Here is a 55180-nt window from a genome sequence, read left to right on the forward strand (position 1 = left end):
CGGCATTGACGGTCATCGACCTGGCTCGCGCCATTGGTGAGCGTGGCGGCAGCGACAGCCAGGAGGGTTGCCTGATCGTCACCGAACTGAGCCGCTCGCGGCAGGGACTGCACGTGCACAGTGTCGAACGTATCGTGCAGTGCTCGACCCGCGACGTGCGTCCGCCACCTTCGGGTGCCGGCCCGCGTGCGTTCATCACCGGGGTGACCCAGATCGATGGCACCATCGTGCAGATTCTCGACATCGAGAAAGTCCTGCACGAAATCGCCCCGGCGCCCCTCGAGGAGGTCGGCGAGCAGCTGCTTTCCCCGGCCGAGCAGCAGTTACTGCAGGGGCGCCGCGTGCTGGTGGTCGATGATTCTCAGGTGGCACTGCAGCAGACCCTGATCACCCTGCGCCAGCTCGATCTCGACTGCCAGGCGGTACGTAGCGCTGCCAGTGCCCTGGAAGTGCTACATGAGGCGCAGCAGGAGGGCCGACCCGTCGAGGTGCTGGTCTCGGATATCGAAATGCCGGAGATGGACGGCTACACCCTGGTTCAGCAGATTCGCAAGGACGCGGTCCTTGGCGAAACCTACGTACTGCTGCATACCTCGCTGGACAGCACCATGAACACCGAGAGAGCCCGGGCAGTAGGGGCCAACGACGTGCTCACCAAGTTTTCCCGGGTGGATCTCAGCAAGGCTTTGCTGCGTGCGTTCCAGCGCCTGGACGACTGACGCTATTCGCTTCGCTGCTCGCCGGTGAACTGCAGGGTGATCTTGCAGCGTCGGCAGAAATAGCGGCGTCCCTTGGCCACCAGCGCATGGCGCTGGGCGGAAAACGGAAACTCGCCCTCGGGACATTCGCAGCGATAGATGAAGCGGCTGACCGTGCGCCGTTTCACCTCATAACTATGGCAGCGGTGTGCGGGCAGCTCATAGACGCCGCGCATGATCAGCTGCCATTCCTCACCGTGGGGCTGGATGCGCAGGCCGAACAATTGGTGGGCGATTAGGTGGGCCACCTCGTGAGCCACCGTCTGGCGCAGGAAATCGTCCTGGTTCTCATGGTAAAGCTGTGGATTGAAGCGCAGCTTGTTTTCGGTGAGGTGCGCTACGCCGGCTTTTTGCCCGCGCAGCTTGAAGCACACCTGAGGGCGGGTGAAGCGCCGTTTGAAAAAGCTTTCTGCCTGTTGGTAGCAGGCTTCGACGCGGGCGTGAATCTGTTCGGGCATGGCGGCTTCGAAGGCGGGTAACTGGCGGCGATTATGCCGCAGATCACCGCCTCCTGCAGCCTGGCGGGCCAGGCGGTAGCGCTTAGCGGTAATAGCGCTGCAGGGTCTCCATGGCGCTGTTGATGCGCTGCAGGCGTTGCGTGCAGCCGCCGCGATCCGGGTGGTGCAGGCTGACCAGCTGCCGGTAGCGCTGGCGGATGACCGCAAGATCGAGTTCGTCGGCATGTTCGTCGAGGTCCAGCGCCGCCAGTGCATCACGCTTGCCCTCGTTGCCATGCAGGCGTAGCCAGAATTTGCCGAGCATCTGCTCCACGTCGTCCGCGCCGGTATCGCGCAGATGATTCAGATCCAGGTAGTAGTCACGAAGCGGCTCATTTTCGCTGAGCGCGTGCTCGCCGGCCTGGTAGGGCAGCAGACGGATGCACAGCGGGCTGATCTGCAGTGTTGCCTGGCCTTCGGCATGCAACTGATCGCGCAGCCGATAGAGGGTGTGGAACAGCAAAAAGTGGCTGCGAAACAGTTCGAGCGTATCGCTGGGCAGGCGCGGGTCATCGTTCTGCCAGCGGCTCAGGCGCAACAGCAGTTCGTACTCGGAAAGCCCTTCGGGCGCCGCCGTCAGGAGTTCGAGCAGCTGGTTGGGGGGAGCGGTTTCATCGTTCATCGCCTTACCTTAGTCGATGGCGCGGCAAGTTGATAACCCGCTGATGCCGGCTTTTACCCATGCGCCGACCATTAGCCGTTTTCCGGCTGGGGTGCGCTCGGTTTTCTGGGTAAAATGCGCGGCTTCAGTACTTCTAGCGGATTCTTGCGCGCCATGGGCACCCTCTCGGTCAATCAGAACAAGCTGCAAAAACGCCTGCGCCGTCAGGCCGGCGAAGCCATCGCCGATTTCAACATGATCGAGGAGGGCGACAAGGTCATGGTCTGCCTGTCCGGTGGCAAGGACAGCTACACCATGCTCGACATCCTGCTGCACCTGCAGAAGGTCGCACCGATCAGCTTCGAGATCGTCGCGGTGAACATGGACCAGAAGCAGCCGGGCTTTCCCGAGCACGTGCTGCCCGCCTATCTGGAGTCCATCGGCGTGGCGTACCACATCGTCGAGAAGGACACCTACTCGGTGGTCAAGGAAAAGATCCCGGAAGGCAAGACCACCTGCTCGCTGTGTTCGCGTTTGCGCCGTGGCACGCTGTACACCTTTGCCGACGAAATCGGCGCGACCAAGATGGCCCTCGGTCATCACCGTGACGACATTCTCGAGACCTTCTTCCTCAATATGTTCTACGGCGGCACCCTCAAGGCCATGCCGCCGAAACTGCGGGCCGACGACGGGCGCAACGTGGTGATTCGCCCGCTCGCCTATTGCAGCGAGGCCGATATCGAGGCCTACAGCACGCTCAAGCAATTCCCCATCATCCCCTGCAACCTGTGCGGCTCCCAGGAAAACCTGCAGCGCCAGGTGGTCAAGGACATGCTGCAGGAGTGGGAGCGCAAGTCGCCTGGGCGTACCGAGATCATGTTCCGCGCCCTGCAGAACGTGGTGCCCTCGCAGCTGGCCGACCGCAACCTGTTCGACTTCACCAGCCTGAAGATCGACGAGCAGGCCACGCCGCGTTTCCTGAACGTGATGAATCTGTAATTCGAGGACTGACCCCACACGATGCACGATTACCGATGGCTGCATGAATACTGCGTTAACCGCTTCGGCTCGGTCGCGGCGCTCGAGGCGCGTCTGCCGCAGCCCGTCTCGGACAACAAGCTGCGCGCGCTGAGTAACGATCGCTACCTGTCGATCATGAGCCTGCGCATCTTCAGGGCCGGTCTCAAGCACAGCCTGGTCGACGCCAAGTGGCCGGCCTTCGAGGAAGTGTTCTTTGGCTTCGACCCGGAGAAGGTCGTGCTGATGGGTGGCGAGCGGCTGGAGCGGCTGATGCAGGATGCCCGCCTGATCCGCCATCTCGGCAAGCTCAAGAGCGTGCCACGCAATGCGCAGTTCATCCTCGATGTGGAGCAGGGGGCGCTGAGCGCACCTGCCGCCGCGGTTAATGCTTCCACGGCAAAGGCCGGTTTTGCCTTCGGTGCACTGATCGCCGATTGGCCGGTCACCGATATCGTCGGGCTATGGCACTGGCTGGCCAAGCAGGGCACCCAGCTGGGTGGCCTTTCTGCACCGCGTTTTCTGCGCATGGTCGGCAAGGACACCTTTATTCCCAGCGACGACATGGTCGCTGCGCTCAAGGCCCAGAAAATCATCGACAAGGCGCCCAACAGCCAGCGTGATCGTGCGGCGGTGCAAGCGGCCTTCAATCAGTGGCATGCGCAAAGCGGTCGGCCCATGTGCCAGCTTTCGGTGATGCTGGCCCACACGGTGAACCACTGATGCGGCCGCAACTGCAGCGCCTGGCGTCGGTGATCGTCGAAGCGCAGCGCATCCTGATCATCACCGGGGCAGGTCTTTCCGCCGATTCCGGGCTGCCGACCTACCGCGGCATCGGTGGGCTGTACAACGGTCATACCGATGACGGGGTGCCGATCGAGGTGGCGCTGTCGGGTGAGACGCTGCGCCATGATCCGGCGCTGTGCTGGAAGTATCTGGTGCAGCTTGGCAGCGCCTGCCTGGGCGCCGAGCCGAATGCCGGCCATCAGGCGATAGCGGAACTGCAGATGCTGAAGCCAGAGTGCTGGGTGCTGACCCAGAACATCGATGGTTATCATCGCCTGGCCGGCAGCCCCGAGGATCGGCTGATCGAAATTCACGGCGAGTTGGCGCCACTTTATTGCCAGCGTTGCGGACAAACAGACGAACGGTTGGGTGAGCGTCTGCTGCAGCCACTACCTCCTTTGTGCGAAGCATGCGACGGTGTAATGCGTCCGCCCGTGACCCTGTTCGGGGAGATGCTGCCGGCCGCTGCCCTGGAGCGTCTACGTAGGCAGTTGGCAAAGGGTTTTGACCTGGTGGTCAGTGTCGGCACCAGCGCCAGCTTTCCTTATATAGCCGAGCCGCTGGTGCAGGCGCGGCGTTCGGGTGGGGTCACCGTGGAGGTCAATTTGTCGCAGACCCAGGTCAGCGAACTGGTTGATTTCAGGCTGGAAGAACGGGCCTTAGATGTTTTCCCTGAACTACTGAGTCACATTACTGCTCATAATATTTGCAAATGAGCCCGTTCGCGGGCATAGTCGCGGCTGTTCATTTTTCATGCCACGGTCGTGCCCATGCGCAAACGCTTCGCACCCCTCGTGCCTCTCGCACTCACAATGGTTCTCGCCGCCTGCGCTAACCATGCTCCGCAACCCCGGATCGATGCACCCACAGCCCAGGCTTCAATGCCTGCCAGGCCGGTGGTCGCTGCGCCTGCGGTGGCGCACAAAGACGCCAGCGAAGACGACGCGGTCGTCGATTTCGCCAGTCATGCGCCATATGAGCTGCCGCAACTGGCGGATAGCGTGTTGGAGAAAGGCATTTCCCTGATCGGCACCCGCTACCGCTTTGGTGGAACCTCGGTGAAAACCGGTTTTGATTGCAGTGGTTTCATCGGCTACCTGTTCCGTGAGGAGCTGGGCATGGAACTGCCACGTTCGACGCGCGACATGATCAAGATCGACGCGCCGCTGGTGGATCGCAAGGCGCTGAAGCCGGGTGATCTGGTGTTCTTCAGCACCGCAGGGCGCGGCCGCGTGAGTCACGCCGGTATCTACCTGGGCGACGATCAGTTCATCCATTCCTCCAGCCGTCGCAGTGGCGGCGTGCGCATCGACAGCCTGGACGACGGTTACTGGAAGCGTACGTTCATCGAGGCCAAGCGCGTTCTGGCGCTGGCGCCGACCGAGCACCTGGCCTCCCAGCATTGACAGATTGATTGCCCGGACAGTTGGTCGGGCAACAATTTGAATGTTTTCAAGCGACTGCAGCGTAAAGCTAAAGCTTGCACTGCAGTGGCGAACACGGCAGAGTAGGGCGCATTCAGGCTCCAGGATCGTCCGTCCATGACTGCCACCGTCCGTATCGCCTTCCTTCTGCTCGCAGCACTGCTCAGTGCCTGTTCCAGCCGAGCGCCCGCACCTGCTCCGCAACCCGTCGTGGTCATGCCCGCACCCGGTGCTTACCAGGGTGGTGCAGACGACGTACTGTTCCGCGCGCTAGGCCTGGTGGGTACGCCTTATCGCTATGGTGGCAATACCCCGGACAGCGGTTTCGACTGCAGCGGTCTGATCGGCTATGTGTACCGTGATGCGGCCGGCATCAGGCTGCCTCGCTCGACCCGCGAGCTGATCAGCATGCGCGCACCAACCATTGGCCGGGACTCGCTGCGCAGTGGTGATCTGGTGTTCTTTGCCACCAATGGCGGCCGCCAGGTCAGCCACGCCGGCATCTATGTCGGCGAAGGGCGCTTCGTGCATGCGCCGTCCTCGGGCGGCACTGTGCGCCTGGACAGCCTCGGCAACAGCTACTGGCAGCGCACCTACATCGAAGCCAAGCGGGTCTTTCCGGTGGAGCTGGCCAGCCATCCCTGAGCCTTTCGCTGGCGCGCAGCCCTAGGCAGCGCGACATAACTGACTCTCCGATTGACGCATATGCCGTCAGTCCTTACCCTTTGCGACCTGCTTCAGGTGTCCCTGGTCGCGGCCAGGGGTGAAACTGGGAAGTCGGTGCGCTGCCAAGCGAGCAATGCCGACGCTGCCCCCGCAACGGTAAACGAGTCCAACCATGCTTCTGGCCACTGTATCGTCGATACGGGAAGGCAGCGTGGGGCGCTGTGTTCTTCGAGCACGCACTCGTAAGCCCGGAGACCGGCCTGTCGCTTTTTCCTTAGGTTGCGCGGTGGGCGCGGCCGGTGCGCGGCCCCAGGGCCAGCTCCTGCCTGCTCCTGCGTGATCGTTTTTATCGTCAGGCATGAAGCGCGCGTGAGCGCTTCTGCTGCCCAGGCGTGCTGGCACCAAGGAGATCCCATGAGCGAGTCGACCCCATCCCCAAGCCGCGAATCGGCCGAGCGCGACGCCCGCCACAACGCCCGCATGGTCCGCAAGAAAGCGCTGATGGACGACAAGATCGCCCAGGCCCAGGACGAATACGGCTTGCTGCTGGTGCACAGCGGCAACGGCAAGGGCAAGAGCAGCTCGGCCTTCGGCATGGTCGCCCGTGCGCTTGGCCATGGCCTGAAAGTGGGCGTGGTGCAGTTCATCAAGGGCGGCATGGCCACCGGCGAAGAGCACTTCTTCCGCCGCTTCCCCGATGAAGTCAGCTACCACGTGATGGGTGAGGGCTACACCTGGGATACCCAGGATCGCCAGCGCGACATCGAGAAGGCCCGCCAGGCCTGGGAGGTCGCCAGGCAGCTGCTGGGTGACCCGCAGATCGCCCTGGTGGTGCTCGATGAACTGAACATCGCCCTCAAGCACGGCTATCTGGATGTGGATCAGGTGCTGCGCGATATCGAATCGCGCCCGGAACTGCAGCACGTGGTGGTCACCGGTCGCGGCGCACCGCCGGCGCTGCTCGAGGCCGCCGACACGGTAACCGAGATGACCCTGGTCAAGCATGCCTTCAAGGCGGGTGTGAAGGCGCAGAAAGGCGTGGAATTTTGAACCCGGCAGCATCGCCCTCGGCCACTGAGCCCCCCACACCACGGCAATGCCCGGCGCTGGTGATCGCCGCGCCGGCTTCCGGGCAGGGCAAGACCACCGTCACCGCCGCCCTGGCACGTCTGCATAGCCGCCAGGGCAAGCGCGTGCGGGTGTTCAAGTGCGGGCCGGACTTTCTCGACCCGATGATCCTCTCCCGTGCCAGCGGCAACCCTGTCTATCAGCTGGACCTGTGGATGGTCGGCGAGGCCGAGAGCCGTCGGCTGCTCTGGGAAGCGGCGGGCGAGGCCGATCTGATTCTGATCGAAGGGGTGATGGGGCTGTTCGACGGCTCGCCGTCGGCAGCTGACCTGGCGCGTCGTTTCGGCGTGCCGGTGCTTGGCGTGATCGACGGCTCGGCCATGGCCCAGACTTTCGGAGCCTTGGCGGTTGGCCTGGCCAGCTATCAGCCGGATCTGCCGTTCTCCGGGGTGCTCGGCAATCGCGTCAACCCGGGGCGGCACAATGACCTGATCCGCGACAGCCTGCCGAGCGCCATCCGCTGGTATGGCTCTTTGCCGCGCAGTGCGGCCATCGAGTTGCCAAGCCGGCACCTCGGCCTGGTGCAGGCCGGTGAGCTGGCCGACCTGGATGTGCGCCTCGATACCGCGGCTGATGCCCTCGAGCAGACCGCGACGGTGACGCTGCCTGCGCCCGTAAGCTTCGCGGCGCCTTTGACGAATCCTGTGCCTCCGTTGTTGGAGGGCGTGCGCATCGGCGTCGCGCATGATGCATCCTTCGCCTTCATCTACCAGGCCAATCTCGATTTGCTGGAGCGGATGGGCGCCACTCTGATGTTTTTCAGTCCGCTGGTCGACGACGAGCTGCCCGAGGTGGACAGCCTCTATCTGCCGGGCGGCTACCCGGAGCTGCACCTGCAGGCGTTGTCCGCCAATCGGCCGATGATCGACGCCATCAAGGCACATCAGCAGCTGGGCAAGCCTATGCTCGCCGAATGCGGAGGCATGCTGTATCTGCTTGAATCTTTGAGCGATGTCGCCGGTGAGCGCGCTGAACTGGCCGGCCTGCTGCCTGGCCACGCGCAGATGCAGAAGCGTCTGGTCGCCCTGGCCCTGCAGCGCGTGGTATTGCCCGAGGGCGTGCTGCGTGGGCACAGCTACCACCATTCGCGCCTTGAGTCCGCAATGGAGCCGCTGGCTCGAGGTGAGTGCCCGAATGACAAACCGGTCAGCGAAGCGGTGTTTCGTCTCGGCCGGCTGACCGCGTCCTACATCCACTTCTATCTGCCATCCGATCCGGCAGCTGCCGCGGCGTTGCTGCGCCCATGAGCGAACACGCCTTCAGCGCGGAGGAGCGCGCCGCCATCTACCGGGCCATCGCCGAGCGCCGTGACATGCGCCATTTCAGCGGTGGCGAGGTGGCGCCCGAGTTGCTCGCGCGGTTGCTCGAAGCCGCGCACCAGGCGCCCAGCGTCGGCCTGATGCAGCCGTGGCGCTTTATTCGCATCACCCGGCCGGCACTGCGTGAAGACATCTATCAACTGGTCGAACGTGAGCGCCAGTTGACCGCCGAGGCACTGGGCGAACGTTCGGACGAATTCATGCGCCTGAAGGTCGAGGGCGTTCGCGACTGCGCCGAAGTGCTGGTGGCGGCCTTGATGGAAGGCCGCGAGGCCCACGTGTTCGGCCGGCGCACCTTGCCGGAAATGGACATGGCATCGCTATCCTGCGCCATCCAGAACCTGTGGCTGGCAGCCCGCGCCGAAGGCTTGGGCATGGGTTGGGTATCGCTGTTCGACCCCGTCGCCCTGGCCGAACTGCTGGGCATGCCGCTGGGCAGCAAGCCGGTCGCGGTGCTCTGCCTGGGGCCGGTGCAGGCCTTTTACCCAGCGCCGATGCTGGCCCGGGAAGGTTGGGCGCAGGTGCGGCCGCTGCACGAGCTGCTGTTTCAGGATCGCTGGGATCAGCATGAATAACGGGACCTTTGCATGAGCCTGATCCTCAGCGCCGTCGCGGGCGTGGCCCTGGACGCCGCCCTTGGCGAGCCGAAGCGCTGGCACCCGCTGGTGGGCTTCGGCAAGTTGGCCAACCGCCTGGAGCAACGCTTCAACCCGTCCGGTGGCGGCTGGCGCAGCCACGGGGTGAGCGCCTGGTGCCTGGCGGTGCTGCCGTTCACGCTGCTGACCGTGCTGCTGGTGCAACTACCGTGGGTTGGCTGGCTGGTACAGATAGTTGCCCTGTATGCCGCCCTGGGGCTGCGCAGCCTGGACCAACATGCCCAGCCGGTAGCCCAGGCACTACGCCTGGGTGATCTGCCGCTGGCCCGGCAGCGGGTTGGCTACATGGTCAGCCGCCGCACCGAGGATCTGGACGCCACCGGCGTGGCCCGTGCCGGCACCGAGTCAGTGCTGGAAAACGGCAGCGATGCGGTGTTCGCCGCACTGTTCTGGTTTCTCGTCGCCGGCGCGCCGGGTGTGGTGCTGTACCGCCTGAGCAATACCCTGGACGCCATGTGGGGCTATCGCAACCAGCGCTTCGAGCGCTTCGGCTGGGCCGCGGCGAAGATCGATGACGGGCTCAACTACCTGCCGGCGCGTCTGGTGGCGCTGACCTATGCGCTACTGGGGCGTACCGCCCTGGCGATACGCTGCTGGCAGCGCCAGGCGCCGCAGTGGGACAGTCCCAATGCCGGGCCGGTAATGGCCGCGGGCGCCGGTGCACTGGGCGTCAGCCTTGGCGGCGCGGCGGTCTATCATGGTGAACTGCACCAGCGCCCCGAGCTGGGTGAAGGGCCGTCGCCACGGGCGCGGGATATCGAGCGGGCAATGAACCTGGTGTGGGGCGGCGTGCTGCTGTGGCTGCTGCTGATGCTGATCGTGGAGGTGTGCATTGCTTGAGCACGGCGGACGGTTGCGCAAGGCGGCGCTCCGCTATGGCATCGCGTTGAGCGACTGGCTGGATCTCTCGACCGGCGTGGCGCCCTATGGCCTGCCGCTGGCAGAGATTCCTGTGCAGGTCTGGAATCGCCTGCCGGAGCAGAATGATGGCCTGGAAGCCGCCGCCTGCGCCTACTACGGTGCTACCGAGCTGCTGCCGGTGGCCGGCTCCCAGGCGGCGATCCAGTGCCTGCCACGGCTGCGCCGCGAAGCGCGGGTCGGCATCGTGTCACCGGCTTATGCCGAGCATGCGGCGGCTTGGCAGCGCGAAGGGCATCGGGTGCTGGAGATCAGCGAAGCCGGCGTCAACCGGGCGCTGGAGCGCCTCGACGTGCTGCTGCTGGTCAACCCCAACAACCCCACCGGGCGGCGCTTTTCCCCCGAGCAGCTATATGCCTGGCATGCGCGCCTGGCCGAGCGGGGCGGCTGGCTGATAGTCGATGAAGCCTTTATCGACTGCACCCCGGAGCAGAGCCTGGCGGCCCACGCGCATCTGCCGGGGCTGATCGTGCTGCGTTCGTTCGGCAAGTTCTTTGGCATGGCCGGCGCGCGCCTGGGCTTCGTGCTGGCGGAGCGCACGCTGCTCGATGAGCTGGAGGAGATGCTCGGCCCGTGGACGATCAGTGGCCCGACCCGCTGGCTGGCGACCCGGCTGCTGGCTGACGAGCAGGCCCAGCACGACCAACGCCAACGCCTGATCTGCGACGGCCAGCGCCTGGCCGGCCTTCTGCGCGAGCATGGCCTGGCGCCCACTGGTGGCTGCGCGCTGTTCCAGTGGATTGCCAGTGAGCATGCCGCTTTGCTGCATGAGTTCCTGGCCTGCAATGGCATTTTCACCCGGCTGTTCGAACAGCCGGCCAGCATTCGTTTCGGCCTGCCGCCGGACGAACCCGGCTGGCAGCGCCTGGCGGGCGCATTGCAAGTCTTTGCCGAGGAGGCGCGATGAGTCATTTGCAAGGCGGCGCCACCCTGATGGTGCAGGGCACCACCTCCGATGCCGGCAAGAGCACCCTGGTTACCGCCCTGTGCCGCTGGTTGCGGCGCCAGCGCGTCAGCGTGGTGCCATTCAAACCACAGAACATGGCGCTCAACAGCGCGGTGACCGCCGACGGCGGCGAGATCGGCCGCGCCCAGGCGGTACAGGCCCAGGCCTGTGGTTTGGCAGCGCATACCGATATGAACCCGGTATTGCTCAAGCCCAACAGCGACACCGGTGCCCAGGTGATCATCCATGGCCAGGCGGTCGGCAACATGAATGCCGTGGCTTATCACGACTACAAGCAGGTCGCCCGGGAAGCGGTGCTGGCCTCCCATAGGCGCCTGCGGGCCAGCCACCAGGTGGTGATGGTCGAGGGGGCCGGTTCGCCCGCCGAGATCAACTTGCGTGCCAATGACATCGCCAACATGGGCTTCGCCGAGGCGGTCGACTGCCCGGTGATCCTGGTCGCCGATATCGACAAGGGCGGGGTGTTCGCCCATCTGGTCGGCACCCTGGAGCTGCTGTCGCCCAGTGAGCAGGCGCGCCTCAAGGGCTTCGTGATCAACCGGTTTCGCGGTGATATCGCCCTGCTCAAGCCGGGCCTGGACTGGCTCGAAAGGCGCACCGGCAAACCGGTGCTGGGCGTGCTGCCGTACCTGATGGACTTTCATCTGGAGGCCGAGGACGCCATCGACCGCCGCCAGGTGAGCAAGGCCGATCAGGTGCTCAAGGTGGTGGTGCCGGTGCTGCCGCGGATCAGCAACCACACCGATTTCGATCCGCTGCGTCTGCACCCCCAGGTCGAGCTGAGCTTCGTCGGCCCGGGCGAAGCCATCCCGCCGGCCGATCTGATCATCCTGCCCGGCTCCAAGAGCGTGCGTGCGGACCTGGCCTTCTTGCGCCGTGGCGGCTGGGCGGCGGCCATCGATCGGCACCTGCGCTATGGCGGCAAGCTGCTGGGCATTTGCGGCGGCTTGCAGATGCTCGGGCGTCGGGTCGAGGACCCGGAGGGGCTGGAAGGGCCGGCGGGTGGCAGCGACGGCTTTGGTCTGCTGCACATCGACACCGTGCTGGAGCCGCACAAACAGCTGCGCAACGTCAGCGGCCGGCTGTGCCTGGAGGACGCCGTCATCAGCGGCTACGAAATCCATGCCGGGGTCACCTCGGGTATCGGTCTGCAGCGCGCTGCGGTGCAGCTCGACGATGGCCGCAGCGATGGTGCGTTGAGCGCAGATGGTCAGGTCATGGGCACCTACCTGCACGGGCTGTTCGAGTCCTCGGCGGCGTGCAGCGCGCTACTGCGCTGGGCCGGGCTGCATGACGTGCAGGCCGTGGATTACCACGCACTGCGTGAGCGCGATATCGAACGCCTGGCCGATCTGGTCGAAAACCATCTGGACCAGGCTGCCCTGCGGGCACTCTGTGGCCTGAGCGAGGAGACGCGCTAGATGCGTGAGCTGATTCTTGGCGGTGCCCGTTCGGGAAAGAGCCGCCTGGCCGAGCGCCTGGCTGCCGAGTCGGGGCTGGAGGTGATCTACATCGCCACCAGCCAGCCGCTCGATGGCGAGATGAACAGCCGCGTCCGCGCCCATCGCAAGCGGCGTCCGGCCGAGTGGGGGCTGGTCGAAGAGCCATTGGCGCTGGCGCGAGTGCTTCAGGAGCAGGCCTCGCCAGATCGCTGTCTGCTGGTCGACTGCCTGACCCTGTGGCTGACCAACCTGTTGATGCTCGAGGACGAGGCGCGCCTGAACCGCGAGTGCGACGCGCTGCTGGCAGGCCTGCAGGCGTTGCCCGGCCGGGTGATTCTGGTCAGCAACGAAACCGGCCTTGGTGTGGTGCCGATGGGCGAGCTGACCCGCCGTTACGTGGATGCCGCCGGTTTGCTGCATCAGGCCGTCGCCGAGCGCTGCGAGCGCGTGCTGTTCACCGTTGCCGGCTTGCCGATGCTTCTCAAGGGAGACCCGTTATGACAATCGACTGGTGGCTCAACCCCACTCAGCCCCTGGACTCGGTAGCGCGTGACAAGGCAGCGGCCTGTCAGGCGCAACTGACCAAACCAGCCGGCTCACTTGGCGAGCTGGAGCGCCTGGCGGTGCACCTGGCGGCGCTGCAGGGCCGCGAGCGGCCGCAGGTCGACAAGGTATGGATCGCCATCTTCGCCGGCGACCATGGGGTGGTGGCCGAGGGCGTTTCCGCCTATCCCCAGGCGGTCACCGGGCAGATGCTGCGCAACTTCGTCACCGGAGGCGCGGCGATCAGCGTGCTGGCCAGTCAGTTGGGCGCTGCCCTGGAAGTGACCGACCTGGGTACTGCCGAGCCGCTCGAGCCTTTGCCGGGCGTGCGTCACCTGCAGGTCGGCGCGGGTACCGCCAACCTGATGCGCGAGGCAGCGATGACTCCGGCCCAGGCGCTGATTGCCCTGCAGGCCGGGCGGGATAGCGTGCTACGCGCTGTCGAGCAGCGCCATGAGCTGTTTATCGGCGGCGAGATGGGCATCGGCAATACCACCGCCGCCACGGCACTGGCCTGCGTGCTGCTCGGCTGCCCGGTAGGCGAGCTGGTCGGGCCGGGCACCGGTCTGGCGGCGGCCGGCGTCGCCCACAAGGCGCAGGTGATCGAAACGGCGCTCAAGCTGCACCAGGGCGCCGTGGAGCACCCCATAGAGGCGCTGCGTTGTCTTGGTGGCTTCGAGATCGCGGCGCTGACCGGCGCCTACCTGGCCTGTGCCCAGCAGGGTGTGGTGGCATTGGTCGATGGTTTCATCTGCAGCGTCGCCGCCTTGCTGGCGGTGCGTCTGAACCCGGCGTGCCGTGACTGGCTGCTGTTTTCCCACCAGAGCGCCGAGCCTGGCCACCAGCGCCTGCTCGCGGCCTTGCAGGCCACGCCGATCGTCAGCCTGGGGCTGCGCCTGGGCGAGGGCAGTGGCGCGGCCCTGGTAGTGCCGATGCTGCGCCTGGCCTGTGCGCTGCACAACGGCATGGCCACCTTTTCTGAAGCCGCGGTCGCGGATCGTCCGGCGTGATCCTGCACCTGTTACGCCACGGCGAAACCGAACAGGGCGGCGGCCTGCGCGGCAGCCTCGACGATGCCCTGACCGAGGCAGGCTGGGCACAGTTGCGGGCCGCCGTGCAGGCTGAAGAACACTGGGACGCCGTGGTCAGCTCGCCGCTGCAGCGTTGTGCGCGGTTTGCCGAGGAACTGGCGGCTGCCCGCGGCCTGCCACTGCAGTTCGAGGCCGGCCTGCAGGAGCTGCATTTCGGCGACTGGGAAGGGCGCAGCGCCGCCCAGTTGATGGAAACCGACGCCGATGACCTGGGCCGTTTCTGGGCCGATCCCTACACCTTCACGCCGCCGGGTGGCGAGCCGCTGCTCGCCTTCGAGGCGCGGGTGCTCGATGCACTGCAACGTTTGCAAGCCGAGTACGCCGGGCAGCAACTGCTGGTGGTTACCCATGGCGGGGTGATGCGCCTCTTGCTCGCCAGGGCGCGTGGCTTGCCGCGCGAGCAGCTGCTGCAGGTCAGCGTCGCCCACGGCCAGCGTGTGCATCTGCAGTTCGACGCGCACGGTCTACGGGAGCTGCCATGACGCCGTTGTGGATCGCCCTGCAGTTCCTCACTCGGTTGCCCGTGCGCCTCTCCGGTATGCCCACGCCAGAGCAGATGGGCCGCTCGCTGCTCTGGTACCCCACGGTTGGTGCATTGATCGGTTTGGTGCTGGTGGTTGCGCAACTGCTGCTGGCCGGCACCGCTGAGCTGTTGCAGGCGGCGCTATTGCTTACCCTTTGGGTGGCATTGAGTGGCGGTCTGCACCTGGATGGTCTGGCTGACAGTGCTGATGCCTGGGTGGGCGGCTTTGGTGATCGCGAGCGCACCCTGGCGATCATGAAGGATCCGCGCAGTGGGCCAATCGCGGTGGTGGCCCTAGTGCTGTTGCTGTTGCTCAAGTTCAGCGCCCTGGTGGTGCTGTTGCAGGCGGGCGAGGGCGCACTGCTGGTGCTGGCGCCCTGGCTGGGGCGCGGTCTGTTGCCGTTCCTGTTTCGCTGCACGCCCTACGTGCGCAGCGGCGGCCTGGGCCAGGCATTGGCCGAACACATGCCGCGCCGGCAGCTGCCCTGGGTGCTGGCCCTGCACGCAGCCGCGCTGTTGCTGCTCGGCGGAGCGGCCGGCGGGCTGGGTTTGCTGGTCGCGCTGCTGGCCCTGCTCTGGCTGCGGCACCTGATGTGTCAGCGTCTGGGCGGTACTACCGGTGACACCGCCGGGGCACTGGTGGAAATCGTCGAATGTGCGGTGCTGGTGGCCCTGGCGGTCTCACACTAGCCGAAGCCTTGCGCCCGCGTTGGCGAATCGCAAGTGCCCGCTCGGAGCCTACCAGGCGCAAAGCCCGGTGTTGCTCAATTCCTGTCCATTGCCATTCGCAGCATCAGCCTGGCGTTGCTGCCTGAACCCGGAGCTGATCTACGCCAGCGTGCTGACGGCACCTGGCAGTGACTAGTCGACCTTTATGCGCCTGCTGAAGAGTGGCACTAGCAGCCTTGCACCCTGAAAAATAATTAATGATAACTATTATTATTTGATATCGTGTCCGGATTGTTTAGGCTAGCGCGCGTTTTCAGGCCAGCCGACTGGTTGGCTCAACGCGACCATGGAGAGATCAGGATGTCGAGGGCAGTGCTAGGTGCTGGACGTTTTCAACTGAAATGGCTGGCCGTGATGGTGGCCGCCAGCTGTCATTGCGCGGCGTCCGCTCAGGCGGTGGTGGAGGCCGATTCGTTGCTGCTACCAGCACAAACCGTGACCGGCGAGCAGGATCAGCCACAGGGCCCGGCTATTGGCTACCAGGCAGCCAATAGCCTGACCGCCAGCAAGACCGGCACACCGCTTTCCGAGACGCCCCGTTCGGTTTCCGTGGTGACGCGCAAGCGCATCGAGGACCAGAAAGCGCAGTCCCTCACCGATGTGCTCGGCTATGTGCCGGGCATTTTCGCACCGCCTTTCGCCGCCGGCGACGGCCTGGCCGGCGATCTGTTCTTCATCCGCGGCTTCAACGCCACCGACTTCGGTTACGGGTTGCTGCGCGATGGCTTGCGCGTGCAGGGCAACCGCTACGACACCACCAGCGAGCCCTACGGCCTGGAGCGCGTCGAAGTGTTCCGTGGCCCGACCTCGATTCTTTATGGCGAGAATGCCCCAGGCGGTCTGGTCAACCTGATCAGCAAGCGCCCGACCTCCGCGCCCCAGGGCGAAGTGCAGCTCAGTTATGGTTCCAACGACCGACGCCAGCTCAATGTGGATGTCGGCGGTCCGCTTGACGCCAGTGGCAATGTCCTCGGCCGCGTGGTGATGGTCGGCCTTGTCGCCGATACTCAGGTCGACCACGTGCAGGACGATCGCCTGTACCTCGCGCCCTCGCTGACCTTCAACTTCGATGAATTCAATACCCTGACCCTGTTGTCCAGCTATCAGAAGGATCGCACCAAGCTCGAACTGGGGCTGCCAGCGGCAGGCACCCTGTTGCGCAATCCTAATGGCAAGATCGGCAAGGATACGTTCCTCGGCAACAACGACTGGAACACCTTCGAGCGTGAGGTGTGGACACTGGGCTATGAGTTCACCCATCGTTTCAACGATGACTGGCAGTTCCGCCAGAACTCGCGCTACATGCAGTCGCGCATCCAGCGCAAGGAAACCTGGCCAGGTAACCTGAATGACGCGGGGTTTGGCACTACGGTCGGCATGACTGCTTATGATCGTTACAACAAATCCATTACCTACTCCCTGGATAACCAGTTGGAGGGCAGGTTCGAGACCGGCGCGTTGCAGCACACCTGGTTGCTGGGTGCGAGCTTTGACCGTACCTCGTTCAATCAGGACTGGAATGCGGGTGCAGGGCAGGCGGTGAACGTGTTCGACCCGAGCTGGACAGGCGCGCCAACCACTCCGTTTACCGTTCAGGATTCCCAGCTGGATCAGCAGATGGCTGGTCTCTACAGCCAGATCCAGAGCCGGTACGAGAACTGGATCTTCCTGCTTGGCGGGCGTTTCGACTCGGTCGACAGCCAGTACCGCAATCACCGTGATGGCACCAGCCCGGTGAGCAATGCCGAGTCTGACCTGGATTATACCGACCGCGATTTCACCTGGCAGACCGGTGTGATGTATCAGTTCGACAACGGCCTGTCGCCCTATGTCAGCTACTCGACATCCTTCGTTCCGGTACAACAGACCAGCAGCACCAGCGGTCCTCTGGATCCGATCACGGCCGAGCAGTACGAAGTGGGCCTGAAATATGAACCGCAGGGCTGGAATACCCTGTTCACCGCCGCGCTGTTCGACCTGCGCAAGGAGAATGACGTCTACTTCGAAGCGGCTGCCAATGAATACCGTCAGGTTGGCGAAAGCCGTTCCAAGGGGGCTGAACTGGAGGTCAACAGCGACATCACGGCCAACCTGAATGTGACTGCGGCCTATACCTACACCGACGCCCGCATCACCAAGGATGCCCCGGGATCGTTGCTGGAAGACCGGCAGATGACTGGCGTGCCGCGCAACCAGGCGTCAGTCTGGGTCAATTACCGCTTCCTCGACGGTACCCTGCGTGGCCTGCGCCTGGGTGGTGGCGTGCGCCACTTCGACAGTACGTTCGGCTACACGGCGGACAGCCTCTACGGCACCCTCGATGCCGGCGATGTCACCCTGGTCGATGCAGCCATCGGTTACCAAATCGACGAAAACTGGTCACTGGATCTGAACGCCAAGAACGTCTTCGATCAGGAATACGTGGCCGGTTGCAATAATGCCGGGCGTTGCTATTGGGGCGACGAGCGCACCCTGCAGGGTACGGTATCGCTGCGCTGGTAACCCTGGTTCAGATTGCCTTGAGTCAGGCGAGGGGACGCCCCTTCGCCTTTTGCACCCCCCAGAGAATGACCGTGAGTGGCGCGGCGCAGGTCGTGCAGCGGGCTGCGCATCTGTCATCGCAGGCTGGTAGTGGAACACCCTAGGCGCTTGGGGTTGCTGTTGTAGTGATGCGGGTATATACATGCATTCATGTTGCCTACCGAATGCTTATGCACTCGCTTGCGTCGCGCCAGCCGTGGCGTCAGCAAGCTCTATGACGACGCGCTGAGCGGTGTCGGACTCAACGTTGCCCAGTATTCTCTGCTCAGGCACTTGCAGCGTCTCGATCAGCCAAGCATCACCGACCTGGCCGAAGCCATGGGCCTGGAGCGCAGTACCCTTGGCCGTAATCTGCGGGTCTTGGCAGGACGTGGCCTGGTGATGCTGCAAGGTGGCACCGATCAGCGTAACCGACTGGTGGCGCTGACCGAGGTCGGAGAACGACTGCTTGGCGACGCGCTGGAGGCCTGGCAGGGTGTACAGGTGCAACTGAAGCAGCGCGTGCAGGCGCATCACCTGCAAGCACTGGATGAGTTGCTCGCCAGCCTGGATCGACCGTGAGGCCGTTACTGGCCATTTCTCCCGTGTTGGATTTGATAATAAGAAGGACATGCCATGAGTTCGCTACAGCGCACGGGTATCTGGTTGATGGTGGGGGCGTCGTTGATCCTGGCCCTGTCTCTCGGCACACGCCACGGATTCGGTCTGTTTCTGTCGCCGATGAGCGCGGATTTTGGCTGGGGGCGTGGGGTGTTCGCCTTTGCTATCGCCTTGCAGAACCTGATCTGGGGTATCGCCCAGCCGTTCACCGGTGCGCTGGCTGATCGTTTCGGCGCCCAGCGGGCGATCATCGTCGGCGGTGTGCTCTATGCCGCCGGGCTGGTGCTGATGGGGCTGGCGGACTCGCCGCTGTCGCTGTCGCTGAGTGCGGGGCTGCTGATCGGTATTGGCCTGTCGGGCACCTCGTTCTCGGTGATTCTCGGCGTGGTCGGTCGCGCGGTGCCGGTGGAAAAGCGCAGCATGGCCATGGGCATTGCCGCGGCGGCGGGTTCCTTCGGCCAGTTCGCTATGTTGCCGGGTACCCTGGGGCTGATCGGTTGGCTTGGCTGGTCGGCGGCATTGCTCGCGCTGGGCATGATGGTGGCGTTGATCGTACCGCTTGCGGTCATGGTCAAGGATCGCCCGCAGGTGAGCCAGGGCCCGCAGCAGACCCTGGGCGAGGCCCTGCGCGAAGCGTGCAGCCATTCGGGTTTCTGGCTGCTGGCGCTGGGCTTTTTCGTCTGCGGCTTCCAGGTGGTGTTCATTGGCGTGCACCTGCCGGCGTACCTGGTCGACCAGCACCTGCCAGCCATCGTCGGCACCACGGTGCTGGCGCTGGTGGGGCTGTTCAACGTATTCGGCACCTACATCGCCGGCTGGCTGGGCGGGCGCCGTTCCAAACCGCGGTTGCTCAGCGCGCTGTACCTGGCACGTGGTGTGGTCATCGCACTGTTCATCACGGTGCCGCTGAGCGTATGGACGGCCTACGCCTTCGGAATCGCCATGGGGCTGCTGTGGCTGTCCACGGTACCGTTGACCAATGGCACCGTGGCCACCCTGTTCGGCGTGCGCAACCTGTCGATGCTCGGCGGTATCGTGTTCCTGTTCCACCAGCTGGGTTCGTTCATGGGCGGCTGGCTCGGCGGCTACCTCTACGACCACACCGGCAGCTATGATCTGGTGTGGCAGCTTTCCATCCTGCTCAGCGTGCTCGCTGCCGCGCTCAACTGGCCGGTGCGCGAGCAACCCGTGGCGCGTTTGCAAGGAGTTCAGGCATGACCCCCAAACCTCTGGTCGTGGTGGCAGCCGGCACTGCCGGGTTGGCGCTGCTGGCTGTGCTGTTCTGGGCGTGGCGCACGAGCGGCCTGGCGATCATGCAACTGGGCATGAACCTCTGCTGAACGGTTACCGATAAGGAACGATCCGATGCGAATGTCATTGTTTGCCGTGCCCCTGGCTTTACTCGCGTTGAGCGGTCAACTGCAGGCTGCTGAATGCCCGGCCTTGCTGGCTGACCAGAGCGAGCTGCCCAAGCTGCGCTCCAAGGACAAGATAGATCTGTGTGAACAGTTCGCCGGCAAGCCGCTGATGGTAGTCAATACCGCCAGCTTCTGCGGCTTCACCTCACAGTTCGAGGGGCTGGAAGCGCTCAACAAGCGTTATCGCGATCAGGGGCTGGAGATTCTCGGGGTGCCGTCTGACTCCTTCAAGCAGGAGTCCGACGACGCCAAGGAGACGGCCAAGGTCTGCTACGTGAACTATGGTGTGACCTTTACCATGAGCGAGACCCAGCCGGTCACCGGTGACGATGCCATCCCCCTGTTCAAGGCGCTGGCCAGGCAGACGGCGGCGCCACGCTGGAATTTCTTCAAGTACGTGGTCGATCGCCAGGGGCAGGTGATCGCGCGGTTTTCCAGCATGACCAAACCGGATGATCCGGAATTGATCGCTGCCATCGAGAAGGCGATCGCCTCAAAGCCCTGAGGCCCAGTCCAGGCATAAAAAATCGCGGCCTTTGCCGCGATTTTTTCATGAGCGCAATGGCTCGGCCACCGTGCAGTGGCCGAGCATACCTGCCCTTAGAAGCGATAGGTCAGGGACGCGCCCAGGCCATGAGCGCTGTTCTTGTAGGTGGCGTTGTAGCTGCCCCGGGCCAGGCTGCTACGGTTGATCTCGACTTCTTCTTCCTTGAGATAGGAGTAGGCCAGGTCGATGGTCATGTCCTCAGTCGGGCTCCAGCCAGCGCCCAGGCTGAAGATCGTCCGGTCACCCGATGGGATGCGCGGCGAGCGATCGGTGTTGTTGGTCGGCGTCTGGTCGATGGCAATACCGGTGCGCAGCACCCATTGCGGATTCACCTTGTAGGACAGGCCAACAGCGTGAGCCCAGGTGTCGTGCCACTCCTGCTCCTCGACGATTGTGCCGAGCTGCCCTGCAAATGCACCACCCACGCCTTCGTTCTCGATACGCAGCTCTTTGAAACGGCTCCAGCGAGTCCAGCTGCTGCCGGCGTAAAGGGTCCAGGCGTCGTTCAGTTCGTGGGTGAAGGACATGTCCACGGTTTCAGGGGTAGTCACGTCCAGCGAAGCATCGTACTTGCCAGCCGAGGTGCCGATGGCCAGGCCTGGGCCGGATACGCGAGTGTCGCCTTCCAACTCGTATTTGACCCGGGAGCGGTAGGTCACGCCGACGCGGGTCTGCGGGGTGAACTCGTAGAGTACGCCGGCGGTGAAGCCAACCGCGGTGTCGTCGCCCTTGACCTTGACCTTGCCATCGTTGGCACCAGCTGGGCCAAAGGGGTTGGTCAACGAGGAGCTCAGCTCGCCTTCGATATGGTTGAAGGTCGGGCCGAAACCCACCGACAGTTTGTCGTTGAAACGATAGCTGAGGGTCGGTTGTACGGTAATGACCCGTACATAGCTCTTGTCGGCGAAGTAGCGGCCCTGGAAGCCGTTTTCATATTCGGTGGCCAGGCCGAAAGGGGCGTAGACGCCAATACCGAACGCTACCTTCTCATCCAGCGGCTTGACGTAGTAACCCATTGGCACGCCCGTGGTGGGCACCATGTCGCCATCGTTGCTACCACCATTGGCACCGCCACCGCCCGCAGCAGGTGCGGTGGTGCTGCTGGTGTCGCTGATGCGGCTCTTGGCATGAATGGCGGCCACACCGAAGTTGACCTGTTCGCGCTGGATGCGCGCCATGCCGGCCGGATTGCCGAATACCGTGCTGGCGTCTTCCGCTGAGGAGGAGCGACCGGCGAACGACATGCCCATGCCGGCGACGCTTTGCTCGTTGAGCGCGAAGCCGCTGGCCAGGCCGTAGGTAGAGGTGGATGCGATGGCGATTGCCAGACCGGTTCTTAGGATTGTTTTACTCACGGGGTGCTCCATGGCAGGTCGGGGAACTCTCGCTTGCTGACTAGACGGCAATTCGGAAAGTTCAGGGTGAACACGTTCCTTCGAAGTTGATGCTGTCCTGAAACGCAGGATATAGAGCCTTTCGGTGCTTGGCACCTGTGACCCGACAGTCAGTTTTTCAAGCGACGCTTGCCAGTTCCAGAATACAGCGTTGCCAGGCACGTACGAACTCGCTCGGCTGGCGGCAGGGCGCGAAGACCTGCTGCCAGATCAAGGCCTGGGCGCCGAGGTCATCGGCGTCGGGCAGCTCTTTGTAGCGGTGTTCGATCAGCAGCCAGGCGATCGCGGTGGCATAGCGCAGGTTGACGGTCAGTTTCGAAATGCGGCGCGCCCAGAAACGCATGCTGGCTGGCCAGGCCGCGGACCCGGCTGGCCAGGTCGGGGCTGGCGGCCAGGTGGTCATCCCATAAACGCTGGTGATGAAATGCCGAGATTCGGTACAGGCCGTAGCCGTTGTGGCTGTCCAGTTCCGCACCCAGCGAAGACTGACAGGCGGCGATGCCCAGCAGCAGGGCTTCGGCAGCGACGCACTGGCTACCCAGGTACAGCAAGGTCGGACGGATGACGTGTCGGTTCAGGTCACTGGCGGCGATTCCCATAGGAGCCTCTAGGCGCAAAGGTGACCGGTGGGGGAGGGTGCCGGCAGCGGACAGCGGCTGCCTCTACCATCTTTACTCAGTTGCGATGACCGATAAATCCCACTGGGAGCAGGGGTTAGCCGCTCAACTTGAAGCCTAGTGCGATATACACGCTGTAAAGAGCTGTTTTTAAATCGATTGAGGATTGAGCTCGCCCTGGTTATATCCAATTGGAACTGCCAGGACGGTTGCACCTTGATCGCCTGATTGACACCGCGTTGCCGCCACGGGCAGTATCCAGGCCTTGTCGCCTTGCCGAGCCGTCCATGTTCATCCTCTTCCTGCCCACGCTTGCTATTCCTGGCCCCGCTGCCATGGATCAGCGCGTGTGCCTGGATGCTGGCAAGTCGAAGAAACAGTCGCTCATTTGACCGGGGCGCGCTGTCCCGTCAGATGGGCTGACAGGACAGAGGCGCTAAGTCGAAGTATCCCTTCGCTACACCCCCTTCCCGCACTCCATCGACGGTGACCAGACGGTCTACACCGAGGAGTTGCATACATGTCTAGGTTTTCCGGTATCTGGGTTGCGCTGGTGACGCCGTTTCGCGGCGGGCAGGTGGATCTTCCAGCATTGCGATCTCTGGCAGCGCATCTGATCGACAACGGCGCGGCCGGGCTGGTGGTCTGCGGCACCAGCGGCGAGGCCGCGGCCCTGGATGAACAGGAGCAGCTGGCGGTGCTGGACGCGGTACTCGAAGTGGTGCCGGCCAGCCGCGTGGTAATGGGGCTGGCGGGTAATAACCAGGTGGCGGTGCTGGCTCGCCTGCAACGTATCCAGAGCCGGCCCCTGGCTGGCGTCCTGGTGCCGGCGCCCTACTATATACGGCCATCTCAGGAAGGCCTGCAGCTGTTCTTCCAGGCTGTCGCCGACGCCTCACGGCTGCCGATCATCCTTTACGACATTCCCTATCGCAGCGCCGTGAGTCTGGAACTGCAGACCTTGCGACAGCTTGCTCGACACCCACGTATCGTGGCGATCAAGGACTGCGGTGGTGATCTGCGCAAGACTCAGGCGCTGATCGCCGACGGCCAGCTCGACGTGCTCACCGGCGAGGACGAGCAGATCTTCGCCACCCTGTGTCTGGGCGGCAGCGGCGCGATTTCCGCGGCAGCGCATGTGCGCACCGCCGACTTCGCCGCGATGGTCAGCCTATTGCGAGAGGGCGACCTGTTGGCTGGCCGCGCGCTGTTTCGTCAATTGCTGCCATGGATACGCCTGGCCTTCAGCGAGCCCAACCCGGCGCCGGTCAAAGCCATGCTGGCCATGCAGGGGCTGATCGCCGATGAGCTGCGCGCGCCGATGTTGCGCTGCTCGGATGCACTGCGCGAGCGGCTGCGCATCGAGTTGCCATGAGCCCACGGCAGCGGTTCACGGGATATACTGCGCGGCAATCTTTACGGGAGAGCCGCGTGACCATCGAAATTGTCTGGATTCGAGACGACGCCAGCCTGGCAGCGCAGTGCGCTGTCTGGCGCAAACAGCCCTTCGTGGCGCTGGACACCGAGTTCATGCGTGTCGATACCTTCTACCCGATCGCCGGTTTGCTGCAGGTCAGCGAGGGCGAGCGTGCCTACCTGATCGACCCCCTGTTGATCGGCGACTGGTCGCCCTTCGCCGCGCTGCTCGAAGACCCGCAGGTGATCAAGGTACTGCACGCCTGCAGCGAGGATCTGGAAGTGCTCCTGCGCCTGACCGGCAGTCTGCCGGCCCCGCTGTTCGACTCGCAACTGGCGGCCGGCTACCTCAATCTCGGCTTCTCGATGGGCTACTCGCGCCTGGTGCAGGCGGTGCTGGATATCGAACTGCCCAAGGGCGAGACCCGTTCGGACTGGCTGCAGCGCCCGTTGTCCGAGACCCAGGTGAGCTACGCCGCCGAAGACGTCGTGCACCTGGCCGAGCTCTATCGCCGCCTGCAGGACAAGCTGTCGGCGCAAAAGAATGCCTGGATACTCGAGGACGGCGCCGAACTTGTCGCCGGCCTGCGTCGCGAGATGCCCGCCGAGGAGGCCTACCGCGAAGCCAAGCTGGCCTGGAAGCTGTCCCGCGCCCAACTGGCGGTACTGCGCGCGCTGTGCACCTGGCGCGAGCGCCAGGCCAGGGCGCGCAATCAACCGCGCAACCGAATCCTGCGCGAGCATTCGCTGTGGCCGCTGGCACGCCACCAGCCGAGCGATCTGGTCGCTCTGGCGCGCATCGAGGACATGCACCCGAAAACTGTGCGCCAGGATGGCGAGACCATCCTGCAGTTGATCCGCGAGGCGGCCGCGCTGCCGCCTGCCGAGTGGCCGCCGGCGATGCCCGAGCCGTTGCCGATCGAGGCCGCCGGGCTGCTCAAGAAATTGCGCGCCATTGGCCAGCGTGAGGGCGAGCGCCTGGAGATCGTGCCCGAGCTGATGCTGCGCAAGAAGACCCTCGAAGCGCTACTCAAGAGCGGGTACCCGAACGGGCCATACCGTCTGCCTGATGGCCTGCGCGGCTGGCGTCGCGAGTTGATGGGCCAGGCGTTGCTCGACTGCCTGGCAGGCGAAGGAGAAGCGGCTTGAAACGTATCTGCTCGATCTACAGAAGCACACGCAAGAACGAGATGTATCTCTACGTGCTGCGCGCCGATGCGCTGGCGCGAGTGCCCGAGCCGCTGTTGAGCGCGTTCGGCACGCCCATCCATGCCTTCGACATGGTGCTCACCCTCGAGCGCGTGCTGGCCCGTGAGGACATCACCAAGGTATTGGAGAACCTCGACAACCAGGGCTACCACCTGCAGATGCCACCACCGGAAGACGATTACATCGAGCATCTCCCCGAAGAGCTGCTACGTCGTAACGATCCGGTCTGACGGGAGAGCATGCCATGCGGGTACTGATCGCCGAGCAGGATCACGCCGAGTACCGGCGACTGCTGCAGGTCGCTGCGCCGCAACTCGAGCTGGTCACGGGCGAGGGCGCCGCACTGGCCGAACAGGCCGCTAGCTGCCCGATCTGGCTGGGTGAGCCCGACCGGTCCGCCGACCTGCTGCGTGCCGGCCATAAACCGGCCTGGTTGCAGTCCACCTGGGCGGGCATCACGCCGCTGCTGGCCGACGACCTACCCCGAGATTATCGGCTGACCCGGGCGGTCGGTGTATTCGGGCAGATCATGGCCGAGTATGTCTTGTGCCATATGCTCGCCCACGAGCGTGAGCTGGTCGCCCGCCAGCAGGCGCAGCGCGAGCAGCGCTGGGATGGCCGTCTGCCGGGTAGCCTGGCAGGCCGCCGGGTGCTGATCGTCGGCACCGGGGAGATTGGCGCGGCGGTGGCGCGCTTTCTGCAGCCGTTCAACGTTGTACTGAGTGGCGTGGCCAGCAGTCCGCGAAGCCTGGCGCCATTCGGCGAAGTGACCGCCCTTGACGAGCTGCCACGGCTGGTGGCCCAGGCCGATTACGTCGTCAACCTGCTGCCCAACACGCCCGCCACCCGTGATATCTATGACGCCGCCTTGCTGGCCCATTTTCAGCCATCGGCCGTGTTGATCAACGCCGGGCGGGGCACCGCGGTGGTCGACGAGGATCTGGTCGCTGCATTGGCCCGCGGAGGGCTGGCCGCGGCGGTGATCGATGTCTGCCGTGAAGAGCCGCTGCCAGCCGGACATCCGTTCTGGACCGCGACTAACCTGACGCTCACCGGCCACAGCGCCGCGCCGACCCTGCCGCACCTGCTGGTCGAGTTGTTCCTGGCCAACCTGCAGCGTTATCGCGCGGGCGTCGAGTTGCAGGGGCTGGTGGATTTCGCCCGCGGCTACTGAACCCACCGTCGCCGGTGGCTTGTACTGTGTGGCCTGCAGACCTAGACTGCCGGCCTTTTCGCCCGCTACCTGCAAGTTCGATCATGGCCGCGCCCACGCTTCCTTTCTGGCAACACAAGACCCTCGAGCAGCTCGACCTCCAGGAGTGGGAGTCGCTGTGCGATGGCTGTGGGCTGTGCTGCCTGCAAAAGCTCGAAGACGAGGATGACGGCGCCGTGTACTACACGCGTATCGCCTGCAAGCTGCTCGACCTGCAGACCTGCCGCTGCAGCGACTATCCGAACCGCAAGCGTTTCGTGCCCGATTGCATCCAGCTCACGCCTGCCCAGGCCGACCAGTTCCAGTGGCTGCCGCCGACCTGCGGCTACCGGTTGGTCAGCGAGGGCAAGGATCTGCCGTCCTGGCATCATCTGGTATGCGGCGACCCCGATGCCGTACATCGCGAGCGCATCTCCCAGGCCGGGCGTATGCTCAGCGAAAACAGCGTCGCCGAGGATGACTGGGAAGATCACCTGATCTTTCGCGCTGGCTGAGTGTCTGTGATGAGCCGTTAAGGCTGGTTTAAGCGCGCTGGTGTTTGCTTGTCCTGTTGCGTCATATTCATGCCCTGCGTTGATCCTTCGTGACGACCGTCGTCCGCTCTGGAGTCTCCTGTATGTCGATTCGCTGCCTGCTGCTGTCCGCTGTTCTGTTGAGTACCGGCACACCCCTGTGGGCCGCCGAAAAGGTCGACCTCGACTACAAGGTCAAATTCCTGCCACAAAGCGATCAGGCGGAAGTCAGCATCACCCTGGAGGAGGGCGAGCGCGTGCGTGGCCTCAACTTCAACCTTGGTGACGAGGGCTACTACAGCGACTTCAAGGCCGATGGCGAGTGGAAGCCCGAAGGCGACAATCGCGGCCTGTGGGTGCCTGGCAAAGGCAAGAGCAGCCTGAGCTACAAGGTGCGTATCAGCCACCCACGTGGCGAAGGCCGCTTCGATGCGCGCATGACCGACGACTGGGCGCTGCTGCGCGGTGACGACCTGATCCCCAGTGCGAGCCTCAACCAGGTCGACGGCCTTGAGCTGGTCGCGCGCCTGGAATTCGACCTGCCCAAGGGCTGGCGCAGCGTCGAGACCGGCTGGCCGCGGGTGGGCAAGAACAAGTTCCGCATCGACAACCCGCAGCGCAAGTTCGACCGGCCCACCGGCTGGATACTCGCCGGCAAGATCGGCACCCGCCGCGCCAAGCTCGGCGAAACCCAGGTGACCATCGCGGCACCGGTGGGCGAGGGCATGCGCCGGATGGATGCGCTGACCCTACTGACCTTCGTCTGGCCGGAGATGCAGGCGGTGTTCCCGCGGGACCCCGCAAAGCTGCTGGTGGTCGGCGCGGGCGACCCGATGTGGCGCGGTGGCCTGTCGGCACCCAACTCCTACTTCATGCACGCCGACCGTCCGCTGGTCAGCGAGAACGGCACCAGTTCCCTGGTGCACGAGCTGGTGCATGTGTTCAGCCGCATCAGCGATACCGACAAGAGCGACTGGATCAGCGAGGGCCTGGCCGAGTACTACGCCATCGAGGTGATGCGCCGCGCTGGCGGGCTGAGCGAAGACCGCTACCAGAAGGTTCGCGAGCACCTGATCAAATGGAGCAAGCCGGTCAAATCCCTGCGCACCGAGAACTCCACCGGGCCGGTCACCGCTCGCGCGGTGCTGCTGCTGCAGGAGCTCGATCGCGAGATCCGCCAGGCCACCAAGGACGGCCAGCAGCGCTCCCTGGATGACGTGGCCCGTGGCCTGATGCGCATGGACAAGGCCAGCACCAAGGACTTTATCGAGATCACCGAGAACGTCATGGGCCGCAGTTCCAAAGTGCTGGATACGCGCCTGCTGCGTTGAACCTGACGTCTGGGCACTGTGTCGACCTGGCTCAGCTGCCCAGTTCGTGGAAATTACCGCCAGCGATGCGCCGTGTTGGCTATCGAAGCAAGCCCGCCGTTCGTGCACCGCTTTGCCAAGGCCTTTGTCTGCGGTTTGTCGTTCCTAGGCTTGAGATTCGGGCTGTGCGGCATGCTGACAAATGCCTGGCGGTGGTGCTGAGCGGGCATTTCGCTGGCCGGCGGGTGTGGAGTTCGCATTGGCACCTACCGACTGAGCCTGTCCGGTAGCGTGATCATTGCGGGAAAGTACAGCCCGATCTATCGATTTTACCGATGATTTATCATCGAGTCGAAATGCCCGGTTCGATGCTGCAAATAGGGTGGGCGTTTTCATGTGGGGGAGCGCCACTGCTGGCTTTGAGCGATATATCATTGGAGTCGATCTTTACTATTCTTGTGATCGAGTTTTTGATCAAATTTTCTTGAGTAACATGAGCTCCATACCCACCCGATTCCTCCCAAGGAGCTCATCATGAAAACTGAATTTATCGCCAGCCTGTTTATTGCCACCCTCGCCAGCGCCGCATTCGCGATGCCCCAGGGCCCGGTCGAGGCCACCATTTCGCCCGCCATCAGCGCCCAGAAAGTAGCGGAAGACGGTTATAAACGTACCGGCGGCAAGATCGCTGAGAATGGCTTCGAGCGTGTTGGTGGCAAGCTGGTCGCCGAAGACGGCTACAAGCGCACCGGCGGTAAGATTGCCGAAAGCGGTTATCAGCACGTAGGCGGCAAACTGGTCGCCGAAGACGGCTACAAGCGCACCGGTGGCAAGATTGCTGAAAGCGGTTACCAGCACGTAGGCGGCAAACTGGTTGCCGAAGACGGCTACAAGCGCACCGGTGGCAAGATTGCTGAAAGCGGTTACCAGCACGTAGGCGGCAAACTGGTTGCTGAAGATGGCTACAAGCGCACTGGCGGCAAGATTGCCGAAAGCGGTTATCAGCACGTGGGTGGCAAGCTGGTTGCCGAAGATGGCTACAGCCGCACCGGTGGCAAGGCCGAAATGTCCTGATTGGTCAGCTCTGACACAAAGCCCGGCATCGTCCGGGCTTTATTTTGTCTGCAATTCGGCTCAGTACTTGGCGCCGGTGCGGGTGTTGTTGCCTTTGGCCAGGCGGTCGTAGAGCACCACGTTGACCGTGGCCGCCAGGTTCATGCAGCCATCGGTGGGGATATAGACCACTTCCTCGCACCAGTCGCGGACGCTCTTGTCGAGCGAGCCGTCTTCGGGGCCGAAGATGTAGAAGGCACGATCCGGGTGGGTATAGGTGGGCAGGGGGCGTGCGCCATCGACCAGTTCCACGGCGACCGGCGTGCAGCCCAGGGGGATGACCTTCTGCAGGTCATCGATGCCGATCAGCGGAATGTCCAGGTGCACACGCTTGGTGTCGGTAACGAAGTCACGGGCACGTTCGTAGCGCTTGCCGGTATAGAACACCGAGGCCACGCCATAGCAGCCGGCAGCGCGCATCACCGCGCCAACGTTTTCCGGTGACTTGGGGTTGTAGAGACCGATGCAGCTGTATCGTTTGTTGCCCACGGGCCAGGCCTCGAGAAAGGGGCCGGCATTATACGGCTTGTAGATAGCGCGTGCTGCTCAGGACTTTTTCTGCAGCAGCTCGGCCAGGTTAGCGAAGGCCTTGTGAGTGGTTTTCGACCCCGTTTGGCTGGCGGTGGAGCCTTCGCTGAAATACTGCTGGTCGGTGTAACGGGAATGCTCGTTGTCGTGACAGAACAGGCACAGCAGTTCCCAGTTGGAGCCGTCCTGGGGGTTGTTGTCGTGGTTGTGGTCGCGATGGTGTACCGTCAGCTCGCTCAGTCGCTTGCCGGAAAATTCCCGGGCGCAGCGGCCACAGACGTGCGGGTACATGCGCAGGGCCTTGTCCCTATACCCTTCTTCACGGCTGCGCTGGGCGTCGGCGAGGATGCGGTCGAGTTTGGAGGTCGGCGTGGATGGGCTGCTCATGATCGTTCCTTGCTGGCGTATGGGAGCAGTATATAGGCAGGGCCGTGGAATCAGTCTGCACTTTCCGTCGGCGGGCATTGCCCAATGCAGCATGTCCCACTGCCTTATGGAGTACAGACCATGCGCACACCCTTACTGGTACTGATCAGCCTGCTTTCAATGGGTGGCATCGCCCAGGCCCAACAGCAATCAGCCCCGCCCGAGCCTGCCGGGGCGATACAGACGCCCGAGGTGCCCGACCCGTCCAAGGTCGACCCCGATACCCCGCCGGTGGTCCGTGACGGGCGCGACAATGATGAATCCACCAAAGCTGCCCAGGATGCTTCCGAGCGTCAGCAGGAGCAGGCGCCTGATCAACAGGGCGAGCAGATTCCTGACTGACGCCACCGGCCGCCGGCTCAGGCGGCCCGCTATCGGCCTGCCGCGCGCAGGCCGAGCACCTTGAAGACGAAGGCATATTCCAGTGCCACGTCGCGGATGGCCTGGTAACGACCGCTCATGCCGCCATGACCGGCTTCCAGGTCGGTCTTGAGCAGCAGCAGGTTGTCGTCAGTCTTCAGCTCACGCAAGCGCGCCACCCACTTGGCGGCTTCCCAGTACTGCACGCGGCTGTCGTTGTAACCGGCCACGGCAAGAATCGCCGGATAGGCCTGTGCGCGTACGTTTTCGTAAGGCGCATAGGCCTTGATGCGCGCGCGCACCTCGGGTTGATTCGGATCGCCCCATTCGTCGTACTCGGTGACGGTCAGCGGCAGCTCCGGGTTGAGCATGGTATTGAGCACATCAACGAAGGGCACCTCGGCGATGGCGGCGGCAAACAGCTCAGGCCGCTGGTTGAGTGTCGCGCCGATCAACAGGCCGCCGGCGCTCCCACCGCTGATGACAAGTCGCGACGGGCTGGTAAATCCCTGGGCGATCAGGTGCTCGGCGCAGGCGATGAAGTCGTCGAAACTGTTCTGTTTATGGGCCAGCTTGCCCGCGCGGTACCAGGCTTCGCCCAGCTCGCCGCCACCACGCACATGGGCGATGGCAAACACCACGCCGCGATCCAACAGGCTCAAGCGCGCATGGGAGAACCACGGATCGAGGCTCTCGCCATAGGCCCCGTAACCGTATAGATACAGGGGCGCCGACTCACCGAGCGCATCGCGACGCGCCACCAGGCTGATCGGTATTTGCGTGCCGTCCGGGGCGTTGGCCCACAAGCGCTGGCTGACACAGGCGTCGGCATCGAACTCACCGAGCACCGGCGTTTCCTTGAGGATCTGCTGGCTGCCATCAGCCAGGTTCAGCTCGCGAATCTGTGCCGGACGGTTGAGCGCCTCGTAGCGCAGGCGTATCACCGGGCTGGCGAACTCCAGGCTGTCCTGCACGTACAGGCTGTAGGCCGCATCGGGCAGGCTGACCCGGTAGCCGGCCATACCCTGCGGGCGTACGTCGATGACCGGCAGGCCGCCCTCGCGCAGGCTGAGCACCAGCGCCGACTCTGCCAGGCTGACACCTTCGAGCATGACCTGCTCGTTGTGGGCCACCAGTTCCTGCCAGTGGGGCCGTGTTGGTTGCTCGGGCGTAGCGCTGTACAGGGCGAAATTGATGCCGCTCTGGTTGCTGCGAATCAGCCAGGCCCACTGGCCGTCCAGCGTGCCGTGATCGGCGTAATACTCGTGGCCTTCCTCGCGCGTGGCCAGGCACTGGAAGAGCTGCTCGGGCGTGTCGGCGTCCAGTACCCAGGCTTCCGTGGTGGTCTTGCTGCCCAGCAGCAGTACCAGCTGACGCTCCGAGCTGCTGCGGTAGCAGCTTAGAAAGAAACGCTCGTCGGCCTCATGGAAGACCTGGGTGCTGCGTGTGTCACCCAGGCGGAAACGATGCAGTGTGGCCGGGCGGTGGGTGCTGTCCAACTCACCGTAGAACAGGGTCTGGCTGTCATTGGCCCAGGTCATGCTGCCATCGCAGTTGTCGAACGGCAGCTCGCTGATGGTGCCGCTGGCCAGTTCCTTGACGAACAGCTGATAGATTTCCTCGCCGCTGGTGTCCAGGCTGTAGGCCAGGCGCTGCTGGTCCGGGCTGATGCTGAACGCACCCAGGGACAGGAAACCGCCGGCGGCAATCTCGTTGGGGTCGAGCAGCAGGTGCTCGGAGTTCTCATCGAGCCTCAGGCTGCCATCGGACGGGCGAGGGCAGCGATAGTGGCGTGGGTACTCGTCGCCAGCGGTGGTGCGCTGGTAGTAGAGGTAGTCGCCCCAGGGCGTGGGCAGCGACAGGTCGGTTTCGCGGATGCGCGCCTTGATTTCCTGGAACAGCTGCTCGCGCAGCGGCAGGTCGTCCAGCCTGCTTTCCAGGTAGGCGTTCTCGGCACGCAGGTGTTCCAGCACCTCGTCGCTGTCGCGGGCCTCGAGCCAGTGGTAAGGGTCGGCGCCAGGGGCCTTGCGGGCGATAGGGGCAGTGGTCATAAGGGTCTCCAGGGCGCGGAGCGACGTCATGGGCCTCCTCTGAAAACTGATGCGTCTGCGTTTTAAGAGGTGCCCTTAAGGCGCCGAACCGGTTAAAAGCCGTTATCATAAGCGCCTTTGTCGCCTGGCAAGCGCGCAAATGCGCATTCGCCCGTTCGAGCCCCGTAAAGCAAGGGAACCATCGCCCTCATGATCGAAAACGACTATCTCCTCGCCTGGGGCGCCTATGCGATTGCCGCACTAGGGTGCCTGCTGGTGTGGTTCCGGATTACCAGCTGGATGTGGCGCTACCTGCGCGAGCCGCTGCGGGTGCTGGTGGCGATCCTGTTGTTCTGCCCGACCATCGTCGACCCGGCCAAGGAGCTGTTTGCGCCGGCCGTGGCTATCGTCGCCCTCGACCTGCTGTTCAAGGTGGGCAGCAATGCCTGGCGCGCGGTAGCTGATCTGGCCATGTACGGCATGATCGCCTTCGCCTTTTACCTGGTGTTCGTGGCCATTCGCTGGCCGTTCCTGAGCCGGGCGAGGGCGCGCAAGGCGGCGCGTGAAGAGCAGCAGGGCGACAGCGACCTGACCCTGCGCGAGCGCCTGGAGCAGGAGCAGGAGCCGACCTACTCCCCGCCACGCAGCAGCCGCAGCACTCGCGTCGAGCCGCGTCTGTAAGCACTGTCAATCGAGAGCCCGATCATGTGTGAACTGCTGGGCATGAGCGCCAACGTCCCCACCGATATCGTCTTCAGCTTTACCGGGCTGATGCAGCGGGGTGGGCGCACCGGGCCACATCGTGATGGCTGGGGCATCGGTTTCTACGAAGGGCGTGGCCTGCGTCTGTTTCAGGACCCGCGGGCGAGCAGCGAGTCGGAGGTGGCGCAACTGGTGCAACGCTATCCGATCAAGAGCGAAGTGGTGATCGGCCATATCCGCCAGGCCAACGTCGGGCGCGTCTGTCTGGCCAATACCCATCCTTTCGTGCGTGAGCTATGGGGGCGCAACTGGTGCTTCGCCCATAACGGCCAGTTGGCCGATTTTCGCCCGGCGCTGAGCTTCTACCGCGCCATTGGCGACACCGACAGCGAGTCGGCCTTTTGCGACCTGCTCAACCGCATTCGTACTGCCTTCCCTGAAGCGGTGCCGATCGAGGTGCTGTTGCCTGAACTTGTCGCCGCCTGCGCGGCCTATCGACAGCATGGCGTGTTCAACTGCCTGCTCAGTGACGGCGACTGGCTGTTCAGCTTCTGCTCCACCAAGCTGGCGCACATCACCCGGCGCGCACCCTTCGGGCCTGCGCACCTGCGTGACGCCGACATGAGCGTGGATTTCCACGCCGAGACCACGCCCGATGACGTGGTCTCGGTATTGGCGACCGAGCCGCTGACCGACAATGAAGCCTGGTCGGTTTACCAGCCGGGCGAATGGCGCCTGTGGCGCGCCGGCGAATGCGTCGCCCAGGGGCTGAGCAACTGACTGATGTCCCGCCTGGCGGGGCCGCGAGGAAAGGATGGTAAGAAGTTATCTGCGCCTGGCGTTGTTCGCCCTTGGTTTGCTGCTGGGCGTTCAGGTGCCGGGTTTCATCGACGACTACGCCAATCGCGTCGAAGCCCATCGTCTGGAATCCGAGCAGAGCCTGAGCGGTTTTCGTGATACCGCCCGGCGCTTCTTCGATGGCGATATGCAGCGCCTGGTCGGCCATTATCGCAACAGCAGCGACCCGGTGATGCAGAGCGATGCGCGCAGCGTCGGCCTGCTGGTCGAACGCTCTGCGCTGCTGGAGCAGGAGTCCTTGGCCATGCAGGGGCCCTGGTATCGTCAGGTCTGGCACCTGGCAACCGCTGCCGATGCGCAGTTGCTGGCGGAAACCCGGGCTGCCTATCGCTATCAGGTGCTGCTGGCGCCGGAGGCGATCGCCTGGGGTATCGTCTGCGCGCTGTTCCTCGCCTGGGTGGTGGAAAGCATCCTGCTGTTGCTGGCCCTGCCATTTCGCCGCCGTGAACGACGCACCGTGCCAGAGCGACAAACGCCGCGCATGCGCTGAAGCGCTTGACTCGTAGGGTGGGTTAGCGACGCTGTGCCCTGGAAGGTCAGGGCGCTCCTTTTTCGGCGCGTCGCGTAACCCAAGCGGAATTCGGCATTGCATAATTCGCGTAGCCTGGGTCGAGCGAAGCGATACCCAGGGCCGTTCCCGGGTGTCGCTTCGCTCGACCGGGCTACAGGCGTGCGCTTACTTGGCCAGAAAACGCATCCCGTCTTCCAGCCCCTGCAGGGTCAGCGGGAACATCTGCTCGTTGATCAGCTCGCGGATGATGCGCGTCGAGCTGGTGTAGTCCCAGGCCTCACGCGGGTAGGGGTTGATCCAGATGAGCTTCTTGTAGGTTTCCATGAACCGCTGCAGCCACACGTAGCCCGCTTCTTCGTTCCAGTGCTCGACGCTGCCGCCCGGCTGGGTGATCTCGTAGGGCGCCATGGCCGCATCGCCGATGAATACCACCTGGTAGTCGGCGCCGTACTTGTGCAGCAGGTCGTGGGTGGACATGCGTTCGGCATTGCGCCGCAGGTTGTTCTTCCACACGGATTCGTACACGCAGTTATGGAAGTAGAAATACTCCATGTGCTTGAACTCGGTGCGGCAGGCCGAGAACAGTTCTTCGCAGACCTTGACGTGGGCGTCCATGGAGCCGCCTATATCGAATAGCAGGAGCAGCTCGACGGTGTTGCGGCGCTCCGGGCGCATCTGGATGTTCAGCAGGCCGCCGTCGCGGGCGGTATGGTCGATGGTGCCATCCAGGTCCAGCTCATCCTGGGCCCCCTGGCGGGCGAACTTGCGCAGGCGGCGCAGGGCGACCTTGATATTGCGCGTGCCGATCTCCACCGAGTCGTCGAGGTTCCTGTACTCGCGCTGATCCCACACCTTGACCGCCTTGCCCTGGCGCTTGCCGGCATCACCAACGCGGATGCCCTCCGGGTTGTAGCCGCCGGAGCCGAAGGGGCTGGTGCCGCCGGTGCCAATCCACTTGTTGCCGCCGGCGTGGCGTTCCTTCTGTTCTTCCAGGCGTTTCTTGAATTCCTCGATCAGCTTGTCGAGGCCGCCTAATGACTGGATCTGCGCGCGTTCCTCGTCGCTCAGCGAGCGTTCGAACTCCTTGCGCAGCCACTCTTCGGGAATCAGTGCTTCGAGGTGCTGGTCGAGGTTTTGCAAACCGTCGAAGTAGGCGGAAAATGCTCGGTCGAACTTGTCGAAATGGCGCTCATCCTTGACCAGAATGGCGCGCGCCAGGTAGTAGAATTCGTCCATGTCGGCGAACACCACCTTGTGCTCGAGCGCACCGATCAGGTCGAGCAGTTCACGCAGGGACACCGGCACCTTGGCCGCGCGCATTTCGTTGAATAGATTAAGCAGCATGGCTGCACCCCCATGTCAGTTCTGGCCGGGCTGCTGCGCGTCGGCCATGCCGCGTTGAAAGCGAGCTGCCCATGCTCACGTACTGCAGTACGCTGCGCTGTTCAGCTCGCTTTCGCCTTGCCTGGCTCTAGCTCGCGAGCCCTGTATCGAGCAGGTTGCACGCCAATCGAAGCGCAGCAGCCCGGTTTTTACCGAGAAGTGCGGCGTGCCATGAAGGCCAGGCGCTCGAGCAACTGCACATCCTGCTCATTCTTCACCAGGGCCCCGGCCAGCGGCGGAATGGCCTTGGTCGGGTCGCGCTCGCGCAGCACCGCTTCGCCGATATTGTCGGCCATCAGCAGCTTGAGCCAGTCGACCAGTTCACTGGTCGAGGGCTTCTTCTTCAGGCCCGGTACCTTGCGCACGTCGAAGAACACGTCCAGCGCTTCGGCCACCAGGCTGTTGCTGATGCCGGGGTAGTGCACGTCGACGATCTTCTGCAGGGTCTGGCGGTCGGGGAAGGCGATGTAGTGGAAGAAGCAGCGGCGCAGAAAGGCGTCCGGCAGCTCCTTTTCGTTGTTCGAGGTGATGATGATGATCGGCCGGTGCTTGGCCTTGATGGTCTCGTCGGTCTCGTAAACGTAGAACTCCATCTTGTCGAGTTCCTGCAACAGGTCGTTGGGAAACTCGATATCGGCCTTGTCGATCTCGTCGATCAGCAGCACCACGCGCTCGTCGGCCTCGAAGGCCTCCCAGAGCTTGCCCCTCTTGATGTAGTTGCGAACCTCGTGAACCTTGTCGGAACTGAGCTGCGAGTCGCGCAGGCGGCTGACCGCATCGTACTCGTACAGACCCTGGTGGGCCTTGGTGGTCGACTTGATGTGCCAGGTGATCAGTCGAGTGCCGAAGGATTCGGCCAGCTGCTCGGCGAGCAGGGTCTTGCCGGTGCCGGGCTCGCCCTTGACCAGCAGCGGGCGCTGCAGGGTGATGGCGGCATTGACCGCGAGCTTGAGGTCATCGGTGGCGACATAGTGCTCGGTGCCTTCGAACTTCATCGGGGATCCTCACGCGGCAGGCGAATGTGAAAGCGCCGACTATAGCGCGCCGGGCGCATGAGTGTGAACGCGCCTGGGGTATTCAGTCATTGAATGGACGCTTCAGGGCTCTTCAGCGGCATCACGCTCGAAACCGCTGTTGAAGGCCTGGATGAAACCATTGCGCAGGATGCCGATAAAGGCCTGGAAGGCGCTGACATCCTGCTGCTTGGTGCTGCCCCGCAGTTCCACGCGGGTGGCGATCTGGTCGCGCGGGCGGTTCTTGAGCACCTTCTCGCTGCCGGCCACCACCGCCTCCCAGATCGACCGAAAGAAGCCTTTGTCCTGGTTCTCGACATCCTGCTGCCAGTCGAATACCTCGACATCACGCAGCAGCGGCTTGATATAGCCGCTGAGCTGGGAGTCCTCGGCGAAGGCCTCGACCACGATATCGCCGGTGCCCGATTTGAAATCGAACTTGCCGTAGGCGTTGGCCAGATCATTGAGGCGCGGCAACTCGATGTCCGTGGCCCGTACGCGGAATTCGAAGTCCTGGAAGTTATGGAAGGGATCGAACACCGCGCTGGCCTCCAGCGGCGCCTGATCCATCAGCTTGGCCTTGCCTTCGAAGCGGGCCACGCGATCACCCTGTTCGTCGGCCACGTTGGTCAGGTTGTAGAGGCTGGCCTGGATGGCATTGGCCTTGAGCTTCACCGGCGGCGAGGCATTGAAGTTATAGAAACCCAGGGCGCCGTCGTTGACCCGCACCTCGTTGAGGGTGATGGGCAGCAGCTTGTTCAGCTGCTCACGCCAGTCTGTGCCTTCACCGGTCTGCGAATCTTCGCTGCTCTTGCCATCGACGAAGTTCACCTCCGGCCGTTCGAATACCACCCGGGCGACCACGGCGCGGTTGTGCAGTAGCTCGTTCCAACTCACCGAGATGTCGATCAGGGGCGCATCGACGAAGGGGACCGGCAGATCCTGGGTGACCTTGACGATGCGCAGGCCATTGATACGGTAGCCGCCGCGCCACAATGCCACGTCGACGTCTTCTATATGGCCACGGTAGTCGCCCATCTCGGCCAGCTTGTCGTTGAGGTAATTGCGCACCATGTAGGGCAGGGCGATATGCACGACCAGCAGCAGGGCGAGCAGGCCGAGGCAGATCCACAGGGGCAGGCTGTAGCGACGTTTCATCGTGGGTGTCCGGTTTCGCGGTGTGTGGAGTGGACTGCCACCGCTGCGCCTGAGTTCGAACTTCCAGACGCTGGACGCGCCAGGGCTTGAGGCATAGGCTGACGGGCTCAGTCATGACAAGGAACCGGTACACCATGAGCCGCATATACGCAGACAACGCACAGGCTATCGGCAATACACCGCTGGTGATGGTCAATCGCCTCGGGCCCAAGGGCGTGACCATCCTGGCCAAGATCGAGGGCCGCAACCCGGCTTACTCGGTGAAGTGCCGGATCGGCGCCAACATGGTCTGGGATGCCGAGTCCCGCGGCGTGCTCAAGCCGGGCATGACCCTGGTCGAGCCGACCTCCGGCAATACCGGTATCGGTCTGGCGTTCGTCGCCGCCGCACGGGGCTACAAGCTGATGCTGACCATGCCGGCCTCCATGAGCCTGGAGCGCCGCAAGGTATTGAAGGCGCTGGGTGCCGAGCTGGTACTCACCGAGCCGGCCAAGGGCATGAAGGGTGCGATCGAGAAGGCTGCTGAAATTGCCGCCTCCAACCCCGAGCAGTACTACATGCCGCAGCAGTTCGAGAACCCGGCCAACCCGGCGATCCATGAAAAGACCACTGGCCCGGAAATCTGGAACGACACCGAGGGCGCCATCGACGTGCTGGTGTCCGGCGTCGGTACCGGCGGTACCATCACTGGTGTTTCACGCTATATCAAGCAGGCCCAGGGCAAGGCGATCCTGTCCGTGGCGGTCGAGCCGGTTTCCTCCCCGGTTATCACTCAGACCTTGGCGGGTGACGAGGTCAAACCCAGCCCACACAAGATTCAGGGTATTGGCGCCGGCTTCGTGCCGAAGAACCTTGACCTGTCGCTGGTCGACCGTGTCGAGCAGGTGAGCGACGAGGATTCCAAGGCCATGGCCCTGCGCCTGATGCGCGAGGAAGGCATTCTTTGCGGGATTTCCTGCGGTGCGGCCATGGCCGTAGCGGTGCGCCTGGCCGAGCAGCCGGAAATGCAGGGCAAGACCATCGTGGTGATCCTGCCGGACTCAGGCGAGCGTTACCTGACCAGCATGCTGTTCAGCGACCTGTTCACCGAGCAGGAATTGCAGCAGTAACGGCAACAAGCAGACGCGGACGGACATTGGCGTTCAGCTGTCGGAGCGGGCTGTGCCGCGAGATTTTCGCGGGCATGGCCCGCTCCCACGATAACGCTGTAGGGCGGGCTTTAGCCCGCCAAAAAGTACCAGCTAGCAGCCAATCACGGTGGCCCGGCCTTACTCAGGCCGCCAGTTTTTTCGCAGGACGAACCACCAGCCACAAGGCGATGGCGATCAGGATGCCGCCGTACAGGTGCGCCCAGGACAGCGGCTCGTCGAGCAGCAGCGCGCCCCACAGCACGCCAAAGATCGGGATCAGAAAGGTGGTGGTCGAGGCCCTGATCGGCCCGATGTCGTTGAGCAGGCGGAAATACAGTACGTAGGCGAAGGCCGTGCAGCCCAGGCCCAATGCCAGCAGCGACATCCACTCCAGCCAGCCGCCCCAGCTGGCCGGTGCGCCCAGCACCAGCGAGCCGGCGAACAATGGCAGCAGGAACAGGCTAGCACCCAGCAGGCTGCCGAATGCGGTGAGGCGGTTGTCCAGGCGTCCGGCTATCCAGCGCCGGGTCAGAAAACCGGCCACGCCATAGCAGGCAGTCGCCAGCAGGCAGGCGAGGGCGCCGAGCAGCAGGCTGAGATCCAGCTCTGCCGGGCCGCTTCGGGTCAGTACGGCAACCCCGAACAGCCCCAGCGCAACACCCGCAGCACGGCTCATGGTCATGGCCTCGGCAAAGAACAGCGCGCCGATCAGCACACCCATCATCGGCGTGGTGGCATTGATGATCGCCGAGTAGCCCGCTGGCAGCACCAGCGCGGCCATGCTGTACATGGCCGAGGGGATGCCCGCATTGATTATCCCGAGTATCAGGCACAGGCCGAGCTTGCCGTGAAACTCCCACTTGACGCGCATCAGCAGCAGAATCGCCAGCAGGCCCAGCATGGCGATCGAGGCGCGAAAAAAGGCCGTCGGCATGCTGCCGATCACCGGCGCGACGATACGCATGAACAGAAAACTGGCGCCCCAGATCGCAGCGAGCAGCAAGAGGCGCAGCATGTCGGCAGGGCGCAAGGCAGACTCCCGTCAAGGAATGAAGGGCGGCAGTGTTGCTGGATGATGCCAGCAAGGCAAGCCCAGCGTACTGCCGGTACCGGCCATTGGTGGCGGGCATGGGGTCGCCTCCGGCCTTTTTCCTCGGGGTGCGTCACTGGCCCGCGCATCGAACGCGGCGCCCCGCACCACTATTGTTTGAACGCGGTTTTGCGCCTGCGGGTCGCACCTCAGGCCCGCTCGGGTGACAATGACAGGTTGCGCGCCAGCAGTGCGCAACCTGCCTGCCGAGTCACCCCCGTTTCAGGGCCACCCCGACCCGGGTGGCTGCGCCACGGGCGCCAAGCCGAACAATGAAAGGATCCATTTGCCATGAGCTGTAGACCACCTTCGCGCGCCTTCGAACGTTACCGCCTGAGCCGGGCCCTGCTGTTATGTGGCTGCGTGGCAGCGGGCACCTCCCAGGCGCAGGAGACGGCCGCTGGTCTGGTGCTCGAACCCAGCGTGGTCAGCGGTTCACGAAGCGCGGCGCAGAGCTTCGACCTGCCATTCTCGGTAGATAGCCTCGGCCGCGAGCAGATCAGCGACGGCCAGTTGGGTATCAATGCCTCCGAGGTGCTTAGCCGGGTGCCCGGGCTGGTGGTGCAGAATCGCCAGAACTACGCCCAGGATCTGCAGATATCCTCCCGCGGCTTTGGCGCGCGCTCGGCCTTTGGCGTGCGCGGGCTGAAGCTGATCAGCGATGGTATTCCCGCCAGCACCCCGGACGGCCAGGGCCAGGCCGCCACCTTCAACCTGGATACCGCCGAGCGCATCGAAGTGCTGCGCGGCCCGGCCTCCACCCTGTATGGCAGCAACGCCGGTGGGGTGATCCAGATGTTCTCCCGCGACGGTATCGGGCGGCCGCGCATCGGCGCCGAGACCTTGATCGGCAGCGATGGACTGACCCGCAACCACCTGACCGCCGAGGGTGAGTCGGATGGGGTGGGCTTTGTACTCGACGCCTCACGCATGGACACCGATGGTTATCGCGACCATAGCGCGGCGCGCCGTGACCAGACCTTCGCCAAACTCAATTTCACACCCGATGAAGACAGCAAACTGGCACTGATCTACAGCAGCCTGGAGCAGAATGGCACGCAGGATCCATTGGGGCAGGCGTGGGAGGCATACAAGGCCGATCCGCGCTCGGTCGCTGTCAACGCGCTGAATTTCAATACCCGTAAGAGCATCGATCATCAGCAACTGGGCGTGAACTACGAGCGCTATTTTGGTGATGCCACGCTGCAAACCACGGCTTATGCGGGTAAGCGCAGCGTAATTCAATATTTGGCCATTCCCCAGGGGCCGCAGGGTAACCCGAACCACAGTGGCGGCGTCGTCGATTTCGACCGTGAGTTTCATGGTGGTAGCGTTCGCTGGCTGCAACCGGTGGCGGGCATAAGCGGGGACCTGCGTCTGGTGTTCGGGGTCGACTACGATCAGAGTCGTGATGACCGACGCGGTTACGAGAATTTCTCTGGCTCTCAGATCGGCGTCAAAGGTAACTTGCGCCGCGATGAAGTCGACACCGTTACCAGCCTCGACCCCTATGCGCAGGCCACTTGGGATATCGGCAACTGGACGCTACAAGGCGGCCTGCGCTACAGCACCGTGGAGGTGGATGTCGATGACAAGTACATCGTCGGCGCAAATGGCGACGACAGCGGCACCAGGCGCTATGAAAAGGCCACGCCATCGGTCAGCGTCGGCTACGCCTTTACCTCGGATCTGAACGGCTACGTCAGTGTTGGCAAGGGCTTCGAGACGCCCAGTCAGGCAGAACTGGCGTATTCGCAAGGCAATGCGGGCTTCAATTATGGCCTCGAGCCCTCGGAAAGCACCCAATACGAAATCGGCCTGAAAGCCCGCGTCGCCCGAGGCGCTCGCGTGAACGCCGCCATCTTTCAGATCAACACCGACGACGAGGTCGTGGTGCTGGAAAATAGCGGTGGTCGCACCAGCTATCAGAACGCCGGCAAGACCCTGCGCCGTGGTTTCGAACTGGGCGTCGAGAGCCAGCTCGATGAGCAGTGGTCGGCGGCGCTGGCCTATACCTACCTGGCTGCGACCTACGATTCGCGCTTCGCCGCTGGCAACAGCCTTATCGACAAGGGCAATGATCTGCCAGGTGTGCCGCGTACCACGGTGTTTGGCGAGCTGGCCTGGAAGCCGGTCGATGGCATCAGCACGGCGCTCGAGGGGCTGTATCGCAGCAAGGTGTACGTCGAGGACAGCAATACCCAGAGGCCCGCGCCAAGCTATACGGTGTTCAACTGGCGCACAGGCTTCACGCAGCACTTCGGCCCCTGGCAAACCCACCAGACCCTGCGCTTGGACAACCTACTGGATCGGCAATACGTTGGCTCGGTGATCGTGGGGGATGGCAATGGTCGCTTTTACGAGGCAGCGCCGGGTCGTTCCTGGTTTGCCAGTGCCGGTATCGAATACCAGTTCTGATGCCCGCGATGCTCCGGGAGAGGATAGAAGGCCGCGGCGGCAAGCGAGAAAGGCGCGCGGAATGCAGCCAATGAACAACTAAGCGACGTTCGGTAGCGACTTGCAATGCTTTGGAGGTGCTTTGCTCTCCACTCCCTCGCAGCTTTGGGCTACTCTCAAGGCAAGCGGTCACCATAGCCGCATGCAGTTGGAGGAAGTCCTATGAAAGCCTGGTTCGAGAAAATCACTGCCCAGTTCAATGCACTGTTTGCGCCCCGCATGCAGCCCATTCCCATTCGTAGCGAAGAGCAACGCCGCCTGGCCGAAGAGCGCCGTCGCCGCCGCTGAGCAGTCGCCGGCCAAATGACCGAAAGCGTCGCCGGCGGCGCTCGTTGGTAGTTTGCTTTGCCTTGTCACGCCTGGCACGGCATTGATTTGTCATCGGGATCTGTCTCGATGACTGATGTGTCGCCGCTTGACTTGCAGATGGGCTACGCCAGTCAATTCTCGTTTATTCCTCTCGCCCGTCAGCCCGTCAGGGTTGGTTAATCCCGCCATTGCACGTGCTGCGCTGGTCGGCCCGATCACTGCTAGCAGCGCCAATCTGATCCTCGACACCTACGTCTCGTCCAGATACCTGAAGTCGTCCATTAGACCGTCGCTTGCCGTTCCTATGGCAAAGCTGTCAGTTGACGACATGGATGGCGACGGCCAGCACGACACCCTCAAGTCGCCGATCTGTTTGCCGACAATATGGAAGCCCGTTCGGGTAAGCAGAGAAAAGGTAGGGCGGCGATCCACCTCGCATGGCGCGATGCAGACCTTTCTCCGTATTTCAGCGTTTTATAGACCAACCGCTACCCATGCTGGCGCGACAGCCTTGCTGTGCTAGACATAGTGGTGTGGAAAGGACGTACCCTTCTCGTATTAAGGATTGCCAACCATGCGTCAGAATCTGCCGGTAACTCAACGGGAAAGGACTTTTCCTGGCCACGAGCGGTTGATTTCCACTACCGACCTGAACAGCAAGATCACCTATTGCAATGATGCGTTCGTGGCCATCAGTGGCTTCACGCGTGAAGAACTGATCGGCCAGCCGCACAATCTGGTACGCCACCCGGATATGCCGCCTGCCGTATTCGGCCACATGTGGGAGACCATCAAGCAGGGCAAACCATGGATGGGCATCGTCAAGAACCGCGCCAAGAATGGTGATTTCTATTGGGTCAGTGCCTACGTCACGCCCATCTATCAGAATGGCCAGGTGGCCGGCTATGAGTCCGTTCGCTCCCTGCCTACGGAAGATCAGAAGCGCCGTGCCGAAGCCTTGTATGCACGCTTGCGGGCCGGCAAGCCGCCGGTGCCGAAAGTCGAGCAGCTCACTTACGACCTGGTTCGCTGCTGGCCGCTGATCGTTGCCACGCTGGTGATCCTGGCTGCTCAGGCGATGCTTTCCGGGCCGGCGCTGACGCTGCTGATACTCGCCGTGATGGTAGCGCTGGGGGCCTATCAGCTGTACAACAAGCGGGCGCTGATTCGACGCACCCTGGATGACCATCCCAAGGCATTCACCAGCAGCCTGGTGGCGCTGACCTACAGCGACAATCGGGGCGCTCAAGCCTTGCTGGACATGGCCATGATCAGCGAGGAAGCACGCCTGCAGACGGCCCTGACCCGCCTCGAGGACGCGGGCGTCAACGTCAAGCGCCAGGCCGCCCAGGCCGCAGGTTTCTCGCGCTCCGGCGCCGAGATGCTTGATCAGCAGCGCAGCGAGACCGACCAGTCGGCAACCGCCATCAACCAGATGGCGGCCACCATCCAGGAGGTTACCCAGAACGTGCAGAGCACCAGCCATGCCGCCGAGGAGGCCGATCGCCTGGCCCGGGAAGGGCGGCAGCTGGCTGGCGGCAGCCTGGAGTCGATGCAGCACATGGCCAAGGCCGTAGCGGATATCGGCCAGGCAGTGAACGATCTGGCCAACTCGACGCAGTCGATTGGCAGCGTGGCCGACGTGATCACCTCGATTGCCGAGCAGACCAACCTGCTGGCCCTCAACGCCGCCATCGAGGCAGCGCGTGCGGGGGAGCAGGGTCGCGGCTTCGCCGTGGTCGCCGACGAGGTTCGCTCACTGGCCTCGCGTACCCGCGAGTCGACCCAGCAGATTCATCAGATCATCGCCTCGCTGCGTGCCGGTGCCGAGCGCGCCGTGGTCACGGCTGGGCGTGGCGAGGAAATCTCCCGGGAGAGCGTGCAAAGCGTGGAGGCCGTGCGTATCGCCCTGGATGGCATCAGTGATTCGGTTAGCCGTATCAGCGGCATGAGCCAGCAGATCGCCGCGGCCTCCGAGGAACAGGGCCAGGTCGCCGACGACATCAGCCGGCAGATCACCCGCATCGCCCAGCTTTCCGAGCAAGGCGCCGAACAGGCTCATCAAGGCGCGGCGATCGGCCAGGAGCTGGAAACCATGGCCGACTACCTGCACAGTCTGGCCGAGCGCTTCAACCGCTGACCCCTGATCCTCGGCTCGCAGTGAGCGCTGTGGCACACTGCGCGGCCGAGGAGATCTGCCATGCCACGCCCCCGTTGTAGCCGCTGCAAGCGCCCGGCCAGTCACTGCCTGTGCGCCTTGATTCCCGATCTGCCGAGCCACACCGAAGTGCTGGTTCTGCAGCATCCCGATGAAGTCGATCATGCGCTCAATACTGCACACCTGGCGGTATTGGGGTTGCGCAATGCGACCTTGTGGGTGGGCGAGGTGTTCGCGGCCTTACCGGGCTGGCTGGCGCAGCCGGGTTATCGCACCTGCCTGCTGTTTCCTGGGGAGCAGGCGCGGTCGGTGGCGGCGTTTGGCAGTGATGGCGACGGGCGCCCGGTACGTCTGGTGGTGCCCGACGGCACCTGGCGCAAGGCGCGCAAGCTGCTTTATCTCAATCCTGCCTTGGCAGACCTGCCACGGGTGACCCTGGCCGATGCGCCACCGTCGCGCTATCGCCTGCGCAAGGCGCCGATGGAAGGCTCGCTGTCGACGCTGGAGGCGATAGTCGCGGCACTGAACCTGCTCGAGGCACCAGCCGATTATGCAGCGCTGCTCAAACCCTTCGATGCACTGATCGAGGGGCAGATTGCCGCGATGGGCGAAGACACCTTCAGGCGCAACCACCTGCCCTGAGCAGTACTCGTTCAGGCAAAGCTGCCGTCACGAAAATCGCGCAGCGCCTGCTCGATTTCCTCCCGGCTGTTCATCACGAACGGGCCGTACTGCACGATCGGCTCATGCAACGGCTTGCCGGCGATCAGCAGAACGCCAGCACCCTCGGTACTGTCGATCAGCAGGTCGCCCTGGTCATCCAGGCGTACCAGCCGGCCAGCCTTTACCTCTTGGCTCTGTTGCACCTGCGCGACGCCCTGGTAGACATAGAGCAGGGCGCGGTGGCCCGCGGGCAGTTCAGGGCGCACGCTGCTGCCGGCGGGCAGGCGCAGGTCGAGGATATACGGCTCGGTATGCGGGCGCTGCACGGCGCCAAGCTGGTGGTTTTCGCCCTCTTTGAAGGTGCCGGCAATGACCACCACCTCGACGTTCTGCTCGGTGCGCAGGCGCGGAATCTGCGCGTTGGGGATATCGCGATATTCCGGGTCGGCCATCTTGCTCTCGGCCGGCAGGTTGAGCCACAGCTGGAATCCGCGCATGGCGCCCTGTTCCTGTTCGGGCATTTCGCTATGGATGATTCCGCGCGCAGCGGTCATCCACTGTACGTCGCCGCCTTGCAAGAGGCCGACGTTGCCCAGGTGATCCTCATGGCGCATGCGACCTTCGAGCATGTAGGTGATGGTCTCGAACCCGCGATGGGGGTGGGGCGGAAAGCCGGCAATGTAATCGTCGGCATTTTCGGTGCTGAACTCGTCGAGCATCAGGAAGGGGTCGAAGCGCTCGATGCCGGCACCACCAATGACCCGATTCAGGCGCACGCCTGCGCCATCGGAAGCGGGCTGGCCCGGTTGCACGGCAAGTATGCGACGTAGGTTCATGCTGCAGGCCCTCGTGGATATGCGATGGGCCTATGGTAGGCCAGCGGGGCCAGCAGATGGATGGGAAAAGATCAGCTCAATGATCGAGAAAATCGATGTGGCTGACGGCGCCGGGTGGCGCCGTCAGGGTTTTCACTCGGCGATCTGCAGCTTGCGCGACTCGGTATAGAAGAAACGCAGCTTCTCGTACTCGAACGGCGAGTTCAGCTGGCCGTAACGGAAGCTGGTGGTCGAGCGCTGATCGACGCCGCGGAGCACGATGATTTCGGGGTGGCTGCTGCTCACCTCGGCAACGTTGAGGTAGTTGACCTGCTGGGCAACGCCGAAGTCCACGACCAGGCCCGAGGTGTCGCGCAGGTTGGAGGGGCCGAGGATCGGCAGCATGAGGTAGGGGCCGGCAGGTGCGCCGTAGAAGCCCAGGGTCTGGCCGAAATCCTCGCGCTGTTTGGGCAGGCCCATGAGGGTCGCCGGATCCCAGAGGCCGGCTACGCCGAGCGTGGTGTTGAACAGCAGGCGGGCAGTGGTGTTCAGGGCCCGCTGGCCTTTCAACTGTAGTGCGCTGTTGACCAGGTTGGGCACGTCGCCCAGGTTGCTGAAGAAGTTGGTCACGCCCTTTTGCACGAAACCCGGCGTGACGTAGCGGTACCCGTCGACCACGGGCAGGAACACCCACTCATCGAAGCGGTAGTTGAAGTGATAGACACGGCGGTTCCACGACTCCAGGGGGTCGTGAATTTCCAGCGCCGACAGCGTCGAACGCTCGAATTCACGCTGGTTAAGGCCCGGGTTGAACTTGAGCTCCTTGAGCGGTTGCTTGAAGCCATCGTCCTCGACGGTGGTCTGCGCGGAAACGGCGCCGCAGCTCAACAGGGCAGCGAACAGTGCGAGAGCAGGAAAGGACTTAGCCACGGAAGAACTCCAACATGTCGTTGCTGTTGACGCGGTAATTGAGGTTGCCGCAATGGCCGCCGTAGGGGTAGACGGTCAAACGGTCGCCCAGGGTGCGGCGCAGGAAGCCGAGGTCGCCCGGGCCGAGGATCACATCGTCGGCGTTGTGCATCACGGCAATTTTCGGGCTGCTCTTCAGGTAGTCCTCGATGCCGTACAGGCTGACCTCGTTGATCAGCTGGGCCATGCTGCCACCGTCATAGCGAGCCCGCCACATGGGGATCAGCTGTTCGGTCATGTAGCAGTCGAAATCGCATTGCAGGGCGCGGCGAAAGAACGGCGTCAGGCTGGTGCCTTCGCCGATCGGGTAGTCGACCGGGGTGATCAGGCCGCGGCGGTTGATCAGGTCCGAGGTAAAGGCGATGTCGGCGGCCGAGAAGCGAAACGAGGTGCCGATCAGCATGGCCAGCTGTTCGTTGCTCAGGTGCTGCCTGGACTGCTGGAAGTCGTAGAGCAGGGCATCGTTGATGTCCACGTAGCCCTTCTGCTGGAAGTAGCGGGTCAGCTTGGCCAATACCAGTTCGTAGAAGGTGGTGCGGTTGGTGATCCCTTTCACCTCGGTCTGGACCAGGCGATCCAGGTTGGTGATCGAGGTGTACAGGTTGACCGGCGGGTTGAGCATCAGCACGCGCTTGAAGTTGAAGCTGCGGCGGGTTTCATCCAGCTGGCTGACGAACGCCGCGTGCAGGGCGCCAAGGCTGTAGCCGGTCAGGTAGAAGTCGGTGACCTGCAGGCGCGGATGCTGGGCGCGCACCGCCTGCATCGCGCGATACAGGTCTTCGGCGTCGTCGCGGCTGATGCCCGGTGTGGCGAAGCGCGAGGCGGAGGTCATGAAGTCATAGCTGGTCGGCGACGACAGCTGTACGACATGGTAGCCGGCGCCGTAGAAGAGTTTCTTCAGGTATTCGGGGGTGCTGCTGGAATAGTGCGCGCCAGTACCGGCGATGATGAAGATCAGCGGCGCGGGACCACTCTGCTCGGCCAGCCGGTAGCGCATCTTGGTGACGGCCCAGAAGTTGGCCGGCAGCTGGAACTCGCGCTCCGGGCGCAGGCGAACCTGATAGTCGCCTTGCTTGATGTCCGCATCTTCCGGCAGTTCCGGGCGCAGCTCAGGTGGCGTGGTGGCGATGGTCGCTTCAAAGGCATTGGTCAGCGGATAGCCATAGGTCTGCGCATCGATGTCGGCGGCCAACAGGGGGGCGCTGAGCAACAGGGTGCCGAGCAGGACTGCAAGACGGGGAATGAAAGACATACAAGATCCCTTTGGAAGAGAACATTCTTTTCAGATGTAGGGCCGGCGAGCCGGTGCTTTCGGCATCAGCCGCGATGACTAGGACAATCACCGTTGTATCAAAGTGCCATGGGAAATTCTGCCATGCTGCAGGCGGCTGTGCCAGATCGCCGAACGCCCGGCAACGACGCCTTTCATGGGCCTCTGCGCAGCGAGGATTTGTCGCTTGCATCCGCCTGCCGGGGGATTATGCTGAGCGCCGTTTTCACGTCTCTGGAGTGCAGCATGCCCCGTCGTTTATCCATCGTTGCCTTGGTGATCGTTGCGCTCCTGTGCGTGATCGCCAGTTATGCGTTGCGCTACCTGCTCATGGAGGGCGATCAGTGGGTCGGCCGCTGTGTCGAAGACCCCGCCAACCTGGCCTGCCAGGTGCGCGCCACCCTTGGCTGGATGATTCACCTGCGGGTCATTGCCTGGGCGGCACTGGGCTGTGCGCTGCTGGCGTTCGTGCTGCCGGGTGTCTGGGGCTGGCGCCTGGCGGTGCCGGGGCTGCTGCTCGGTTTGCCGGCGCTGGCGCTGTACACCGCGAGCCTGGCGGTATTCGCGGTGGTTCTGGCATTGCTGCGTCTGGTGCGTGCCCCAGCGGTTACGGCGCGCTGAAAGGCTGGACGCTGCATCGTCGGTGCAGCGTCCGGAACGGGACTAGCGGTTTTTCGAGTGGCGCAAGCTGCGCCACAGTGCAGCTGCCAGCAGCGCGCTGGTGATCGCCCAGCCGATGGCCTGCAGGTTGTCCGGGGTTTCCTCGTAAAGCTGCGGCACTATGCCGGCGGCAATCAGTATCGCCAGCAGGGCGATTTCCCGCCGTGGCCCGGCTACCGGGCGCAGCAGGTAGACCAGTGCCGGCAACAGCAGGGCGGCGCTGGGGAAGCTGCGATAGCGCGCATCGGTCACCATCGCCAGCATCATCACCGCGCCGGCGAAACCGGCTGCCGCCAGCCACCAGCCGGCACGCTGCTCCAGCCAGCCAAAGGCCTGGGCACGCCAGCCCTGCGCCGTGGACAGGGCCAGCGCGGCATGGGCCAGTACCAGCAGGTTGAGGGCGAGCAGGGCGCCAGCCCACAGCCATTCGCCGACGTAGCGGCTGGTCACCCAGGCCAGCTCCGCCCACAGGCCGATACAGGCGGCGCCCAATGCAGCCACTAACGGCAGCAGTACGGCGTTGCGCGTCGAACTCGGGCGACCCCCGACCAGCAGGCCGAAGGCCAGAACGCCAGCGCTGATGGCCAGCCACAGTGGCCAGTGGGGCAGGTTGGAGACCGGCCCGGCGAGGATCGACTTGTCCTGGCGGTCTGCATCGTAGAGGCCCCAGAAGCCGCCCACTGCACCTTCGCTGACGCGCTTCCAGGGTTGGTCGAAGGCTTCGATCAGGTTGTAGCGCCAGCCGTGCTGCTCGGCCAGGGCGACGAAACCGCGGATGAAGGTTGCCTGGTTGACGCGGCTGGGCACCGCGGTTTCCCGCTGGCGGCCTTCGCTGGGCCAGCCGGTCTCGCCGATCATGATGTCCTTGGGCGCGAACTGCTTGCCGAACAGCTCGCGTACCTCGGTCACTTCATGCAGGGCCGCGTCGATGCCGGCCGGGTTGTCTTCCCAGTACGGCAGCAGGTGAATGGTGATGAAATCCACCGCTGGCGCGACTTCCGGGTGCTTGAGCCAGAACTCCCAGACGTCGGCATAGGTGACGGGCTGGCTGATCTCGGCCTTGACCTGGTTGATCAGCTCGACCAGCTGCCCGCCGGTGACTTCCTTGCGCAGCAAGGCTTCGTTGCCGACGATCACCGCCTCGACCACATCCGGATTTTCCTTGGCCAGCTTGATCAGGCCCTGGATCTCGATGGCCGTGTCATGCGGGTTACGGCTGACCCAGGCACCGGTGATCAGCTTCAGGCCATGCTTGCGGGCCAGCTCCGGCAGCTTCTCCAGGCCAGTGACTGAATAGGTGCGGATGCATTGAAAGCGCTCGGCCAGCAGCGCCAGGTCGGTGTCCATCTGCTCCGGGTGGATCTGCAGGGGCAGGTCGAATGGCGACTGGTCCTTGCCGAACGGGGTGTAGGACGCGCACTGCAGCTTGTGGGTCGGCGTGGCCGCGTCGGCCAGCACCACCGGCTTGCCGATGGTTTGCCAGAGGCTGCCCAGCGCGAGGAAACCGACGATGCAGGCACAGAGATACGGGAGCAGGGGGAAGCGGGCGGTGGCGGGCATGGTCGAACACGCGTGGTAATGGAGACGCGCATCTTAGCGGCGAGCAGGGGCTTTAGATAGACGCGGAAAAAGTAGTTACAAAGGTGCCTTTGACGGGGCGTTCAGACTGGCTATTTTCATCGTGCGGCGTGAGGAACACCCGCGTCGCTCAACTCGAGTGGAACTTACAGAGGATGTTGATCATGCTGAAAACTACCCTGCAAGCCCTGCTGTTTTCCGTAGTTGCCAGTGCCTCATTGCTGGCCAGCGCCAACGAGGCGGCGAAGACGCCGGCTTCCGAGCCGGTGGCCCAGCAAGTGGCCGAACTCAATCCCATCAACCTCAATACTGCCGACGCCGAGACCCTGCAGCGCGAACTCAGTGGCGTTGGCGCGGTGAAGGCACAGGCCATCGTCGCTTATCGCGATACCCATGGTGACTTTGCCTCGGTAGACGAGCTGCTCGAAGTCAAGGGCATCGGTGAAGCCCTGCTCGAACGCAACCGCGACAAGCTGACCGTCAGCCAGTAACTGTTGGTGCCCAGGCCGCGCCTGTTTCGCGAGGCGCGGCTTTTTTATGGGCAATGGATTGTCGTCATCACGGCGCGTTCGGCCTCGGTGGCCAAAGCTGGCGCGTTTTCTGCTTCGCTCACCAGGCGAGCATAGATTTTATGGCGCTCTGGTAGTTGGCACCCTTGTTGCAAATACCCTTAGCAAAGCACTCGCGGCGTCAAAAAACCGCGGTCAGTGGAGGAAGGGTCATGAGTCAGGGTGTCGCGTTCAATCGTCTTATGCTGGAAATGCGCTCCATGCAGGCCGAGGCCATGGCGCGCAAGCCGGCTGCGCCCCAGGCTCAGGAAGTTGGCGCGCCGAGCTTCTCGGACATGCTCGGCCAGGCGGTGAACAAGGTCAGCGAGACTCAGCAGGCCGCCGGCCAGCTGGCCACGGCCTTCGAAATGGGCCAGAGCGGCGTCGACCTCACCGACGTGATGATCGCTTCACAGAAATCCAGTGTTTCCTTCCAGGCCATGACCCAGGTGCGCAACAAGCTGGTTCAGGCGTATCAAGACATCATGCAGATGCCGGTTTAAGGGGTAGCTTTCGATCATGGCCGACGCACTCGCCGCAAACGTACCCGCCACCGCAGCCGACAACGCGCCGAAGAAGCCGCTGTTGGGCCTGACCTTTCTGGAAAACCTCTCCGACATGCCGTTGCTACGCCAGGCCGGCCTGCTGGTTGGCCTGGCCGCCAGCGTGGCAATCGGCTTTGCCGTGGTGCTGTGGTCCCAGCAGCCTGACTACAAGCCGTTGTATGGCAGCCTTGAAGGCATGGATGCGCGTGGGGTTATGGAAACCCTGACCGCCGCCAACATCGAATACACCGTCGAGCCGAACTCCGGGGCCTTGCTGGTCAAGTCTTCCGACCTGGCCCAGGCGCGCATTCGCCTGGCCTCCGCTGGCGTGGCACCGACCGATACCAGCATCGGTTTCGAGATTCTCGACAAGGAGCAGGGCCTGGGCACCAGCCAGTTCATGGAGGCGACCCGCTACCGTCGCGGCCTGGAAGGCGAGCTGGCGCGTACCGTATCGAGCCTGAACAACGTCAAGGCCGCCCGCGTTCACCTGGCGATCCCGAAGAGTTCGGTATTCGTGCGCGACGAGCGCAAGCCCAGCGCCTCGGTGCTGGTCGAGCTGTATGCCGGGCGCAGCCTGGAGCCCAGCCAGGTGATGGCGATCGTCAACCTGGTGGCCAGCAGCGTGCCGGAAATGGACAAGGGCCAGGTCACCGTGGTCGACCAGAAGGGCAATCTGCTGTCCGACCAGCAGGAGATGTCCGAGCTGAGCATGGCCGGCAAGCAGTTCGACTACAGCCGCCGCATGGAAAGCCTGTTCACCCAGCGCGTGCACAACATCCTGCAGCCGGTGCTGGGCGTGGGCCGCTACAAGGCCGAAGTGTCCGCGGATGTGGACTTCAGCGCCGTCGAGTCGACCTCGGAAACCTTCAACCCGGATCAGCCGGCACTGCGCAGCGAGCAGCAGGTCAACGAACAGCGCAGCAGCGGCAGCGGCCCCCAGGGTGTACCTGGCGCGCTGAGCAACCAGCCGCCTGGCCCGGCTACCGCACCGCAACAGGCTGGCGGCGCCGCAGCGCCTGGCGGTCCGATCGCCCCCGGTCAGCCGCTGGTGGATGCCAATGGCCAGCAGATCATGGATCCGGCCACTGGCCAGCCGATGCTGGCGCCGTATCCGGCCGACAAGCGTGACCAGTCGACCCGTAACTTCGAACTCGATCGCCAGGTCAGCTACACCAAGCAGCAACAGGGTCGCCTGCGCCGGCTTTCCGTCGCCGTGGTGGTGGATGACCAGATGCGTGTCGACCCAGCCACCGGTGAAGCCACCCGGGTGCCATGGACCAGCGATGACCTGGCGCGCTTCACCCGCCTGGTGCAGGACTCGGTCGGTTTCGATGCCAGCCGCGGTGACAGCGTCAGCGTGATCAACACCCCGTTCAGCAGCGAAACCGCCGAAGTGATCGAGGTGCCGTGGTACCAGAGCGAGCTGTTCCTGATGGCCATGGGCGGGCTCAAGTCGCTGTTCCCGGCACTGCTGATCTTCCTGCTGGTGTGGTTCGTGCTCCGTCCGGTGCTCAACAACATCGCTGGCGGCGGCAAGGGCAAGGATCTGGCCCTGGCGGGTGGCGGCCGTGATGGCGACGTCGACCTGGGCGAAATGGGCGGCATGGATGGCCTGGCCTCTGATCGGGTAAGCCTCGGCGGGCCGCAAAGCATTATGTTGCCGAGCCCGAGCGAGGGGTATGATGCACAACTCAACGCGATCAAGAGTCTGGTCGCCGAGGATCCGGGCCGCGTCGCCCAGGTAGTCAAAGACTGGATCAATGCCGATGAATGACAACCGCACCACCGCCAAGATGAGCAAGGTCGAGAAGGCCGCGATTCTGCTGCTCTCGCTCGGTGAGACCGATGCTGCCCAGGTGCTTCGCCACCTGGGCCCCAAGGAGGTTCAGCGCGTGGGTGTGGCCATGGCCGCCATGCGCAACATCCACCGCGAGCAGGTCGAGCAGGTGATGGGCGAATTCGTCGAGACCGTGGGTGACCAGACCAGCCTGGGCGTCGGTGCCGACGGTTATATCCGCAAGATGCTCACCCAGGCCCTTGGCGAGGACAAGGCCGGCAACCTGATCGACCGCATTCTGCTGGGCGGCAGCACCAGCGGCCTGGACAGCCTGAAGTGGATGGAACCGCGCGCGGTCGCCGACGTGATCCGCTACGAGCACCCGCAGATCCAGGCCATCGTGGTCGCCTACCTGGATCCTGACCAGGCCGGCGAGGTGCTGGGGCACTTCGATCACAAGGTGCGCCTGGATATCGTCCTGCGCGTCTCGTCCCTCAATACCGTACAGCCGGCGGCGCTCAAGGAACTCAACCTGATTCTGGAGAAGCAGTTCTCCGGCAGTTCCAATACCACGCGGGCCACCATGGGCGGCGTCAAGCGTGCCGCGGACATCATGAACTACCTCGACAGCTCGGTCGAAGGGCCGCTGATGGATTCGATCCGCGAGATCGACGAGGACCTGTCGTCGCAGATCGAGGACCTGATGTTCGTCTTCGACAACCTGGCCGACGTCGACGATCGCGGTATCCAGGCGCTGTTGCGCGAGGTCTCGTCCGATGTACTGGTGCTGGCCCTCAAGGGGGCCGACGAGGCGATCAAGGAAAAGGTCTTCAAGAACATGTCCAAACGGGCGGCCGAGCTGCTGCGTGATGACCTGGAGGCCAAGGGGCCGGTGCGGGTCAGCGACGTGGAAACGGCGCAGAAGGAGATTCTCACCATTGCTCGGCGCATGGCCGAGGCCGGCGAGATTGTGCTCGGCGGCAAGGGCGGCGAGGAGATGGTCTAAACCATGGCGGCCAAGGAACCGGTCAGCGAACTGATTCGCGCCAAGGATCTGGGCAGTGTCGACCGCTGGTCGCTGCCCAGCTTCGATGCGCACGACGAGTCGCAACCCGAAGCGCCGGCGCCAGAGCCGGTGGCCACCGAAGAGCCGCCGGTTGCCCAGGAAAGCGAGGAAGTGGCGCTCGAGGATGTCAAACCCTTGACGCTCGACGAACTCGAGGCGATTCGCCAAGACGCCTACAACGAAGGGTTTGCCACGGGTGAGAAGGATGGCTTTCGCGC

The 55180-nt window shown here is 63.7% G+C and carries 57 protein-coding genes, 1 pseudogene and 1 riboswitch (2 of these 59 only partly in view); of the genes and pseudogenes, 43 read left to right on the forward strand and 15 right to left on the reverse strand.

Annotated elements, in window-relative coordinates:
- Positions 1-719, forward strand: partial view of a chemotaxis protein CheV gene (locus tag BM154_RS13305; protein WP_074884514.1) — the 3' portion only. Its footprint begins 169 nt before the window's first position; only the last 719 of its 888 coding nucleotides appear in the window; the start codon falls outside the window, past its left edge; it ends in the stop codon at positions 717-719.
- Positions 720-721: 2 nt separating this feature from the next.
- Here the strand turns inward: BM154_RS13305 and BM154_RS13310 are convergent, their stop codons facing one another.
- Together BM154_RS13310 and BM154_RS13315 are read right to left on the reverse strand one after the other, a co-directional pair.
- The gene (locus BM154_RS13310) at positions 722-1216 is read right to left on the reverse strand and encodes a SprT family zinc-dependent metalloprotease (protein ID WP_074884517.1); all 495 of its coding nucleotides are present in this window, start codon (positions 1214-1216) and stop codon (positions 722-724) included.
- Positions 1217-1298: 82 nt separating this feature from the next.
- Complete coding sequence (locus BM154_RS13315) at positions 1299-1877, reverse strand: DNA-J related domain-containing protein (protein WP_074884520.1); 579 nt, start codon at positions 1875-1877, stop codon at positions 1299-1301.
- 153 nt (positions 1878-2030) lie between these two features.
- Between BM154_RS13315 and ttcA the strand changes: the two genes are divergently transcribed.
- From ttcA to BM154_RS13410, 20 genes are all read left to right on the forward strand, one after another.
- Positions 2031-2855 carry a tRNA 2-thiocytidine(32) synthetase TtcA gene (gene ttcA, locus BM154_RS13320; RefSeq protein WP_074884523.1) on the forward strand — a complete coding sequence of 275 codons (825 nt, stop codon included), beginning with the start codon at positions 2031-2033 and terminating at the stop codon, positions 2853-2855.
- Positions 2856-2876: 21 nt separating this feature from the next.
- Positions 2877-3596 (forward strand): DNA-3-methyladenine glycosylase I, encoded by a 720-nt coding sequence (locus BM154_RS13325; RefSeq protein ID WP_074884524.1) that lies wholly within the window; start codon positions 2877-2879, stop codon positions 3594-3596.
- Positions 3596-4375, forward strand: coding sequence for an NAD-dependent deacylase (locus tag BM154_RS13330; protein WP_074884527.1), 780 nt, complete (start codon positions 3596-3598; stop codon positions 4373-4375). Before BM154_RS13325 ends, BM154_RS13330 begins: the two co-directional genes overlap by 1 nt.
- A 54-nt stretch (positions 4376-4429) precedes the next feature.
- Entirely contained in the window at positions 4430-5065 is a 636-nt protein-coding gene (locus tag BM154_RS13335) for an NlpC/P60 family protein (protein WP_074884530.1), read from the forward strand.
- Positions 5066-5200: 135 nt separating this feature from the next.
- Positions 5201-5728 carry a C40 family peptidase gene (locus BM154_RS13340; RefSeq protein ID WP_074884533.1) on the forward strand — a complete coding sequence of 176 codons (528 nt, stop codon included), beginning with the start codon at positions 5201-5203 and terminating at the stop codon, positions 5726-5728.
- 77 nt (positions 5729-5805) lie between these two features.
- A riboswitch (cobalamin riboswitch) is annotated at positions 5806-6027 on the forward strand.
- 136 nt (positions 6028-6163) lie between these two features.
- Complete coding sequence (gene cobO, locus BM154_RS13345) at positions 6164-6799, forward strand: cob(I)yrinic acid a,c-diamide adenosyltransferase (protein WP_074884536.1); 636 nt, start codon at positions 6164-6166, stop codon at positions 6797-6799.
- Positions 6796-8124: a cobyrinic acid a,c-diamide synthase CobB gene (locus tag BM154_RS13350; protein ID WP_074884539.1), complete on the forward strand. Its 1329-nt coding sequence runs from the start codon at positions 6796-6798 to the stop codon at positions 8122-8124. Before cobO ends, BM154_RS13350 begins: the two co-directional genes overlap by 4 nt.
- Positions 8121-8771: a 5,6-dimethylbenzimidazole synthase gene (gene bluB, locus BM154_RS13355; RefSeq protein WP_074884542.1), complete on the forward strand. Its 651-nt coding sequence runs from the start codon at positions 8121-8123 to the stop codon at positions 8769-8771. Before BM154_RS13350 ends, bluB begins: the two co-directional genes overlap by 4 nt.
- 12 nt (positions 8772-8783) lie before the next feature.
- Complete coding sequence (cbiB, locus tag BM154_RS13360; protein ID WP_074884545.1) at positions 8784-9692, forward strand: adenosylcobinamide-phosphate synthase CbiB; 909 nt, start codon at positions 8784-8786, stop codon at positions 9690-9692.
- Positions 9685-10677 (forward strand): threonine-phosphate decarboxylase CobD, encoded by a 993-nt coding sequence (gene cobD, locus BM154_RS13365; protein WP_074884548.1) that lies wholly within the window; start codon positions 9685-9687, stop codon positions 10675-10677. The genes cbiB and cobD overlap by 8 nt, the downstream gene beginning before the upstream one ends.
- Positions 10674-12158, forward strand: a complete 1485-nt coding sequence (locus BM154_RS13370) for a cobyric acid synthase (RefSeq protein ID WP_074884549.1) — start codon at positions 10674-10676, stop codon at positions 12156-12158. Before cobD ends, BM154_RS13370 begins: the two co-directional genes overlap by 4 nt.
- Positions 12159-12680: a bifunctional adenosylcobinamide kinase/adenosylcobinamide-phosphate guanylyltransferase gene (gene cobU / locus BM154_RS13375; protein WP_074884552.1), complete on the forward strand. Its 522-nt coding sequence runs from the start codon at positions 12159-12161 to the stop codon at positions 12678-12680. It abuts the gene before it with no gap.
- Positions 12677-13732, forward strand: a complete 1056-nt coding sequence (gene cobT / locus BM154_RS13380; protein WP_074884555.1) for a nicotinate-nucleotide--dimethylbenzimidazole phosphoribosyltransferase — start codon at positions 12677-12679, stop codon at positions 13730-13732. Before cobU ends, cobT begins: the two co-directional genes overlap by 4 nt.
- Positions 13729-14295 (forward strand): alpha-ribazole phosphatase, encoded by a 567-nt coding sequence (gene cobC / locus BM154_RS13385; protein WP_208609437.1) that lies wholly within the window; start codon positions 13729-13731, stop codon positions 14293-14295. The genes cobT and cobC overlap by 4 nt, the downstream gene beginning before the upstream one ends.
- The gene (locus BM154_RS13390; RefSeq protein ID WP_074884558.1) at positions 14292-15026 is read left to right on the forward strand and encodes an adenosylcobinamide-GDP ribazoletransferase; all 735 of its coding nucleotides are present in this window, start codon (positions 14292-14294) and stop codon (positions 15024-15026) included. The genes cobC and BM154_RS13390 overlap by 4 nt, the downstream gene beginning before the upstream one ends.
- A 393-nt stretch (positions 15027-15419) precedes the next feature.
- Positions 15420-17567 (forward strand): TonB-dependent siderophore receptor, encoded by a 2148-nt coding sequence (locus BM154_RS13395; protein ID WP_074884561.1) that lies wholly within the window; start codon positions 15420-15422, stop codon positions 17565-17567.
- A 189-nt stretch (positions 17568-17756) separates the two neighbouring features.
- The gene (locus BM154_RS13400) at positions 17757-18167 is read left to right on the forward strand and encodes a MarR family winged helix-turn-helix transcriptional regulator (protein WP_074884564.1); all 411 of its coding nucleotides are present in this window, start codon (positions 17757-17759) and stop codon (positions 18165-18167) included.
- A gap of 54 nt (positions 18168-18221) precedes the next feature.
- On the forward strand, positions 18222-19424 hold the full coding sequence (locus BM154_RS13405) for an MFS transporter (protein ID WP_074884567.1): 1203 nt from the start codon (positions 18222-18224) through the stop codon (positions 19422-19424).
- On the forward strand, positions 19421-19546 hold the full coding sequence (locus BM154_RS24575; protein ID WP_279626222.1) for a hypothetical protein: 126 nt from the start codon (positions 19421-19423) through the stop codon (positions 19544-19546). Before BM154_RS13405 ends, BM154_RS24575 begins: the two co-directional genes overlap by 4 nt.
- 25 nt (positions 19547-19571) lie before the next feature.
- A complete protein-coding gene (locus BM154_RS13410) occupies positions 19572-20129 on the forward strand; it encodes a glutathione peroxidase (protein WP_074884570.1) in 558 nt (185 codons plus the stop codon).
- Between the two features lie 95 nt (positions 20130-20224).
- Here BM154_RS13410 and BM154_RS13415 read toward each other — a convergent pair whose 3' ends face one another.
- Together BM154_RS13415 and BM154_RS13420 are read right to left on the reverse strand one after the other, a co-directional pair.
- On the reverse strand, positions 20225-21526 hold the full coding sequence (locus tag BM154_RS13415; RefSeq protein WP_083414569.1) for an OmpP1/FadL family transporter: 1302 nt from the start codon (positions 21524-21526) through the stop codon (positions 20225-20227).
- Between the two features lie 157 nt (positions 21527-21683).
- Positions 21684-22164 (reverse strand): annotated as a pseudogene (locus BM154_RS13420) (hypothetical protein).
- Positions 22165-22702: 538 nt separating this feature from the next.
- Here BM154_RS13420 and dapA point away from each other — a divergent pair.
- From dapA to BM154_RS13455, 7 genes are all read left to right on the forward strand, one after another.
- Entirely contained in the window at positions 22703-23557 is an 855-nt protein-coding gene (dapA, locus tag BM154_RS13425; RefSeq protein WP_074884577.1) for a 4-hydroxy-tetrahydrodipicolinate synthase, read from the forward strand.
- A 56-nt stretch (positions 23558-23613) separates the two neighbouring features.
- Positions 23614-24747, forward strand: coding sequence for a ribonuclease D (gene rnd / locus BM154_RS13430; protein WP_074884580.1), 1134 nt, complete (start codon positions 23614-23616; stop codon positions 24745-24747).
- Positions 24744-25037, forward strand: a complete 294-nt coding sequence (locus tag BM154_RS13435; protein ID WP_074884583.1) for a YcgL domain-containing protein — start codon at positions 24744-24746, stop codon at positions 25035-25037. Before rnd ends, BM154_RS13435 begins: the two co-directional genes overlap by 4 nt.
- Positions 25038-25051: 14 nt before the next feature.
- Positions 25052-25981, forward strand: coding sequence for a D-2-hydroxyacid dehydrogenase (locus BM154_RS13440; RefSeq protein ID WP_074884586.1), 930 nt, complete (start codon positions 25052-25054; stop codon positions 25979-25981).
- 83 nt (positions 25982-26064) lie between these two features.
- Positions 26065-26514: a YcgN family cysteine cluster protein gene (locus tag BM154_RS13445; protein ID WP_074884589.1), complete on the forward strand. Its 450-nt coding sequence runs from the start codon at positions 26065-26067 to the stop codon at positions 26512-26514.
- A 122-nt stretch (positions 26515-26636) separates the two neighbouring features.
- On the forward strand, positions 26637-27863 hold the full coding sequence (locus BM154_RS13450; RefSeq protein ID WP_074884591.1) for a hypothetical protein: 1227 nt from the start codon (positions 26637-26639) through the stop codon (positions 27861-27863).
- Positions 27864-28376: 513 nt separating this feature from the next.
- A complete protein-coding gene (locus BM154_RS13455) occupies positions 28377-28916 on the forward strand; it encodes a hypothetical protein (RefSeq protein WP_074884594.1) in 540 nt (179 codons plus the stop codon).
- A gap of 60 nt (positions 28917-28976) precedes the next feature.
- Here the strand turns inward: BM154_RS13455 and BM154_RS13460 are convergent, their stop codons facing one another.
- On the reverse strand, positions 28977-29444 hold the full coding sequence (locus BM154_RS13460; protein WP_074884597.1) for an RNA methyltransferase: 468 nt from the start codon (positions 29442-29444) through the stop codon (positions 28977-28979).
- A 57-nt stretch (positions 29445-29501) separates the two neighbouring features.
- The gene (locus tag BM154_RS13465; RefSeq protein ID WP_074884600.1) at positions 29502-29870 is read right to left on the reverse strand and encodes a YajD family HNH nuclease; all 369 of its coding nucleotides are present in this window, start codon (positions 29868-29870) and stop codon (positions 29502-29504) included.
- Between the two features lie 120 nt (positions 29871-29990).
- Between BM154_RS13465 and BM154_RS13470 the strand changes: the two genes are divergently transcribed.
- Positions 29991-30251 carry a hypothetical protein gene (locus BM154_RS13470; protein ID WP_074884604.1) on the forward strand — a complete coding sequence of 87 codons (261 nt, stop codon included), beginning with the start codon at positions 29991-29993 and terminating at the stop codon, positions 30249-30251.
- 29 nt (positions 30252-30280) lie between these two features.
- Here the strand turns inward: BM154_RS13470 and BM154_RS13475 are convergent, their stop codons facing one another.
- The gene (locus tag BM154_RS13475) at positions 30281-32320 is read right to left on the reverse strand and encodes a S9 family peptidase (protein WP_074884607.1); all 2040 of its coding nucleotides are present in this window, start codon (positions 32318-32320) and stop codon (positions 30281-30283) included.
- Between the two features lie 189 nt (positions 32321-32509).
- On the opposite strand from BM154_RS13475, the gene BM154_RS13480 reads away from it, so the two are divergent.
- Genes BM154_RS13480 through BM154_RS13490 form a run of 3 tightly spaced genes read left to right on the forward strand, consistent with a single transcriptional unit; the run spans position 32510 to position 34349 of the window.
- The gene (locus BM154_RS13480; protein WP_074884610.1) at positions 32510-32980 is read left to right on the forward strand and encodes an MFS transporter; all 471 of its coding nucleotides are present in this window, start codon (positions 32510-32512) and stop codon (positions 32978-32980) included.
- 24 nt (positions 32981-33004) lie between these two features.
- Positions 33005-33781: a class II glutamine amidotransferase gene (locus BM154_RS13485; RefSeq protein ID WP_074884613.1), complete on the forward strand. Its 777-nt coding sequence runs from the start codon at positions 33005-33007 to the stop codon at positions 33779-33781.
- A gap of 34 nt (positions 33782-33815) precedes the next feature.
- Positions 33816-34349, forward strand: coding sequence for a DUF2937 family protein (locus BM154_RS13490; protein ID WP_074884615.1), 534 nt, complete (start codon positions 33816-33818; stop codon positions 34347-34349).
- A 186-nt stretch (positions 34350-34535) separates the two neighbouring features.
- On the opposite strand, the gene BM154_RS13495 is transcribed toward BM154_RS13490, so the two are convergent.
- The 3 genes from BM154_RS13495 to BM154_RS13505 form a co-directional block, all read right to left on the reverse strand.
- Positions 34536-35714, reverse strand: a complete 1179-nt coding sequence (locus tag BM154_RS13495; protein ID WP_074884618.1) for a vWA domain-containing protein — start codon at positions 35712-35714, stop codon at positions 34536-34538.
- Between the two features lie 188 nt (positions 35715-35902).
- Positions 35903-36748 (reverse strand): AAA family ATPase, encoded by an 846-nt coding sequence (locus BM154_RS13500; RefSeq protein WP_074884621.1) that lies wholly within the window; start codon positions 36746-36748, stop codon positions 35903-35905.
- A 102-nt stretch (positions 36749-36850) separates the two neighbouring features.
- The gene (locus BM154_RS13505; RefSeq protein WP_074884624.1) at positions 36851-37924 is read right to left on the reverse strand and encodes an AsmA family protein; all 1074 of its coding nucleotides are present in this window, start codon (positions 37922-37924) and stop codon (positions 36851-36853) included.
- 134 nt (positions 37925-38058) lie between these two features.
- Here BM154_RS13505 and cysK point away from each other — a divergent pair, with 134 nt between their 5' ends.
- Positions 38059-39033 (forward strand): cysteine synthase A, encoded by a 975-nt coding sequence (gene cysK / locus BM154_RS13510; RefSeq protein ID WP_074884627.1) that lies wholly within the window; start codon positions 38059-38061, stop codon positions 39031-39033.
- A gap of 163 nt (positions 39034-39196) precedes the next feature.
- Here the strand turns inward: cysK and BM154_RS13515 are convergent, their stop codons facing one another.
- Positions 39197-40084 carry a DMT family transporter gene (locus BM154_RS13515; RefSeq protein ID WP_074884631.1) on the reverse strand — a complete coding sequence of 296 codons (888 nt, stop codon included), beginning with the start codon at positions 40082-40084 and terminating at the stop codon, positions 39197-39199.
- Between the two features lie 351 nt (positions 40085-40435).
- On the opposite strand from BM154_RS13515, the gene BM154_RS13520 reads away from it, so the two are divergent.
- From BM154_RS13520 to BM154_RS13530, 4 genes are all read left to right on the forward strand, one after another.
- Complete coding sequence (locus BM154_RS13520; protein ID WP_074884633.1) at positions 40436-42562, forward strand: TonB-dependent receptor family protein; 2127 nt, start codon at positions 40436-40438, stop codon at positions 42560-42562.
- A 201-nt stretch (positions 42563-42763) separates the two neighbouring features.
- Positions 42764-42889 (forward strand): PA1414 family protein, encoded by a 126-nt coding sequence (locus tag BM154_RS24580; protein WP_279626223.1) that lies wholly within the window; start codon positions 42764-42766, stop codon positions 42887-42889.
- 595 nt (positions 42890-43484) lie between these two features.
- Complete coding sequence (locus tag BM154_RS13525; RefSeq protein ID WP_074884636.1) at positions 43485-45050, forward strand: methyl-accepting chemotaxis protein; 1566 nt, start codon at positions 43485-43487, stop codon at positions 45048-45050.
- 60 nt (positions 45051-45110) lie between these two features.
- Entirely contained in the window at positions 45111-45710 is a 600-nt protein-coding gene (locus BM154_RS13530) for a tRNA-uridine aminocarboxypropyltransferase (RefSeq protein WP_074884639.1), read from the forward strand.
- 11 nt (positions 45711-45721) lie between these two features.
- On the opposite strand, the gene BM154_RS13535 is transcribed toward BM154_RS13530, so the two are convergent.
- The 3 genes from BM154_RS13535 to BM154_RS13545 form a co-directional block, all read right to left on the reverse strand.
- A complete protein-coding gene (locus tag BM154_RS13535; RefSeq protein ID WP_074884641.1) occupies positions 45722-46567 on the reverse strand; it encodes a pirin family protein in 846 nt (281 codons plus the stop codon).
- 132 nt (positions 46568-46699) lie between these two features.
- On the reverse strand, positions 46700-47449 hold the full coding sequence (locus tag BM154_RS13540; RefSeq protein ID WP_244157171.1) for an MlaA family lipoprotein: 750 nt from the start codon (positions 47447-47449) through the stop codon (positions 46700-46702).
- 19 nt (positions 47450-47468) lie between these two features.
- Entirely contained in the window at positions 47469-48767 is a 1299-nt protein-coding gene (locus BM154_RS13545; RefSeq protein WP_074884647.1) for a serine/threonine protein kinase, read from the reverse strand.
- 264 nt (positions 48768-49031) lie between these two features.
- Here BM154_RS13545 and BM154_RS13550 point away from each other — a divergent pair, with 264 nt between their 5' ends.
- The gene (locus BM154_RS13550) at positions 49032-49406 is read left to right on the forward strand and encodes a hypothetical protein (protein WP_074884650.1); all 375 of its coding nucleotides are present in this window, start codon (positions 49032-49034) and stop codon (positions 49404-49406) included.
- Positions 49407-49448: 42 nt separating this feature from the next.
- Here the strand turns inward: BM154_RS13550 and BM154_RS13555 are convergent, their stop codons facing one another.
- On the reverse strand, positions 49449-51005 hold the full coding sequence (locus BM154_RS13555) for a glycoside hydrolase family 17 protein (RefSeq protein ID WP_074884653.1): 1557 nt from the start codon (positions 51003-51005) through the stop codon (positions 49449-49451).
- 182 nt (positions 51006-51187) lie between these two features.
- Here BM154_RS13555 and BM154_RS13560 point away from each other — a divergent pair, with 182 nt between their 5' ends.
- The 5 genes from BM154_RS13560 to fliH all read left to right on the forward strand — a co-directional run.
- On the forward strand, positions 51188-51514 hold the full coding sequence (locus BM154_RS13560; protein WP_074885363.1) for a ComEA family DNA-binding protein: 327 nt from the start codon (positions 51188-51190) through the stop codon (positions 51512-51514).
- Between the two features lie 230 nt (positions 51515-51744).
- The gene (gene fliE / locus BM154_RS13565; protein ID WP_027905070.1) at positions 51745-52074 is read left to right on the forward strand and encodes a flagellar hook-basal body complex protein FliE; all 330 of its coding nucleotides are present in this window, start codon (positions 51745-51747) and stop codon (positions 52072-52074) included.
- Positions 52075-52189: 115 nt separating this feature from the next.
- On the forward strand, positions 52190-53893 hold the full coding sequence (gene fliF / locus BM154_RS13570; RefSeq protein ID WP_425272836.1) for a flagellar basal-body MS-ring/collar protein FliF: 1704 nt from the start codon (positions 52190-52192) through the stop codon (positions 53891-53893).
- Positions 53886-54902 (forward strand): flagellar motor switch protein FliG, encoded by a 1017-nt coding sequence (fliG, locus tag BM154_RS13575; protein ID WP_074884659.1) that lies wholly within the window; start codon positions 53886-53888, stop codon positions 54900-54902. The genes fliF and fliG overlap by 8 nt, the downstream gene beginning before the upstream one ends.
- A gap of 3 nt (positions 54903-54905) precedes the next feature.
- A protein-coding gene (gene fliH / locus BM154_RS13580) for a flagellar assembly protein FliH (RefSeq protein ID WP_074884663.1) crosses the window boundary here: on the forward strand, positions 54906-55180 show its 5' end (the start). 511 nt of this gene lie beyond the right edge of the window; 275 of the gene's 786 nt are visible here — the first part of the coding sequence; the start codon lies at positions 54906-54908; its stop codon lies beyond the right edge, outside the window.

The organism is Phytopseudomonas argentinensis, assembly GCF_900113905.1.
GTDB classification, from domain to species: domain Bacteria; phylum Pseudomonadota; class Gammaproteobacteria; order Pseudomonadales; family Pseudomonadaceae; genus Aquipseudomonas; species Aquipseudomonas argentinensis.

What these genes read in the sequence shown, in the direction of transcription:
- BM154_RS13550 (WP_074884650.1), top strand. Translation starts at nt 49,032, where the DNA reads ATGCCCCGTCGTTTATCCATCGTTGCCTTGGTGATCGTTGCGCTCCTG.
- BM154_RS13545 (WP_074884647.1), bottom strand. Translation starts at nt 48,767, where the DNA reads ATGTCTTTCATTCCCCGTCTTGCAGTCCTGCTCGGCACCCTGTTGCTC.
- BM154_RS13445 (WP_074884589.1), top strand. Translation starts at nt 26,065, where the DNA reads ATGGCCGCGCCCACGCTTCCTTTCTGGCAACACAAGACCCTCGAGCAG.
- BM154_RS13530 (WP_074884639.1), top strand. Translation starts at nt 45,111, where the DNA reads ATGCCACGCCCCCGTTGTAGCCGCTGCAAGCGCCCGGCCAGTCACTGC.
- BM154_RS13490 (WP_074884615.1), top strand. Translation starts at nt 33,816, where the DNA reads ATGGTAAGAAGTTATCTGCGCCTGGCGTTGTTCGCCCTTGGTTTGCTG.
- BM154_RS24575 (WP_279626222.1), top strand. Translation starts at nt 19,421, where the DNA reads ATGACCCCCAAACCTCTGGTCGTGGTGGCAGCCGGCACTGCCGGGTTG.
- BM154_RS13475 (WP_074884607.1), bottom strand. Translation starts at nt 32,320, where the DNA reads ATGACCACTGCCCCTATCGCCCGCAAGGCCCCTGGCGCCGACCCTTAC.
- BM154_RS13390 (WP_074884558.1), top strand. Translation starts at nt 14,292, where the DNA reads ATGACGCCGTTGTGGATCGCCCTGCAGTTCCTCACTCGGTTGCCCGTG.
- BM154_RS13325 (WP_074884524.1), top strand. Translation starts at nt 2,877, where the DNA reads ATGCACGATTACCGATGGCTGCATGAATACTGCGTTAACCGCTTCGGC.
- BM154_RS13525 (WP_074884636.1), top strand. Translation starts at nt 43,485, where the DNA reads ATGCGTCAGAATCTGCCGGTAACTCAACGGGAAAGGACTTTTCCTGGC.
- dapA (WP_074884577.1), top strand. Translation starts at nt 22,703, where the DNA reads ATGTCTAGGTTTTCCGGTATCTGGGTTGCGCTGGTGACGCCGTTTCGC.
- BM154_RS13535 (WP_074884641.1), bottom strand. Translation starts at nt 46,567, where the DNA reads ATGAACCTACGTCGCATACTTGCCGTGCAACCGGGCCAGCCCGCTTCC.
- BM154_RS13505 (WP_074884624.1), bottom strand. Translation starts at nt 37,924, where the DNA reads ATGAAACGTCGCTACAGCCTGCCCCTGTGGATCTGCCTCGGCCTGCTC.
- BM154_RS13495 (WP_074884618.1), bottom strand. Translation starts at nt 35,714, where the DNA reads ATGCTGCTTAATCTATTCAACGAAATGCGCGCGGCCAAGGTGCCGGTG.
- cobT (WP_074884555.1), top strand. Translation starts at nt 12,677, where the DNA reads ATGACAATCGACTGGTGGCTCAACCCCACTCAGCCCCTGGACTCGGTA.
- BM154_RS13555 (WP_074884653.1), bottom strand. Translation starts at nt 51,005, where the DNA reads ATGCCCGCCACCGCCCGCTTCCCCCTGCTCCCGTATCTCTGTGCCTGC.
- BM154_RS13410 (WP_074884570.1), top strand. Translation starts at nt 19,572, where the DNA reads ATGCGAATGTCATTGTTTGCCGTGCCCCTGGCTTTACTCGCGTTGAGC.
- BM154_RS13315 (WP_074884520.1), bottom strand. Translation starts at nt 1,877, where the DNA reads ATGAACGATGAAACCGCTCCCCCCAACCAGCTGCTCGAACTCCTGACG.
- bluB (WP_074884542.1), top strand. Translation starts at nt 8,121, where the DNA reads ATGAGCGAACACGCCTTCAGCGCGGAGGAGCGCGCCGCCATCTACCGG.
- BM154_RS13520 (WP_074884633.1), top strand. Translation starts at nt 40,436, where the DNA reads ATGAGCTGTAGACCACCTTCGCGCGCCTTCGAACGTTACCGCCTGAGC.
- BM154_RS13405 (WP_074884567.1), top strand. Translation starts at nt 18,222, where the DNA reads ATGAGTTCGCTACAGCGCACGGGTATCTGGTTGATGGTGGGGGCGTCG.
- BM154_RS13500 (WP_074884621.1), bottom strand. Translation starts at nt 36,748, where the DNA reads ATGAAGTTCGAAGGCACCGAGCACTATGTCGCCACCGATGACCTCAAG.
- ttcA (WP_074884523.1), top strand. Translation starts at nt 2,031, where the DNA reads ATGGGCACCCTCTCGGTCAATCAGAACAAGCTGCAAAAACGCCTGCGC.
- BM154_RS13440 (WP_074884586.1), top strand. Translation starts at nt 25,052, where the DNA reads ATGCGGGTACTGATCGCCGAGCAGGATCACGCCGAGTACCGGCGACTG.
- cobO (WP_074884536.1), top strand. Translation starts at nt 6,164, where the DNA reads ATGAGCGAGTCGACCCCATCCCCAAGCCGCGAATCGGCCGAGCGCGAC.
- BM154_RS13470 (WP_074884604.1), top strand. Translation starts at nt 29,991, where the DNA reads ATGCGCACACCCTTACTGGTACTGATCAGCCTGCTTTCAATGGGTGGC.
- BM154_RS13395 (WP_074884561.1), top strand. Translation starts at nt 15,420, where the DNA reads ATGGTGGCCGCCAGCTGTCATTGCGCGGCGTCCGCTCAGGCGGTGGTG.
- cysK (WP_074884627.1), top strand. Translation starts at nt 38,059, where the DNA reads ATGAGCCGCATATACGCAGACAACGCACAGGCTATCGGCAATACACCG.
- BM154_RS13485 (WP_074884613.1), top strand. Translation starts at nt 33,005, where the DNA reads ATGTGTGAACTGCTGGGCATGAGCGCCAACGTCCCCACCGATATCGTC.
- BM154_RS13450 (WP_074884591.1), top strand. Translation starts at nt 26,637, where the DNA reads ATGTCGATTCGCTGCCTGCTGCTGTCCGCTGTTCTGTTGAGTACCGGC.
- cobU (WP_074884552.1), top strand. Translation starts at nt 12,159, where the DNA reads ATGCGTGAGCTGATTCTTGGCGGTGCCCGTTCGGGAAAGAGCCGCCTG.
- BM154_RS13480 (WP_074884610.1), top strand. Translation starts at nt 32,510, where the DNA reads ATGATCGAAAACGACTATCTCCTCGCCTGGGGCGCCTATGCGATTGCC.
- BM154_RS13340 (WP_074884533.1), top strand. Translation starts at nt 5,201, where the DNA reads ATGACTGCCACCGTCCGTATCGCCTTCCTTCTGCTCGCAGCACTGCTC.
- BM154_RS13330 (WP_074884527.1), top strand. Translation starts at nt 3,596, where the DNA reads ATGCGGCCGCAACTGCAGCGCCTGGCGTCGGTGATCGTCGAAGCGCAG.
- cbiB (WP_074884545.1), top strand. Translation starts at nt 8,784, where the DNA reads ATGAGCCTGATCCTCAGCGCCGTCGCGGGCGTGGCCCTGGACGCCGCC.
- fliE (WP_027905070.1), top strand. Translation starts at nt 51,745, where the DNA reads ATGAGTCAGGGTGTCGCGTTCAATCGTCTTATGCTGGAAATGCGCTCC.
- BM154_RS13370 (WP_074884549.1), top strand. Translation starts at nt 10,674, where the DNA reads ATGAGTCATTTGCAAGGCGGCGCCACCCTGATGGTGCAGGGCACCACC.
- BM154_RS13560 (WP_074885363.1), top strand. Translation starts at nt 51,188, where the DNA reads ATGCTGAAAACTACCCTGCAAGCCCTGCTGTTTTCCGTAGTTGCCAGT.
- fliG (WP_074884659.1), top strand. Translation starts at nt 53,886, where the DNA reads ATGAATGACAACCGCACCACCGCCAAGATGAGCAAGGTCGAGAAGGCC.
- BM154_RS13310 (WP_074884517.1), bottom strand. Translation starts at nt 1,216, where the DNA reads ATGCCCGAACAGATTCACGCCCGCGTCGAAGCCTGCTACCAACAGGCA.
- BM154_RS13455 (WP_074884594.1), top strand. Translation starts at nt 28,377, where the DNA reads ATGAAAACTGAATTTATCGCCAGCCTGTTTATTGCCACCCTCGCCAGC.
- fliF (WP_425272836.1), top strand. Translation starts at nt 52,190, where the DNA reads ATGCCGTTGCTACGCCAGGCCGGCCTGCTGGTTGGCCTGGCCGCCAGC.
- BM154_RS13335 (WP_074884530.1), top strand. Translation starts at nt 4,430, where the DNA reads ATGCGCAAACGCTTCGCACCCCTCGTGCCTCTCGCACTCACAATGGTT.
- BM154_RS13400 (WP_074884564.1), top strand. Translation starts at nt 17,757, where the DNA reads ATGTTGCCTACCGAATGCTTATGCACTCGCTTGCGTCGCGCCAGCCGT.
- BM154_RS13465 (WP_074884600.1), bottom strand. Translation starts at nt 29,870, where the DNA reads ATGAGCAGCCCATCCACGCCGACCTCCAAACTCGACCGCATCCTCGCC.
- BM154_RS24580 (WP_279626223.1), top strand. Translation starts at nt 42,764, where the DNA reads ATGAAAGCCTGGTTCGAGAAAATCACTGCCCAGTTCAATGCACTGTTT.